The organism is Micromonospora inaquosa, from assembly GCF_003857055.1.
Taxonomy (GTDB): domain Bacteria; phylum Actinomycetota; class Actinomycetes; order Mycobacteriales; family Micromonosporaceae; genus Micromonospora; species Micromonospora inaquosa.
Window position 1 is genome coordinate 1 of sequence record NZ_QGSZ01000182.1, and the last position, 57,671, is coordinate 57,671.

At 68.0% G+C, this 57,671-nt stretch carries 50 protein-coding genes and 1 pseudogene (1 of these 51 running past the window's edge); 20 read left to right on the plus strand and 31 right to left on the minus strand.

Annotation, left to right across the window (positions count from 1 at the left end; all coding sequences use genetic code 11):
- Nucleotides 1-722 precede the first annotated feature (722 nt).
- From DLJ59_RS37325 to DLJ59_RS11000, 8 genes are all read left to right on the plus strand, one after another.
- Nucleotides 723-1,298, plus strand: a complete 576-nt coding sequence (locus DLJ59_RS37325; protein ID WP_244235952.1) for a hypothetical protein — start codon at nt 723-725, stop codon at nt 1,296-1,298.
- Between the two features lie 81 nt (nt 1,299-1,379).
- Entirely contained in the window at nt 1,380-2,102 is a 723-nt protein-coding gene (locus DLJ59_RS10965; RefSeq protein ID WP_124772401.1) for a tryptophan 2,3-dioxygenase family protein, read from the plus strand.
- Between the two features lie 104 nt (nt 2,103-2,206).
- A complete protein-coding gene (locus tag DLJ59_RS10970) occupies nt 2,207-3,268 on the plus strand; it encodes an aminotransferase class V-fold PLP-dependent enzyme (RefSeq protein ID WP_244235953.1) in 1,062 nt (353 codons plus the stop codon).
- Between the two features lie 71 nt (nt 3,269-3,339).
- Nucleotides 3,340-4,518 (plus strand): tryptophan 2,3-dioxygenase family protein, encoded by a 1,179-nt coding sequence (locus tag DLJ59_RS10975; protein ID WP_244235954.1) that lies wholly within the window; start codon nt 3,340-3,342, stop codon nt 4,516-4,518.
- Nucleotides 4,515-5,753 carry a nitric oxide synthase oxygenase gene (locus tag DLJ59_RS10980; RefSeq protein ID WP_124772403.1) on the plus strand — a complete coding sequence of 413 codons (1,239 nt, stop codon included), beginning with the start codon at nt 4,515-4,517 and terminating at the stop codon, nt 5,751-5,753. The genes DLJ59_RS10975 and DLJ59_RS10980 overlap by 4 nt, the downstream gene beginning before the upstream one ends.
- Nucleotides 5,750-6,241 (plus strand): hypothetical protein, encoded by a 492-nt coding sequence (locus DLJ59_RS10985; protein ID WP_244235955.1) that lies wholly within the window; start codon nt 5,750-5,752, stop codon nt 6,239-6,241. The genes DLJ59_RS10980 and DLJ59_RS10985 overlap by 4 nt, the downstream gene beginning before the upstream one ends.
- The gene (locus DLJ59_RS37330) at nt 6,238-7,845 is read left to right on the plus strand and encodes an oxidoreductase (RefSeq protein ID WP_279635740.1); all 1,608 of its coding nucleotides are present in this window, start codon (nt 6,238-6,240) and stop codon (nt 7,843-7,845) included. The genes DLJ59_RS10985 and DLJ59_RS37330 overlap by 4 nt, the downstream gene beginning before the upstream one ends.
- A gap of 1,443 nt (nt 7,846-9,288) precedes the next feature.
- The gene (locus tag DLJ59_RS11000; RefSeq protein ID WP_124772405.1) at nt 9,289-10,038 is read left to right on the plus strand and encodes a hypothetical protein; all 750 of its coding nucleotides are present in this window, start codon (nt 9,289-9,291) and stop codon (nt 10,036-10,038) included.
- A gap of 793 nt (nt 10,039-10,831) precedes the next feature.
- Here the strand turns inward: DLJ59_RS11000 and DLJ59_RS38065 are convergent.
- Both DLJ59_RS38065 and DLJ59_RS11010 read right to left on the minus strand, forming a co-directional pair.
- Complete coding sequence (locus DLJ59_RS38065; protein ID WP_124772442.1) at nt 10,832-11,035, minus strand: hypothetical protein; 204 nt, start codon at nt 11,033-11,035, stop codon at nt 10,832-10,834.
- A gap of 403 nt (nt 11,036-11,438) precedes the next feature.
- A complete protein-coding gene (locus tag DLJ59_RS11010; RefSeq protein WP_124772406.1) occupies nt 11,439-12,323 on the minus strand; it encodes an ATP-dependent DNA ligase in 885 nt (294 codons plus the stop codon).
- Between the two features lie 463 nt (nt 12,324-12,786).
- Here DLJ59_RS11010 and DLJ59_RS11015 point away from each other — a divergent pair, with 463 nt between their 5' ends.
- Entirely contained in the window at nt 12,787-14,133 is a 1,347-nt protein-coding gene (locus tag DLJ59_RS11015) for an MFS transporter (RefSeq protein ID WP_124772407.1), read from the plus strand.
- A 72-nt stretch (nt 14,134-14,205) separates the two neighbouring features.
- Here DLJ59_RS11015 and DLJ59_RS11020 read toward each other — a convergent pair whose 3' ends face one another.
- The 6 genes from DLJ59_RS11020 to DLJ59_RS11045 form a co-directional block, all read right to left on the minus strand.
- A complete protein-coding gene (locus DLJ59_RS11020; protein WP_244235957.1) occupies nt 14,206-15,297 on the minus strand; it encodes an IS630 family transposase in 1,092 nt (363 codons plus the stop codon).
- Nucleotides 15,298-15,431: 134 nt separating this feature from the next.
- Nucleotides 15,432-15,605 carry a CsbD family protein gene (locus tag DLJ59_RS11025; protein ID WP_124772408.1) on the minus strand — a complete coding sequence of 58 codons (174 nt, stop codon included), beginning with the start codon at nt 15,603-15,605 and terminating at the stop codon, nt 15,432-15,434.
- A gap of 84 nt (nt 15,606-15,689) precedes the next feature.
- Entirely contained in the window at nt 15,690-16,622 is a 933-nt protein-coding gene (locus DLJ59_RS11030; RefSeq protein ID WP_124772409.1) for a cation diffusion facilitator family transporter, read from the minus strand.
- A 151-nt stretch (nt 16,623-16,773) separates the two neighbouring features.
- Complete coding sequence (locus tag DLJ59_RS11035) at nt 16,774-17,046, minus strand: GlsB/YeaQ/YmgE family stress response membrane protein (protein WP_124772410.1); 273 nt, start codon at nt 17,044-17,046, stop codon at nt 16,774-16,776.
- 163 nt (nt 17,047-17,209) lie between these two features.
- Entirely contained in the window at nt 17,210-17,434 is a 225-nt protein-coding gene (locus DLJ59_RS11040) for a hypothetical protein (RefSeq protein WP_124772411.1), read from the minus strand.
- Nucleotides 17,435-17,532: 98 nt separating this feature from the next.
- Nucleotides 17,533-18,606: a sporulation protein gene (locus tag DLJ59_RS11045; protein WP_124772444.1), complete on the minus strand. Its 1,074-nt coding sequence runs from the start codon at nt 18,604-18,606 to the stop codon at nt 17,533-17,535.
- A 184-nt stretch (nt 18,607-18,790) separates the two neighbouring features.
- Here DLJ59_RS11045 and DLJ59_RS11050 point away from each other — a divergent pair.
- Nucleotides 18,791-18,928: pseudogene (locus tag DLJ59_RS11050) on the plus strand (cation transporter); the annotation flags it as partial.
- Nucleotides 18,929-19,821: 893 nt separating this feature from the next.
- Here the strand turns inward: DLJ59_RS11050 and DLJ59_RS11055 are convergent.
- Complete coding sequence (locus tag DLJ59_RS11055) at nt 19,822-20,187, minus strand: hypothetical protein (RefSeq protein WP_124772412.1); 366 nt, start codon at nt 20,185-20,187, stop codon at nt 19,822-19,824.
- A 171-nt stretch (nt 20,188-20,358) separates the two neighbouring features.
- On the opposite strand from DLJ59_RS11055, the gene DLJ59_RS11060 reads away from it, so the two are divergent.
- Together DLJ59_RS11060 and DLJ59_RS11065 are read left to right on the plus strand one after the other, a co-directional pair.
- Complete coding sequence (locus DLJ59_RS11060; protein WP_124772413.1) at nt 20,359-21,114, plus strand: transposase; 756 nt, start codon at nt 20,359-20,361, stop codon at nt 21,112-21,114.
- A 36-nt stretch (nt 21,115-21,150) separates the two neighbouring features.
- Complete coding sequence (locus DLJ59_RS11065; protein ID WP_124772414.1) at nt 21,151-21,729, plus strand: hypothetical protein; 579 nt, start codon at nt 21,151-21,153, stop codon at nt 21,727-21,729.
- 129 nt (nt 21,730-21,858) lie between these two features.
- On the opposite strand, the gene DLJ59_RS11070 is transcribed toward DLJ59_RS11065, so the two are convergent.
- The 8 genes from DLJ59_RS11070 to DLJ59_RS11105 form a co-directional block, all read right to left on the minus strand.
- Entirely contained in the window at nt 21,859-22,488 is a 630-nt protein-coding gene (locus DLJ59_RS11070) for an ATP-binding cassette domain-containing protein (RefSeq protein ID WP_124772415.1), read from the minus strand.
- 17 nt (nt 22,489-22,505) lie between these two features.
- A complete protein-coding gene (locus DLJ59_RS11075; protein WP_124772416.1) occupies nt 22,506-24,572 on the minus strand; it encodes a bacteriocin-associated integral membrane family protein in 2,067 nt (688 codons plus the stop codon).
- A 119-nt stretch (nt 24,573-24,691) separates the two neighbouring features.
- Nucleotides 24,692-25,948, minus strand: coding sequence for an ISAs1 family transposase (locus DLJ59_RS11080; protein ID WP_482805356.1), 1,257 nt, complete (start codon nt 25,946-25,948; stop codon nt 24,692-24,694).
- Between the two features lie 469 nt (nt 25,949-26,417).
- Nucleotides 26,418-27,887 (minus strand): hypothetical protein, encoded by a 1,470-nt coding sequence (locus tag DLJ59_RS11085; RefSeq protein ID WP_124772417.1) that lies wholly within the window; start codon nt 27,885-27,887, stop codon nt 26,418-26,420.
- A 129-nt stretch (nt 27,888-28,016) separates the two neighbouring features.
- Nucleotides 28,017-28,505, minus strand: a complete 489-nt coding sequence (locus DLJ59_RS11090) for a hypothetical protein (RefSeq protein WP_124772418.1) — start codon at nt 28,503-28,505, stop codon at nt 28,017-28,019.
- 286 nt (nt 28,506-28,791) lie between these two features.
- Entirely contained in the window at nt 28,792-31,488 is a 2,697-nt protein-coding gene (locus tag DLJ59_RS11095) for an N-6 DNA methylase (protein WP_124772419.1), read from the minus strand.
- A gap of 535 nt (nt 31,489-32,023) precedes the next feature.
- Entirely contained in the window at nt 32,024-32,779 is a 756-nt protein-coding gene (locus DLJ59_RS11100) for a formylglycine-generating enzyme family protein (protein WP_124772420.1), read from the minus strand.
- 795 nt (nt 32,780-33,574) lie between these two features.
- Complete coding sequence (locus tag DLJ59_RS11105) at nt 33,575-33,817, minus strand: integrase core domain-containing protein (protein WP_279635741.1); 243 nt, start codon at nt 33,815-33,817, stop codon at nt 33,575-33,577.
- A 536-nt stretch (nt 33,818-34,353) separates the two neighbouring features.
- Here DLJ59_RS11105 and DLJ59_RS36900 point away from each other — a divergent pair.
- Nucleotides 34,354-34,785: a hypothetical protein gene (locus DLJ59_RS36900; protein WP_208648629.1), complete on the plus strand. Its 432-nt coding sequence runs from the start codon at nt 34,354-34,356 to the stop codon at nt 34,783-34,785.
- On the opposite strand, the gene DLJ59_RS38390 is transcribed toward DLJ59_RS36900, so the two are convergent.
- The 4 genes from DLJ59_RS38390 to DLJ59_RS11130 all read right to left on the minus strand — a co-directional run bounded on the left by DLJ59_RS38390 (nt 34,672) and on the right by DLJ59_RS11130 (nt 40,171).
- A complete protein-coding gene (locus tag DLJ59_RS38390; RefSeq protein WP_482805357.1) occupies nt 34,672-34,947 on the minus strand; it encodes a P-type ATPase actuator domain-containing protein in 276 nt (91 codons plus the stop codon). The two genes, DLJ59_RS36900 and DLJ59_RS38390, sit on opposite strands and share 114 nt — an antisense overlap.
- Nucleotides 34,872-35,240 (minus strand): cation-transporting P-type ATPase, encoded by a 369-nt coding sequence (locus DLJ59_RS37335; RefSeq protein ID WP_244235961.1) that lies wholly within the window; start codon nt 35,238-35,240, stop codon nt 34,872-34,874. Before DLJ59_RS37335 ends, DLJ59_RS38390 begins: the two co-directional genes overlap by 76 nt.
- A gap of 515 nt (nt 35,241-35,755) precedes the next feature.
- Complete coding sequence (gene fdhF, locus DLJ59_RS11125) at nt 35,756-38,434, minus strand: formate dehydrogenase subunit alpha (protein WP_124772421.1); 2,679 nt, start codon at nt 38,432-38,434, stop codon at nt 35,756-35,758.
- Nucleotides 38,435-40,171 (minus strand): NAD(P)H-dependent oxidoreductase subunit E, encoded by a 1,737-nt coding sequence (locus tag DLJ59_RS11130; protein WP_208648631.1) that lies wholly within the window; start codon nt 40,169-40,171, stop codon nt 38,435-38,437. It lies immediately after the preceding gene.
- Between the two features lie 221 nt (nt 40,172-40,392).
- On the opposite strand from DLJ59_RS11130, the gene DLJ59_RS11135 reads away from it, so the two are divergent.
- The 4 genes from DLJ59_RS11135 (at nt 40,393) to DLJ59_RS11150 (ending at nt 43,822) form a co-directional block, all read left to right on the plus strand.
- The gene (locus DLJ59_RS11135) at nt 40,393-40,662 is read left to right on the plus strand and encodes a metal-sensitive transcriptional regulator (protein WP_124772422.1); all 270 of its coding nucleotides are present in this window, start codon (nt 40,393-40,395) and stop codon (nt 40,660-40,662) included.
- A 142-nt stretch (nt 40,663-40,804) separates the two neighbouring features.
- Nucleotides 40,805-42,205: an MBL fold metallo-hydrolase gene (locus DLJ59_RS11140; protein ID WP_124772423.1), complete on the plus strand. Its 1,401-nt coding sequence runs from the start codon at nt 40,805-40,807 to the stop codon at nt 42,203-42,205.
- Between the two features lie 127 nt (nt 42,206-42,332).
- Nucleotides 42,333-42,935, plus strand: coding sequence for a rhodanese-like domain-containing protein (locus DLJ59_RS37340; RefSeq protein WP_167493841.1), 603 nt, complete (start codon nt 42,333-42,335; stop codon nt 42,933-42,935).
- A complete protein-coding gene (locus DLJ59_RS11150; RefSeq protein ID WP_167493842.1) occupies nt 42,932-43,822 on the plus strand; it encodes a sulfite exporter TauE/SafE family protein in 891 nt (296 codons plus the stop codon). Before DLJ59_RS37340 ends, DLJ59_RS11150 begins: the two co-directional genes overlap by 4 nt.
- On the opposite strand, the gene DLJ59_RS38260 is transcribed toward DLJ59_RS11150, so the two are convergent.
- From DLJ59_RS38260 to DLJ59_RS11170, 6 genes are all read right to left on the minus strand, one after another.
- Nucleotides 43,806-44,276 carry a P-type ATPase actuator domain-containing protein gene (locus DLJ59_RS38260; protein WP_425271412.1) on the minus strand — a complete coding sequence of 157 codons (471 nt, stop codon included), beginning with the start codon at nt 44,274-44,276 and terminating at the stop codon, nt 43,806-43,808. The genes DLJ59_RS11150 and DLJ59_RS38260 overlap by 17 nt on opposite strands.
- Before the next feature lie 15 nt (nt 44,277-44,291).
- Complete coding sequence (locus DLJ59_RS36320; protein ID WP_158630823.1) at nt 44,292-44,657, minus strand: cation-transporting P-type ATPase; 366 nt, start codon at nt 44,655-44,657, stop codon at nt 44,292-44,294.
- A 713-nt stretch (nt 44,658-45,370) separates the two neighbouring features.
- The gene (locus DLJ59_RS11165; protein ID WP_124772426.1) at nt 45,371-47,767 is read right to left on the minus strand and encodes a glycoside hydrolase family 65 protein; all 2,397 of its coding nucleotides are present in this window, start codon (nt 47,765-47,767) and stop codon (nt 45,371-45,373) included.
- 164 nt (nt 47,768-47,931) lie between these two features.
- A complete protein-coding gene (locus DLJ59_RS36325; RefSeq protein ID WP_157743214.1) occupies nt 47,932-48,069 on the minus strand; it encodes a hypothetical protein in 138 nt (45 codons plus the stop codon).
- Nucleotides 48,070-48,560: 491 nt separating this feature from the next.
- Nucleotides 48,561-48,929 carry a hypothetical protein gene (locus tag DLJ59_RS38265; RefSeq protein ID WP_425271410.1) on the minus strand — a complete coding sequence of 123 codons (369 nt, stop codon included), beginning with the start codon at nt 48,927-48,929 and terminating at the stop codon, nt 48,561-48,563.
- Nucleotides 48,832-49,572 (minus strand): nitroreductase family protein, encoded by a 741-nt coding sequence (locus tag DLJ59_RS11170; protein WP_425271411.1) that lies wholly within the window; start codon nt 49,570-49,572, stop codon nt 48,832-48,834. Before DLJ59_RS11170 ends, DLJ59_RS38265 begins: the two co-directional genes overlap by 98 nt.
- Before the next feature lie 185 nt (nt 49,573-49,757).
- On the opposite strand from DLJ59_RS11170, the gene DLJ59_RS11175 reads away from it, so the two are divergent.
- Both DLJ59_RS11175 and DLJ59_RS11180 read left to right on the plus strand, forming a co-directional pair.
- Nucleotides 49,758-52,097 (plus strand): heavy metal translocating P-type ATPase, encoded by a 2,340-nt coding sequence (locus tag DLJ59_RS11175; RefSeq protein ID WP_089020052.1) that lies wholly within the window; start codon nt 49,758-49,760, stop codon nt 52,095-52,097.
- 472 nt (nt 52,098-52,569) lie between these two features.
- A complete protein-coding gene (locus tag DLJ59_RS11180) occupies nt 52,570-53,799 on the plus strand; it encodes an IS110 family RNA-guided transposase (protein ID WP_124772427.1) in 1,230 nt (409 codons plus the stop codon).
- A gap of 102 nt (nt 53,800-53,901) precedes the next feature.
- On the opposite strand, the gene DLJ59_RS11185 is transcribed toward DLJ59_RS11180, so the two are convergent.
- The 3 genes from DLJ59_RS11185 to mqo form a co-directional block, all read right to left on the minus strand.
- The gene (locus tag DLJ59_RS11185; RefSeq protein WP_124772428.1) at nt 53,902-54,414 is read right to left on the minus strand and encodes a hypothetical protein; all 513 of its coding nucleotides are present in this window, start codon (nt 54,412-54,414) and stop codon (nt 53,902-53,904) included.
- A 231-nt stretch (nt 54,415-54,645) separates the two neighbouring features.
- A complete protein-coding gene (locus DLJ59_RS11190) occupies nt 54,646-54,993 on the minus strand; it encodes an FAD-binding oxidoreductase (RefSeq protein WP_197701128.1) in 348 nt (115 codons plus the stop codon).
- Nucleotides 54,994-55,027: 34 nt separating this feature from the next.
- Nucleotides 55,028-56,509, minus strand: a complete 1,482-nt coding sequence (gene mqo / locus DLJ59_RS11195; RefSeq protein WP_208648632.1) for a malate dehydrogenase (quinone) — start codon at nt 56,507-56,509, stop codon at nt 55,028-55,030.
- Between the two features lie 222 nt (nt 56,510-56,731).
- On the opposite strand from mqo, the gene DLJ59_RS11200 reads away from it, so the two are divergent.
- The gene (locus DLJ59_RS11200) at nt 56,732-56,962 is read left to right on the plus strand and encodes a transposase (protein ID WP_089020055.1); all 231 of its coding nucleotides are present in this window, start codon (nt 56,732-56,734) and stop codon (nt 56,960-56,962) included.
- A 312-nt stretch (nt 56,963-57,274) separates the two neighbouring features.
- Here the strand turns inward: DLJ59_RS11200 and DLJ59_RS11205 are convergent, their stop codons facing one another.
- Nucleotides 57,275-57,671: the 3' portion of a transposase family protein gene (locus tag DLJ59_RS11205; RefSeq protein WP_244235959.1), read on the minus strand. The gene runs 392 nt beyond the window's last position; the window shows 397 of its 789 coding nt (coding positions 393-789); its start codon lies beyond the right edge, outside the window; its stop codon occupies nt 57,275-57,277.

Consider the following 57,671-nt stretch of genomic DNA (forward strand, 5'->3'; position numbering starts at 1 on the left):
GTGGTGGGCTCAGGGTCGGGCGGGGGAGTGGTTGGCTCCGGATCAGGCGGTGGCTCGGTCGGCCTGGGCTCCTGGCTCCCGGTGGGGTCAGGTGCCGGCGGCTCGGTATCGGCATTGGACCGGTCCGGCTTCGGCCTGGCTGGGGCCACTGCGGAGGTGGTGCTGGCCGGGGTGGGCTCGGCCGAGGCAGGCGCAGCCAGTGCGACGCCTCCGGCGAGTAGTCCGGCCAGGACGAAAGCGAAGCGTTGAACGTCGCGGACCTGTTGGTGTCTCACAAAATGCTCCCCCGTTGATGGCGCCCGTGTGGAAGATGGGCGCGTTTGTTCGGCTGTGTTCTAGCCGATTCGGAACGCTAGCGGAGCGAGGCGGATCGAACTAGATCCTGTTGATGTAGCCGATCGCGTTTGCGACCCATTTTCGCAGCACAAGGCGGTGTTGTCGGAGCTGACGGCTACGTTGAGAATCGGCTAGGGGTGGCCGCATATGTGGACACGGCCCGCCATCGCGTGCTGAATTTGGCGTGCTTGGCATGGTCCCCGAAACGGGGGGAGGGGCCATCGTCAACCGCTCGCGCAACTGTGCGAACTGGCTATTCCTGCACCCCCCGGATAGGTGCGCTGCGCATTATGGATCTGCGTTGGAACTTAGCCCTCTCGCAAGCGACGAGCCGTCGCTCTCGACGACGCCAACTCCGCCGTCTTGCCGGAATCTGGCTGGCGACGATGACGATGCTCGCTCTTGGTGCCTGCGCCCAATCCGAGCCGACGCCGGCAACGACCTCCGTCCCCGGCAGCCCGTCCACCACCGCGGGTGCTGGCTTGTCGGCTTCTTTGGCGGCGGGTGGGGTGATCTACCGTCGAATCGATAAGGCCTGTGAGGTGCTGGACCCTGCGCCGCTGCGGGAAGTCTTCGGCGAGCCCGGTTACCAGCAGGACGAGGTACGGCAGGTTGGCACTACCGCCAACATGACGTGCGCAATGGCCCTTGGAAAGTCGCCCGGAGGGGCCGTGGTGACGCTGCTGGCTACGGTCGGCGGCCCGGCCTCGGGCCACATCATGTACGAGGGACTGCGCGGCGTCCAACAGGACAGCGGCCCGATGAGCGACATCGCTGGTCTGGGTGCTGGCGCCTACAGCTACACCGATGAGCTGACCGGCACACACGTCGTGGTCTACGACAACAACCTGTACCTGACCCTCGGCGCTGCCCCGCTGCGTCCCGGCGCCGCCATGCCAGGCGATCTGGTGGATCGCCTGACACGGGTCGCGAGTGCCGCCCTGTCCGGCCTACACGGCTGAGCTCCCGCGGCCCGAAGCGCCTCTGCGCGCTGCTCGTCGACCTGTTGCCGTTCACCCGATCACTGTTTCGGAGGACCGACTGTGGCCACGACACCTTTGCCGGCCGTGCTCCCCGGTACCGGGACGACCGACTACGCCCGCTACATGCGCACCGATGACCTGCTCGCCCTGCAACGCGGCCCTCGCGAGTGGGTGCACCCCGACGAGCTGCTGTTTCAGGTCGTGCATCAGAGCAGCGAGTTGCTGCTCAAGCTCACGCAGTCGCAGCTTGCCCGGTCCCTTGACCACCTGGCGGTGGATCAGCCCGGCGCGGCTGAACTCCTGCTGCGCCGCGCTGCGCTCGGCTTGCACCTGATCACCGAGCAGCTGCAGATGCTGCGGCACCTTCATCCCGCGCACTTCGCGGTGATCCGGAGCGCCCTGGGCACTGGTTCGGGGTTCGAGTCACCCGGATGGCGTCTGGTCCGGTCGGCGACGACGGAGTTGGACATCGCCTTTAGTCGCGTCCTGTCCTCCCGGGGGCTCACGCCGCTCGACCTGTATCAGGGTCAGCCGTCGGATCCGCTGTACCGGGTGGCGGAAGCGCTGGTGGAGTTGGACGAGCGGATTGCGCTGTGGCGCACCGAGCACTACAGCGTCGCCACGCGGATCATCGGTCACGGCGTTCTCGGTACGAGAGACACGCCCGTCGATAGCCTGATGCGGCTGATCTCCCACCGCCGGTTCCCCACGTTGTGGGAGGCGCGTTCGGATCTGACCGAGGCCAGCCCTCGGGGCCGCGCCAGCAGGCAGGTGGGCCAATGATCGCCCTCCCTGCCAACCCGCTCGTCGAGTTGCGGCAGCGTTTCCCGACGTTAGCGCACAGCGTGCATCTAGCTGCGTGCAGCGTCGCACCGCCTAGCACGGCCATGGATCAATCCCTGAACCAGATGCGCGACGACCTCGGCCGGCCCGGGTTCTGGACCGTATGCGAGGAGCAGCTGTGGCAGGCCCGGCGGGGCTTCGCCACACTGATCGGCGCCGACATCGATCAGGTCGCCGTCGTACCCAACGCCAGCATCGCCGCGTATCAAGCCAGCGCGGGAATGCGATGGCGCCGACGCCGGGCACTGGTCACGACCACCGCAGAGTACCCGGGCGTCGCGCACGTGTGGCTCGCCCAGCAGGCCCGCGGGGCGAAGGTCCGCTGGTGCGGTAGCCCCACCGGCCAAGCCGCCACGAGCGACTACCTCGCGTCCATCACGGCCCGAACGGCACTGGTGTCGGTGCCCGCCGTGACCTACCGCGACGCGACCCGCCTCGACGTGACACGCATCGCCGCGGCGGCGCACACCGTCGGCGCCAAGCTGTTCGTCGACGCCTACCAGGCCGCCGGCAACACACCGATAGACGTCAACGAGATGGGCTGCGACTACCTCGTCGCCGGTACGGGCAAATACTTGCTCGGCCTGCCCGGCCTGGCCCTCATGTACGTTCGCGACCCCTCGGGGCCCGCCCCAACACTGACCGGCAGATTCGGCCGAATCGCACCGGAGGCGTTCGATCCGCTGACGTTGGACTTCCCGCCGCACGCGCGGCGCTACGAGACGGGCACACCCTCGGCCGCCGCGACCTACGCCGCCGTCGCCGGTCTCGACATGATCAACCGACTTGACCTCGTCGCGGTCCGCCAGCACACCCAACGTCTGATCGCTGTTGCTGCTGTCCGCCTGGCCGGGCAGGGAGAGACGGTTCGCCTAGCCAGCACGGCGGATGAGCAGGGCGCTCACCTGGCCCTCGTGGAGCCGCACGCCGAGGCGATGACGGCGTGGTTGGCGCACCGCGGCATCACCGTCGCGCCTCGCGCTGGTGTCGTTCGCCTGGCTATGCACGCCTACACCACCCTCGACGACATCGATGCGCTCTGCGCGGCAATCGAGTCCTACCGAACAAGGTCCCGCAGTCGGCAGCGGACCGGAGCATCACGATGAGCCGGCCTGAGCCGCTGCGCCTGTGGCTAGGACAACGGCGACCAACCACCGCACGCTTCCCCTTCACGACCGTGGTTAATGCCTACCAATACCACGGCAAAACCTTCGTGCCCGAAGAGTGGAGTCGGCTGCTCACTGCCGCCCGCGAGCGGCTCCCCGAGGTCCGCGGCGCGCGCCGCCCGCAACTGTCCGCGTTCCTGAACACCGCGCTCGACAAGGTCGACCGCCGCTACGACTACCGAACGTACCTGGCTCTGAACCTGCTGCCGATCATCGGCGCCGACGAACCGCCGGCGGACGAGCTGCGGTTGCTGACCCGCCGCGATCGGCTGCACGTCCACCTCCTGACCGACTTGATGGCCTTCGAGCTCCAAGCCGTCAGCGGCGCCCCGGTGCCGCTGCCGCAACTGCGCCCCGGAGCGCCGCTGGTGGCCAAGCGCCTGCGCCACGCACTGCGCGCAGCGATGCCCGCCCTGCGGCGGCTGCGACTGACCGACGCGGTAGACAGCGGCGAGCACACCACCATCGCGCGGCAGATGATCGTGGCCGTCGACCGGGACCTCAGCACCAACGAACGGTGGTCGATACAAGTCAGCATGATGCCGGTCTGGATCATCCATGACGAGTGGATGTTCATCCGGGTCCTGCAAGCCTTCGAGGCATCCTTCGCACTCCTCGCGGCGGACCTGCGGGCCGCCATCGCGAACGTTCAGGACGGCCGCATACAACAGGCCGCGACCCGCCTCTCCGCTGCGGCGGCTTTGCTGCGGGAGAGCGCCCCACTGTGGTCGCTGATGGCGACCCTGCAACCCGAGGCGTTCCACCGGTTCCGGCGCTACACCGAAGGCGCGAGCGCCATCCAATCGCGCTCGTACAAGATGCTGGAGTCTCTGTGCCGCCTTCCCGATCCTGAGCGTCTCAATTCGCCCGCCTACGTGTCGGTGCCCGAGGTGCGATCCGAACTCGACGGCGGCCACCTGAGCCTCGACGACGCCCTCGACGCCCTCAGAAGAAGCGGCGGGTATGCGGCGGAGTCACCGGTGATGGCTGCCGCCATGCGCAACTTCGCCGCCGCCCTACGCCAGTGGCGCCAGACGCACTACCGCCTCGCCGTCCGGATGCTCGGCCCGGGCCAACCCGGCACCGGCTACACGCAGGGCACCTCCTACCTGGCTGGCACCCGCCATGAACCCGTGTTCCGGCACTGCCCTCGGCGCGACGGCGACACCTCCGCCGGAGCCGACACATGAACACCACGACGAACCCGGTCGCATCACCGCAGAGTGATGTGCTCACTGAGGCGTACGAATTCCTACGCCTGCGGCACCACGAGACCGGGCAGCCCGGACTCACCCGCCGGTGGCGCGACGTCCGCGCCGAGATCACCGCGACCGGCACCTGGCGACAAACCACCAACGAACTGACCTACGGCGCCCGAGTGGCATGGCGCAATTCCGCCCGCTGCATCGGCCGGCTGCGCTGGCAGAGCCTGCAAGTTCACGACTGCCGCCACGCCAACGATGCCAACGCCGTGCGCGGCGCCCTGACCACGCACCTACACCGAGCGACCAATGGTGGACGTGTCCGGTCCGTCATGACCGTCCTCCCGCCCGTACCGCAAGAAGGCACCGCGCCGGTCCGGATCATCAACCCGCAGCTCGTCCAGTACGCCGCTTGGCCTAACAATGGAACGGTCCTCGGCGACCCCGCGAACCTCAACCTCACGCGACTGGCGACCACCCTGGGCTGGGCCGGTCCGCCCGAGCGCGGCCCGTTCGACATCCTGCCCTGGATCATCGCCACCGACGACGGCCGGCTGCATGCGCTGCCCGTCGACCAGGCCGCGATCCGCGAGGTCCCGATCCACCACCCGCAGCACCGATGGATCGGTGAACTCGGGCTGAGATGGCCGGCAGTGCCCGTCATCAGCCATATGCTGCTCTCCATCGGCGGCGTGCAGTACCCCGCCCCGTTCTCCGGCGTCTTCATGGCCAGCGAGATCGCAGCCCGCAACCTCGCCGATGCCGATCGATACCACCAGCTCCCCGCCGTCATCAACGGCCTGCAGCTCGCCGACGACGACCGGCTACGACAAGACAAAGCGCTGCTCGTGCTCCAGGAAGCAGTCCTCTACAGCTATGACCGCGCCGGCGTCACCATCACCGACCATCACCGCGAGAGCGAGCACTTCGCCCGGTTCGTGCGCCGCGAAGAGGCCGCCGGACGCGCCGTCGTCGGCGATTGGACCTGGCTTAACAGCTACCCAATGACCCCACAGGATCCGAGCTGGGGGCGCTACTACAGCACCTCGACCCTCCGACCAGCGCTTCATCCGGATCCCGCCGCATCCGCGTTCCCTGCCGCGGCCGGCTCCCTATGCCCCCACTCGGGTTCGACAGCGACCGCCGCCGATCCCGACCACCAGCGCGCCGCTCCCTCCACGGCCGCTGTCGTCTATCCGCTTACTGCCCAGGAGGAGCAATGACAGCAGTAATCCAGCCGAGGTCCGACAACGACCGCCGGCCCACACGCAACAAGATCCGGCGTGGCATTGCCGCAGCGGTCGGCCTGATCGCCATGGCAGCCACGCTCACGGTGCCGGCGGCGCCCGCGCAAGCGGCGAGCGGATGCCGCAGCGCGCCGTACAGCGCCAGGTTCGGCCTGTCCGATCCCTTCAAGGCGTTCGACGGCGTGGAAGTCGCATCGGCCCCGTACGGAGGCACGTACCGCACCACCACGCAGTGTCGCGACATTCAGGTGAAAAACACTGGCAATGGACGCTCCGACGGCGCTCCGTTCTACGCGTGCGTTGTCTTCTCAGGCCGAGCAACGTGCGCGAACGGTTGGACCTACGTGGGTCCAGGGCAGTGGAAGAACTTGGCGACCAACGTCAAGGACGGAACTCGCTTCAACGTCTGGATCTCGGTCAACCTCGGCACGTACTACGGCGCGCAGGCGGTCGGTGACTGGTGATCGATCCAACTGTCGTCCTGAACGGGCAGCAACGAGCCCGATCGGTCGGCGACGAGCGGGCAGTCCCGGGGCGATCGCCCCGGGCTGCCTGCCCGGCAGCCGGCGACGCACTAGGCACACCTGGGCACCTCCAAGGGAAGATTGCCGTGGTGACCGGCGCCAACGCGGGACTTGGTTTTCAGACCGCCCGGCAGCTCGTGGCGATGGGCGCGACGGTGGTCCTGGCCTGCCGACATCCAGGCCGCATGCGCCAAGCCGCAGACGCTATCCGCAACGAACTACCGGGAGCTGTCATCGGCGAGGTCGCACTAGACCTCGGAAGCCTACGATCAGTCAGGAGCGCGGCCGGGCAGATCGCCGACACCCATCCACGACTAGACATACTCGTCAACAACGCGGCAGTGATGGGCGTCCCCCAATGGGCCACGCTGGATGGATTCGAAACCCACTTCGGCGTTAACTACCTGGGCCACTTCGCCTTCACTGGACTGCTGCTGGACAAGCTGCTCACCGCGCCAGCAGCACGGATCGTCAGCGTCAGCAGCATCGCTCACCACGCGGCGCGACTCGACCCGCTAGATTGGCCCAACCCAACTCGATACAAGCCGTACCGTGCCTATGCCGCGAGCAAGCTGGCGAACCTCATCTATGCGTGCGAACTTCATCGGCGTCTAGCAAGCGCTGGTTCTGCTGCGCTCAGCATCGCTTGTCACCCCGGCTGGTCGGCAACCCAACTGCTCCACAAAGCGTCTAGGCTGTCGGAACATCGCCTCGATCTGACGGCATGGCTACGACTGCTCGGGGCAATCGTGGCGCAGCCGCCGGAGGACGGGGCACGCCCAATCCTGCACGCCGCGAGCGGTGACGTGCAGTCCGGTGCCTATGTGGGTCCGACGCGCATGTGTCATACACGCGGTCCAGCCGGCCTTGACCAGTCCAGCGCCGACTCCCGTAATGCCATCGCAGCGCAGCTGTTGTGGGACCTGTCGGCGGAATTAACGGGCGTCAGCTACGCCGCCCTCGCCACCGACGGAGCGCCGGTCGTTCAGATCGCCGGGCCTGAGACGTTGGCACCAGCGTGCGGCTCCAACCTTAGGCAGACCGCAGTCCAAGATCGTGCGACACCGTCGAAAAGTGCCACATTCACAATCCGTCCGGCCAGTGAAGCAGACCTCCACGCAGTGGGGCAGCTGCACCAGGCATGTTCGGCGCGAAGCCGACAGCGTCGCTACCTGGGCGGAGCTACTCCGTCCGTCGGCAGACTACGCCACCTGCTGGAACCTGCCCGCGGGCTAACCCTGCTGGCTACGTCCGAGCCCGTCAATGGCGCAGAGCAAGCAGTGGCGATGGCGAACCTGATCGCTGAAGGCGACGAGGCTGAGGTCGCCCTACTCGTTCGCGACGACTGGCAGCGACGCGGTCTCGGGTCGGAGCTGCTGCGCCGCCTAATCCAGCATGCCAGCGGACTAGGGTGCAAGGCGCTCGTATTCCACATCCAAGCAGATAACACTCGAATGCTACGGATTATCGCTCGACTTGGGATGGATTCGACAGCCGAGCGAGACGGTTCACTGATTACGGTGACCCTATTGCTAAATGCCTAGTTCGGGTCACGGGGCTAGGTACTCCCATTCTTACGAAGGGAGGCGGCGGGTGGACCTAGCCGCAATGGCAATGACTCAATCACGCGCGTTCCGGTTAGGAGCCTGGACTGGAGCCAGCGGTACCGAGATGCCTCGAATTCCGACGCCAAGCTGCGGTCTTTATCGGGGGCGGGAGGGCGCAGCGGAAATGTTCCTAGGGCAAATCCTGTCCTAGGATGCCCTAGTGCCTGTGACGGACGCTCCGTCGAAAAAAACGCTCCAGCCTGGCGTTCGCGGTAGGTAATCGGCCACCCCTGTTCGTACCTGTTGTATGGGTTAAGCCGTGACTTCTATCATCGAAATTCGGCCAGTCTGCGCCTTCGGCGCAATTAGGTTCGACGGGGGCGACGTTATGGATCGTGAAGCACTTGACCTAGGAGCAACGGAGGTAGCTGCCCGGGACGAGCCATGGAACGACGAGAGGGTGCGGAGTTTAGGCATGGTCACCGATGCAGTCACGGCTGGTGCCATTCTAGGCGTTGGGCGTACCAAATCCTATGAGCTGGCGCGGCTGGGAGAATTCCCGGTTCCGGTCCTGAAGGTGGGGCGGCGGTACATCGTTCCTGTTCCTTCGCTCCTGGCCATCCTTACGGCTAACGACTCTCCATAGGCGGATAAGCGGCATCCTGGGCAATCCGTACACATCATGGATCTCACACGCCTGTTGCGGACTTCTGCTCCTCGCCGGCCGGCACCGAGGCTATGTGCCGCAGTGCCAACGGCGAGACCAGTTGAGCCGACCTGCCGCACCGATTGCTGACGGCTCTGCCGGACGCCCTCGACCAGTCGACGAGCTGACCGACGTGCCGCAGGGGGTGCGTGTATCTCTCCGAGGCGAAGGGGAGCGTACGGCGACACCGTCTTGCCTGTCTCCCCGGCGCCGCCGCCGGTAGGCGACACGGGGAGGAGGGGACGGTGACCTGCGACCGTGCCGGCTCCAGCGGCCCGGAAGGCGACCTCGCCGGCCACACGAGTTTGTCCCTCGGGCACCCGCCCAGCATCCGTTGCCACACAGCCTGTGGATAACGAGCCGGGGCCTGTGGATAACTCGCTGATCATGTCGCCTTGTGCTACGGATGCTGCTCGGTTCGCCGGCCGGCCAGTCCTGCGCAGTGCACCACCGCCCAGCAGCTCACACTCGAAGTCCACCAGCTGCGCGAGGCGCTCGAACACGCCCGCAACGTCACCCGCCTGCCGCGCCCATAACGCTGACCGAAACCCCACAGGCGTCGCCAGCAGAGAACTGCCGATGGTGCGCAGCGCATTGCCGCTCAGTCACCCCGTAGACCGTGATGGCAACGGCGATGGATGAGCCGACGCACACATCTGCCGACGAGAGCGCAAGTGATCTTGGCAGGAAAATGCGGTGCCGCGTCTCGGGTCCGTCGTCGTAGTGTTCCCAGTGTGACCGATGTGTTTGATCGCGTGAATGCCGTGTCAGCCACGGCAAGCCTTTGGCCCGACGAGCCCCTTGCTGGAAGTGGCTTCTCTGGCGACCTTGGGCTGTCCCCGCAGATGCCTTCATACACTGTGGCTCGAACTCAGCTCCTGACGTCTATAAGACGTTTAAGAAACGCAGCTCAGCTCGTGAAAGTAGATGATGGCTGGGGCACCCACCTTCTGATGTTGCGTCCGGCTCTCGTGCTGGCCGCCAAGGCGGCATGGATTGTTCGTCCGGATCGTTCCGACGAGCGGGTGAGCAGGTCACTTGGCGTGCTTCTGAATGATCAGCGAAGAGGCGCTAAGGCAATGCGAGACGCCGTTTCGCAGGGGGCGATGCCTGAGTTCGGGGAGGTGGCAAGCAAATTCGATCGGAGTTATAACTCTCTTGCTGACCTTGTCTCGGTAACGCCGGAGAAACAGCCAGGTGACGAAAAATTGATCCGTGCGCTTGGTGGCGACGTGAATTCCTACTACGGAATCGATGATGCATCGTCCGACATGCAGCTCTTGTGGAACGCGTCGAGCAGTCTCGCTCATGGTGAGACATGGTTCTCGCTTCTCTCTGGTGGGCTTCAGCGAAAGCCGCTCGCCGAGATCTTCACGGCGCGAAGCTTTGACACCGTCTGCAGTGGGATCAACACGACGTCACTGCGCATCCTCCAACTTGCAACGTTTCCACCCGCCGGGGCGCAGCCGCCGGCCGCCACTTAACCAGCGGCCCATTTGGCGACCACTTCTTCATGATCACTCCTCGCCACGTTCGACTTACAGGAGTGCGCCTATTTGGTATGGAATTTCGATCTGAGGCTCGTGCCGAGAGGTCAACCGCTCCATGATCCGATGCGCGCACATGACGCGATCCGGGCGCCGACCTGACTCGGCCGGGTAACCCAGCATAAGCAGAGGGAGTGGCGGCCACTGGGTTGGCTGCCCTCGCCGACCGAAGCGCGCGGTGACGGCGCTCGGGAAGTCGATGGAGCGCTCCTGCTCGTCGTAACAGTCGGCACGGAGTTGGTCACCCGGTTTGAAGCCTTCGAGGGTGCCAGTCGCCAGGCTCACCAAGACCAAGCCCGTAGGCCAGCATGGAACGGAGCATATCTTGAATCTCCCGTAGATTCGGCTCTCTCGTCAATCGACACAACTGACCGTGCACGGTCCCCTGTGGGGTTCCGATTCCTCAAAGCTCCCGTGTCAGGCACCAGTGAAGTCGACGATTGCGAGGTGTGGGAGAGGGTCGAGGTGCCGTGCGTCGGTGGTCCGGTGGACGGCCGGTCTCTTCATGTACCGCTTGACGACGATGGCCTTCCCCCTCCCCAGATAGACCAGAGTTGGCTGTGGGTGGAGTACGGAAGCGAGCTGTTCGACCTCGACACGAATGGGAAATACGAGCTGGAGCCTATCGCCGGGAATGGTCCGCCGTGGGTCTATACCTGGGTCAGCGAGCCGCCTGGACGAGCGCCTACGGCTTCGTCGTGAGCAATGCCGGGACCGCGCTCGCACCGAGTCACCCGAGGATGATCTCGTGGCGGTACGCCCGCACTCGCGCGCCGTCGGCCAGCACGACCTCGACCCGCCCAACGTTGTCGGGCTCCCTGCCCACGGCGTGGACCGGCTTACCGGCATGCTGTTCCGCCCGATCATGGTCAGTCTCAACGTGGTCGGGCCGGAAGACCCAGGCCAGGCTCACAGGATGACTGGACACCAACACCCCCAGGGATAGCACACCTGTTCGAGCATCGAGTCTAGTCACTTCGGATCCGACTGAAGCTTGCGACACGTCGAGGATTCGGATCGTGCGGTGGCGCGGCGCGCCGGCTCGGCGGAGTGGCGGTCGGGACCAGACGGTGTCGTCCTGCCCACCGGCCGAGCGAACGACGTGAGATCAAGCTGTGTGGCGCGGTAGGTTCTGGTCCGCGAGCAGGGATCCGTCCTTGCTCTCGGACCTTGTCGTGGCTCGCCCGCTTCCGCCGCTCTGATGGTCGCCCGCCTGCGTGAGGCTACGTTCGGCTGCCTCGATCGGATCGGGCGGCGGAGCCCGCCGACGTTCGACCGCCCACGGCGCATCGGACACTGGTCGCGTTCCTCTAAGCAGGCAGTCATGGCGCAGGCGTTCATTGCTCGCCGAAGTAGCCCTCTTCTTCGCCGAGTAGCAGCGGGACGTCGTACACCGACACTTCGGGCAGTGCCCGTACGTAGCGGACGCGGTGGCGCCACCGCTGGTGCTCGAACGCCACGTCAGCTTCGATCTCCACGACCACGTTCGGCTCCACCTGCACGTACCGCAGCGGCTCTGCCCGCTCCAGCTGTCCGGACCAGAATGCGGGCAGCGGTTCCGGCCAGGGGTGCAGCACTGGGGCACCGCGGCGTTGCGCCGCCCGCAGGGGCGACAGCATCCCGCCGAGCTCCTCGCGCTGCGCGGCGCTGAGCGGGTGGGTGCGGCCGGTGTACCGAAGCCGCCCTCGCCGGTCGCGCCGGCCGAGCAGCACGGTGGCTGGGTCGCGAAGGCTGCCCGTCACCCCGCCGGCGACCACCTCGGTGGTGATCCGGGTGCGGTATTTCCACCAGCCCCTTCTGCCGGGTTCGTAGCGGCCGGTCAACCGTTTGGACACCACCCCCTCGATGCCGGCCGCGACTGTCCAGTTCACCAGCCACTCCGAGACCTGCTGCGTGTCGGTTGTCTGTGGGGTCAGAGTGAGCTGCGTTGGCGCGTCGACCAGCAGTCGCTCCAGCCGGGCCCGCCGCTCCGACAGCGGCAGACCCAGGGCTACCTCGCCTCCGGTGTCGGCCAACAGGTCGAACAGCACGTAGTGGGCGGGGTAGTCGTGGGCCAAGCGCAGCAGTGTGCGGCCGGCGGTGAGCCGCCGCTGCAGCAGCGCGAAGTTCGTCCGACCGCGCTCCCACACGATCAGCTCACCGTCCAGCACCACCCCGGGCGGGAGCCGGCGGACGGCTCGGTGATGTCTGCTGGCGACATCGGATATCAGAACTGTCGGAATGCATCGACTGGGCGGGCGGCCCGGTTCCGCGCTGGGCGGTTCGGCGGAGTTGTTCGTAGCGTTCGCGGGGTTCGGCGATGATCGGGTTGATGCCGTGGCGACGACACCAGGTCACGTCGAACAAGGCCCCGACGCTGCGCAGTGCGAGGATCCGGATAAAGGTCCATGGCCGGCCGACGAACTGCTTGCCGAATTCACTGCCGCGCGGCACTGCGCGTAGGACAGGCCCGGCATGATCGCGAGGGAGACAGCGGCCAGGGCGCGGCTTCTCGTAGCGGTGCCCATGACGGGATGGCGCCGGCGTTTGCGGACGAGGTGAGCATCAGATCGGCGAGATCACCGAGACATGCGAATATCCGACACGATGCCGGAGGTGAGCCGCCTGAATCATTGGCCAGCGTCCGGAGCGAGCGCCAGCGGTTGGCCGTGAGCCGTAGGGCGTGTCGCCGTAGGCTCTCTGATCATGGTCGTTCGTCGCTCGCGTAATCTGCACGCCGCGCTGGCTGTGCCGGCGTTCCGGCGGTTGCTGGCGGTGCGCCTGTCCGGCCAGTTCACCGACGGCGTGTTCCAGGCCGCGCTGGCCGGCAGCGTGCTGTTCAACCCCGACCGGCAGGCCACCCCGACGGCCATCGCGCTCGCCGCTGCGGTGTTGGTCCTGCCGTACTCGCTGGTGGGTCCGTTCGCCGGGGTGTTGTTGGACCGGTGGAGCCGCCGGTCGGTCACCGTTTGGACGAATACGCTGCGGGCTGCTTTGGCGCTGCCGATCGCCGCGATGGTCTTCCTGGGCTCCGAGGGTGGCCTGTTCTTCGCCACGACCTTGGTGGTGATCGGGTTGGGTCGGCTGTTGTTGTCGGGGTTGTCGGCGGCGACGCCCCACGTGGTGTCCGATGAGCGCCTGGTCACGGCCAACGCGGTCGCCGGAACCACCGGGTCGACTGCCTACTCGCTCGGGCTGGGCGTCGCCCTGCTGCTGCTGGGCAGCGTCTTCCCCGCCGGGGACACCGGCTACGCGGGGATCGCGCTGCTCGCCCCGGTGGGCTACCTGGCCAGCGCCGCCCTGGCCCGATTCTCGTTCACCCGGGCACAACTGGGCCCTGATCAAGTGGCCCCACACCGGGCAGGTGTGGTGGGCGAGGCTGTCGCCGTGGTACGCGACATGGCCGATGGGTTGCGTCACTTACGGCGGGCGCGGGGGGCGGCGTACGCGATGGCGGCGCAGGCCGGGTTCCGGGTGCTGTTCGGGGTGCTCGCCCTGGCAATGCTGCTGCTCTACCGCAACGACTTCGCCGGCGACGACCTCGACGGGGTGCCCACGCAGCTGGGGTTGGTCTTCGCCGCCGGCGCGCTCGGGGTCCTGGCCGCGGCCGCGCTGACCCCGCCGGTCACGCGACGCATCGGTGGATGGCGGTGGGTAACCGGGCTGCTGGCCGCGGTGGCGGTGACGCTGCCAGTGTTCGGGCTGCCGTTTCACCCACTGCTGCTGGTGGTGCTCGTGTGGGTGGTCAACGTCGCCGGTCACGGCATCAAGATCGTGGTGGACACGACGGTGCAGCGCGAGTGCGCCGACGCCGTGCGGGGGCGGGTGTTCGCCGTCAACGACACGACGTTCAACCTCGCCTACGTGCTCGGCATGGTGCTCGCGTCCCGGTTCATCCCCGACGACGGGCGCTCGCCGACGCTGCTCGGTGTTGCCGCGGTCGGCTACGGGTGCCTCGCGGTCGGCTACGCGGTCGCCGGCGGACGGTGGGCCCGCGAGACCGGGAACGGTGGCGCACACCTGGCGGCTGCGATGACGTCCGTCGAGCGGTAAGCACCAGTTGCGCCCCGTCGGGCACAGGCGACGGCCACGACGGGGGTGCCGTCGTGGCCGTCTAGTGCCTCGTCATGCAGCCTTGAACGGGTAATCCGGGTGGCGGATCTTTGAGTTGATCGCGAATCCGGTCTTGGGTCGGGCTCGCTGGTTGCGCCACCGGATGTAGTTGCCGATCGCGGTGTCTTGCTCGGCGTGGCTGCGGTGGTCGGTGCCGTTGAGGGCGAAGTAGCGCACGGCGGCGAACTCTGCTTCGATCCAGTTCAGCCAGGAGGCGTAGGTGGGTAGGAAGACCAGGTCGACGTGGTTGGTGGCGCACCAGGCGCGAACCTCGGGGTGTTTGTGCGGAGAGAAGTTGTCGCAGATCAGGTAGAGGTGCTCGCCGGGCCAGCGGGCGCGCAGGGTCTTGAGGAAGCTGAGGAACTCGCGCCAGCGTTTGCGGTCGCGGATGCGGTGGTGCAGCTTGCCGGTGCTCAGGTCGAGGCCGGCGATCATGTGTCGCACACCCTGGTCGCGGGTGTAGGTGGCGCGTAGTCGCACAGGTTGTCCGACCGGGCGCCATGCCCGTCCCGGGCGGGGTTGCAGGTTCAGTGGGCCGAACTCGTCCACGCAAAGGACCCGGCCACCCGGCGGCGGGTGGTCGTAGAGGTCCAGGATCCGGCGCATCTTCGTCGTGAAGTCGGGGTCGGTGCTGGCCTTCCACGTCTTGGTGGCCTGCCAGGACACCCCACGCTCGTGCAGGGCCCGCCGGATCGTCTCGACGCTGATCGTGGTGACGTAGCCGGCGGCGATGAGGTACTCGCGCAGCTTCGCAAGCGACCAGCAGGAGAACGGTCGGCCGAGGAAGCGGGGGTCGCACCGGGCGATGACGCAGATCCAGTCACGAGTCTGCTCATCGATCCGTCTCGGTGCGCCCCCGCTCCATTTTGGGTCCAGCGCGTCGAACCCCCGATCGTTGAACGCGTGGATCACGTCGCGGACGTAGTCCTCGGTCACCTTCAGCAGGTGAGCGATGTCCGGCGCAGGTTGACCCTGGGCTGACATCAACACCACGATCGCCCGCCGCAGCTTCACCGGGTCCTTCGCCGTGCGGGTGACCTTCTGCAACCGCTGACCCTCGACCATCGACACCTGCCGGACGAACACCTCCGGGCGTCTGCCCACGACCATCACCTCCCACAGCCAACCGATGGGAGACAGCCTGCCCGAAACGCCCTCAGAACCGGCGGATTACACGATCAACGTTCAAAGACGAGGCACTAGTCACTTCACCGTGTCGCGCCTTGCGCGAGCCTGGGTCAGCTCTTGAAGGCGTCCTTGATCTTCTCGCCGGCCTGCTTCAGCTTGGAGCTGGCCTGGTCACCGCGACCCTCAGCTTCGAGCTGCTCGTTGTCGGTGGCCTTACCGGCGCCTTCCTTGAGCTTGCCGGCGGCCTCTTCGGAGGCGTTGCCGATCTTGTCGTCGATGCCCATGGGAGCCTCCTACAGTCAGTGGTGGCGCTACACGAATGTCAGTACCCCCGCCGGCCAGTCCCAACCGTCGGGCCCCGGCAGCGGTCAAGCGGGCAGGCCCGGGGCCGGGTGCCGGTCGATGTCGGGTTCGAGGTAGACGACCTTGGCGGTCGGCAACGCCTGCCGTAGGCGCGCCTCGGCGTCGTCGATGGTCGCGGCGATGCTGGCGCCGTTGTCGCTCGCGGACACGGCGATCTTCGCGGCGACCAGGAGTTCCTCGGGGCCGAGGTGCATGGTGCGCAGGTGGATGATCCGGTCCACGCCGGGGGTGGACAGCAGCGCGGTGTGCACGGCGCTGACCTCCTCGGGCAACGCGGATTCACCGATGAGCAGGCTCTTGATCTCGGTGGCCAGGGTGATCGCGATGCTGACCAGCAGGACGCCGATGCATCCGGTGGCGATGCCGTCGAAGACGCCGTTGCCGGTGAGCACGGTCAGGCCGACACCGAGCAGCGCGAAGACGAGGCCGAGTAGCGCGCCGGCGTCCTCCAGGAGGATCACCGGCAGCTCCGGGGAGCGTGAGCGGCGCACGAACGCGACCCAGCTACGGCCACCGCGGACCTTGTTGGCCTCCCCCACCGCGGTGCGCAGTGCGTAGCCCTCCAGGGCCATGGCGATCACCAGGACGCCGACCGCGATCAGCGGTGAGGTCAGCTCGTGCGGGTGGGTGATTTTCTGGTAGCTCTCGTAGAGGGCGTAGAGCCCGCCGAGGGTGAACAGGATGATCGCCACGAGGAACGCGTAGATGTAGCGCTCACGGGCGTACCCGAAGGGGTGCAGGGGCGACGGGGCGCGGCGGGCGCGTTTGGCGCCGACCAGCAGCAGCGCCTGGTTGGTCGAGTCGGCCACCGAGTGCACGCCCTCGGCCAGCATCGACGCCGAGCCGGTGATCGCGGCGGCGACGAACTTACTCACCGCGATACCCAGGTTCGCGATCAACGCCGTCACCACGGCCTTGGTACTGCCTTCAGCCGCCATCGGCCCGTTCTCCCTCGTCAAAGCTGTCTTGCGAAGCGATCAGTGTGCCAGCGACGTCAGATCCGCCCATCAGGGGAGGTGCCCCTGGCCTGCCCTTGACCAGCAGCGGGCCCACCCCCGGAAGGGGCGGGCCCGCACGCGAGAGTCAGGGTCAGCCCACGCGACGGCGGCCCCAGACGCCGGCGACGACCGCGACACCGATCGCGGCGAAGACAACCTGGATGAGCAGCTCGATCCAGTCCGGGCCGCTGGTGTCGTCCACGCCGAGGGCGCCGGCGACGAGCGTGCCGAGGATCGCGGCGAGCACACCGATCGCGAGGGTGAGCCAGATCGAGATGTTCTGCTTGCCCGGTACGACCAGCCGGCCCAACGCGCCGATGACCAGACCGATGAGAATGGCGGTGAAGAAGCCGGAGATTTCCATGAGGGCCGTCCCTCCAGAGGGGTTGTCGTCGACCCGATCATTGCCCCACGCCGCAAGTGGCAAAACCACCCGCCACTGACCAGCGGTGGCCCGCGTTCTGACAAGGTAGATGCCCGACGGCCCAGGAGTTCTCGTGGCCGTCGGGCATCCGGTGTGACGGGTGTTACTTCGCGCCGCCGGTCAGCGCGACCAGCGCGCTGGCGGTGCGGAAGTACGGGTTGCGGCCGAGGTCACCGACGGTGGTGATGTTGAAGGCGTCCTTGAGCAGCTTGGCGTCGCCGTCGCTGACCCCGGCGAGGGCCGCCACCGGGGCGTCGACCAGCTCGGTGAGGGACTTGTCCTGGTATGCCTTGTCGACCAGTTTGGTGAAGTCGGCGGTGACGGGCATGCACACTCCTTCTCGATCCCGGTCGGACAATCCGACCGGAGATGGACGATCCTCGCGAATTAGATCATCGCCGAGACGACTGCGTCCACTGTGGAGGCTTAGCCTTCGTCGTCGCCACCCTCATCCTCGTCACCGCCGAAGGAGTCGAAGACCTCTTCAGCGACCATCCCTCCGGCGAAGCCGAGAGCGGCGCCGCCGACCACACCAGCGGCCATGGCGCCCATCCCGGGCCCGCGGCGTTCGTGGTGATCCTCGTAGTGCCCGCCGCCGTGCTGACCGTAGGCGGCGTGCCCGTACCCGGACTGCTGGGGCGGCGGGTAGCCGCCGGGCGCGCCGTAGCCGTGGGCGGGCTGCCCATAGGCGGGCTGGCCGTAGCCGTGGTTGGCGCGCAGACCCTGGTACTGGTCGAGGGCTTGGCGGACCCAGGTGTCCACCTGCGCGGCCCAGTCGACACTGTCCGCATCGGCGTGGGCGGCGTGGTAGCGGCCGTACGAGTCATGCCCGCCGGTGAACAGACCGCCGCGCTTGTCGAACTCCAGCACGATGTCGACCCCGCGTTCGGCCGCGACGAAGGTCAACTCGACCTCGTTGATGCCGTGGGCGTACTGGGGCGCGGCGTAGTACTCGACCTCCTGGTAGAAGGGCAGGCTCTGGTGCACGCCGGAGATGTGCCCGCGCTCCAGGTCGGCGCCCTTGAACTGGAAGCCGAGCCGACCGAACGCCTCCAGGATGCGCTCCTGCACCGGCAGCGGATGCACATACACCGGGTCGAGGTCACCCTTGTCGACCGCGCCGCGCACGGCTACCTCGGTACGCAACCCCATCGTCATGCCGTGCAGGGGTTGCCCGTACAGGCTCGTCACCGGGGTCTCCCACGGCATCGGCACCTGCAACGGCAGCGACAGGTGCTGCCCCGCGCGCAGGTGCAGGCTGCCGGACACGTGAACGCGGTGGAACTCGACCAACGCGTCGTACTCCTCACCGGCGCCGTCCATCTCCACCCGGGTGACCAACCCGACGGTGATGTGGTCGATCTCCACATCGTGACTGCCGCCGGTGAGGTTCACCTGCCCGCCCAGCATCAGCCCTGGACGAGTGTTCGGATTGGACAGCACCGTGTCGACGCTGGGCCCACCGACCCCGAAAGCGCCCAGCATCTTCTTGAACACCACTACATCTCCCTCGACAGCCCGCAGACGTCTCGGCACCCGGCCAACCATGCAACTTCCACGGCGATCCCCTGTGCCGCAACGAGATCAACGGCGTCCATAATGGATGCCGTTGACCCGAGAACGTAGCAACCTAACCTGAAAAGCAGCTGAGTGCATCCGCTCAGCTACCGTGAGGTAGTGTCTCGTTCTCGCCACCAGCCTGTTCATGACCGCCACCCTCCTCGGCGGTCTACTCATCCGCCAAACGTGCGGCTGGGGCCGCCTCGGCTTCGAAGGTGTCCTGCTGCTGGCTAGCTACGCCGCGATGACCGTCATCCTGGCCCTGCAGCCACCCCACTCCCTAGGCCTCGCCCGCAGCCGTCGACCTCAATGTCCACGCCTCGGTCGCCCTCTGTACGCATCCGGGCGACCGTCGGTGAGCTGGTGGCAGTGCCAGCGCTGCCACGGCTGCTGCTGCCACCACACCGACGCCTGCCACCGCGGCGGCATCCTCCTGTTGTTGACAGCGGCCAATTCGGGTCCGTGGCTTGCCGGTGAATCGCCGGTCCAGCCACGGCACACGATTCCGACGGACAAGGGAGGCACACGGAATAAGGTGCTATCGACAACGAAAAAGGTCAAGGTGGACACGACCGAAGAGAAGGAAGAGCTAGAGCGGCTCGCTCGGCTTCACCTGTCAGCGGCCCCGCCGCGCTTGAGCACTGGCGCGCATCCGGCGGATTCGAAGTTGAAAGCAGTGCGATCAGGAAGTTCAACGCCGCCTACCGGTCGTGGCCCACGCGATGGCGCAGGTCGCCGCGGCCCTCGCCCTGCACGATCAAGGCTTGGTCTACGCCGCGCGGGTCAGCGCGCGTCGCGCTTGAACACGCCCTCGCCGCGCAGTGGGTGGTGACGATGTCAGCCCAGGACGTGGTCCGTTGGTCAATCCGTCCGAGCGGGCACCTGCGTCAAGCTAGCCTGCTTCACCCACTCCCGCATCGCGGTCTTTGTCAGATCGAAATCCTTCGCGACCTGCCCGATCGTGCGATCGCCCGCGCTGATACAACTCCACCATCTCGGCCTTGAACTCCGACGTGAACGACCGGCGAGGCCGACGCCGCTTGTTACCCATGCTCTCCATGATGACGGACATCCTCCCGGAGCCACCGGCTCCTGATCGCGAATGTCCGCCAATGCGGGTCAGGCGCACCAGCTCCATCAAAAGGACGAGAGGGCTTACTTCTCGTTGGTTGGCTGCGGCACATCCGGACTGCCGGCCGACTTATTCACGCTGCGCCTCGCCCGCACGACCGCCAGCGTCAGGTAGTTGGAGTTACGCCAACGCCCGATCGACCAGTATGCAACAGCCGCACCCGCTATAAGCGAGATGAGGGCCGATAGCCACAGCGGCACGTCTGCTAAGCAGGCGATGACCATGCTCACAGAAAACGCGGCCACCCCCGCGAGACCTGCTCCCGCTGGCACTTTTACATAGAATTCCGGTGCAGACGCGGCGAGAGAGAACAGCACGCTACCGGCGATCAGTGCGATGCCGGTGAAGATGATCACTAAGACGGCGTTTGGGATCTCGGCAGTTCCCATAACAAACGTATCCTCCTCAAAGCTGACCCCTATGGACCCTCCACATGCGCGTGCTCGCCTTCGCGCTAGCCCAAGCGCCGGGGTTCGTGGTCTCTAGTGATCATCTGACTGCCTGTCGCATAAGCTGTCAAGCCCCGCGCCTCACACCAAGGCCTAGTACTCCATCCGGGGATGTTGACCTCGGCTGAGCTGCGGTTCGACGCGGTGCGGGAACGAGGGCAGCCGCCGTCGATCATTTCTGGTCGCGTGGACTGTCCGAGATGCAGCGGTGGCTGCCGGATAGAGGGTAGACGCCCAGCGGCGGCAGGTGTTGTTCGACGAGCTGATGTTGACGGTCGGGCGGCGTTTCCGCAGGCCCGAGCCGCGTCGTCGGGTGCGCGACTTCGTCCGAGGGCTGTAGGCGCCGCGACACCGCGGAAGAACTGCTGGACGATCGCTGAGCACGTCGGGGACGCCGGACCGGACGGGATGCAGGACTTGCTGACCCGGGTGACGTGGGCCGACGCCGAAATTCGTGCCGATGTCCGCGCGTTCGTCGGTGAGCATCTCGGTGATGTCGAGGTCGTTCTGGTCATCGACGAGTCGGGCGATCTGAAGAAGGGCCAGCACACCGTCGGGGTGCAGCGGCAGTACCCCGGCACGGCCGGGAAGATCGAGAGCCGTCAGCTCGCCGTGCACCGGGTCTATGCCACCGAGGCTGGGCACGCGACGCTCGACACGGCCCTTGCCTGCCGAAGTCATGGTGCGACGACTCTGATCGCCGCGTCGAGGCCGGTGTCCCTGAGCAGGTGCGATCGCGACGAAACCGCAGCTGGGGACCCGCATGATCGCCGCCGCCGTCACCGGCAGGCTGCCCTGCGGTGGGCGACCGGCGACGAGGCCTACGGCAGCGATCCGCGGCTGGCCGCCCGGCTGCGTCAGCTGTGACTGGACTACGTTCTGGCCCTGGCCTGCTCCCATCAGGTGATCACCGGTCTCGGCGTCTACCGCGTCGACGCCCTCGCCGCCGAGCTCCCCATCACCGCCTGGCAGCGAATATCCGCCGGTCGAGGCGCGAAGGGCCGCCGCTACTACGACTGGTGCTTCGGGCCCCTGCCCCACGCCACTGACGCCCACGGCGGACACCACTGGCTGCTGATCCGCCGTAACCGCCGCACCGGTGAACTGGCTACTACCGCTGCTGACCACCTCAGGTCGTCCCGCTGCGCACTCGCGTCGCGTTCGCTGGGAGATCAAGGAATCGTTCCACGCCGCGAAACCGGCCTCGGCCTCGACCAGCACCAACAGCTCCGCTGGCCCTCCTGGAACACCGTGGCGATCCTCGCCCACGCGACCGCCGAGCACCGCAACTGCTACCAGCCGATCGGGTCTGCTCCCTGGAGCCCCCTGACCGTCAACGAGCTCCGCCACCTGTTCCACGTTCTGATCATCGAACCATCCGCCGACTCTGGGACCCGCTGCCTCTGGTCCATCCGCCGACGCCGCCATCAAGCCAGAGCCATGAACAGTCACTACACCCCACAAGCCCTCATGGAGCCGTGATCACGATCCCCGGCTGGAGTACTAGCATGATCGTTTTAACAGGCAGGCCGGCGTCGCAACGCACGCCCGATTACGCTTTATCTCTCGTACGGCCGTGACTAAAATGCTCGGACGCGTTGGAGTCACTCGTCAGCCTAGGGCCAGCGCGGAGTCGCAACTCTGCTCTACTTCCTTACTGTGGGTTGCGATGATAACGGTGCACCCGCTCTCCGCTTGTTCGCGAAGGACCTCAATAACCATGCCGGCGTTGGCGCTGTCTAGCGCGCCCGTTGGCTCGTCCGCCAGAGCCAGTGTCGACTTCTTCACGATCAGGCGGGCTAGAGCGACTCGTTGTTGCTCACCGCCACTGAGCCGATAAACCATTTCCTTGCCACGGTTGCCGAGCCCGACACGATCGAGAGCGGCCTCGATGGCGTGGCGGTTGAGGGTGCGGCCACGACGGCCGCCCACGGCGACCTGAAGGTTGAAATTGACCGTAGCGTTCTCGATGAGGGCGTAGTTTTGAAACAAGTAGCCGAGGGTATCACGGCGAAAGCGCCGTTGAGCGGGCGCCCGAAGTTTCGTGACATTCGTACCATCGACGATGATCTCGCCCGACGACGCGCGCTCCAGAACTCCCATGCAGTTGAGGAGAGTGGATTTGCCTGATCCACTGGGCCCCACAAGCGCCAGCATCTCTCCTTTATTGACTGTGAAGTTCACATCCGACCACAGCGTTCGCTCGCCGAAAGACTTGGCAAGGCCAACTACGGAAATCATGTTACCTTTCCTCACTCCTACGAAAGGGTCGCCATGTGGGCTTTGACAAACTTGGCATTAGCTCTGAGCAGGCTCACCACAATAAGTGCCAGGCTCAGGGACGCCACGGCAATGGATAGAACCGTCTCCCAGCTTCCCAGGATCTGCACGTCGGGAGGGGGCGGAGGCGCTCCCGGCTGCTCGTACATCTCCTTGACGACGAGCGTTCGGTGCCAAGTCCAGAGCACCAGTACCAGTGCCAGGGCGCTCTCGCCGACGAGAATCCATGTGTGAGTTCGCAGAAATGACCATCCGGCGATGTATTTCACGAACAGCGTTTGGGCCTGGCGTCGACAGTAAGCGATGGATACCGCCATCGCCGTGCCGAGTAGGACTGCGATTGCGGCGACAAGGTTGGAAACTTGAAGGCCGAACTCGCGCTTGACGTCCCGGTACTTATCAGCAGCATCCTCGGCAAAGGGACTGAATCCCAGCACGTACGGACCAATGCCCTCGTCGGTGAGATCCCTAACCGCCTTGTCCGGATCCTCGACTAAGACCTCGCCTCGGCTGGCCGCGCTCATGTACTCGCTGTCGGCGATAACCCCTGAAGAGGCGCCAGTCACTACGACCAAAATCGGGTCTGTGATTAGCGTGTCGTGTTCGCCAGAAGACCTGGCGTACGGTAGCAGCGACTGTTCGTCCCTAAGGAGATCTACTTTGACCGAGGGTGTCTCACCGGCGGTTTTGCTGGTTCGCATGGAAGCCGCCCAATTGCTGACCGCGATCGCAATGTCCGGCGATTCGGTCGCGAGCCGCTGCGGCACCAGTATCCGTATAGTGTCTCCGCTATCGGGCATCACCCTTGACCCCGTCGAGTCAAGAATTTCGTGCTTCAGCAAATACTTGTTGTTGACCACAATGGTGTCTCGCCTAGCGGGGCCCGAGATTTTCGATTGTTCCGCGGGAAAGTGCCAGGCAAGCGAGACTTCGTTTCGGGAGTCAGCCTCGCGAATCCACCGACCGATGCCGTGTTCGATGGCGATTTCTTGTTCCCTGTTGAGGGGCGCGCCGCTCAGGCGCAAGAAATAGGCGTCGCCCATCTTGGCCCACACGTCACTTCTGGCCCGATGTTCGGAGAGCGCCAACCCGGTCCCAATGGTGGCGGCCGCGACGGACAAAATCAGGGCTACGCTCGCGATTCGCAGTATGTATCCGCCGGTGATTGCCCAGCCTGCGGTCAACTCGCCCTTGATTGCATCCTGTATGAGAGCTCGGTGGGCAAATGCGAGAGTAACGACGTGGGTGCCCAGAGCTGGCAGCAAGTAGAAGGCCATGAACGACGCGGCGATGAGAGCATAGGTGCTGATCTGGTTTAGCCCGTTGTACGCGTACAGGCATACCATGGTCCCGGCGGTAACAACGAGGGCAGCTATCGCGCCAAAAGCCGCGAGTTGTCTCAGGTCTCGCCCTAGGATCGTGTAGAACGGCTGACCTTGAAGGCGTTGCACGCCATACGACTTTGCGTTGAGGACGACAGCGGTTGCAACAGTCAAGATCACAATGAGACTTACCAGGATGAAGCAAAGAATCACTGGCCCGTGACCGAAATACTCAAGTGTGTTACGGGAGAACAACGGCTCAACTCGGCCCTCATAGCCTAGCGAGTTGAACTCGGCCAACAGATCCGCCGCGTCCCGCTCCGAGCCATACACATAATACTGGCCATTCGGGCCGGCGCTCATGATTTCACGGTAAGGCTTTAGGTCAACCTTGGCCTCGCGGCTGAAAGCGGGGTAGCCGTGGATCAGCCATCGCGTAGACTCGGCGTTCTGACTCCCAACCGCTAGGTAGATGCGGCCTCGGCTTTGGTCACGTGGGTCAAAATACTGACGCCCGACATTTATTTGTCGATCGGCGGCGAATGCCTCGATCATTGCGGCGACACGCGCACTCTCGGCAGCTCTCGGCGACTCGTCTACCGAGATGGCGAACGAGCGTCCAGCCATCGTGTCTTCATCAAAGTTCCTGAAAACTATAAAGGCCATCACCGCTGAGGCGATCATTGCCAAGACGTACGCAAATTTGAGGCCCTTGTGCAACATCGGTGACCTGCCCTGACCCTAGTGGGATTGGCTAGCGAGCGTGTGGGTGGCGGTAATCCCGCCACCCACACTAGTTGCTCCTGGAGATCAATCGCCGCAGGCGGTCAGCAGTGCCAGGGTCATTGCGTAGTTGTATAGCTGCTGGTCACCGCGTCGATGAGGTCGTTTGAGCGTCGGTTGGCGCGGCGGGTGGCTCGGGCGATGTTGGCCTCGCCGTTGCTGCGGTGGTAGTTGATCGCGGCGTGGCGTAACACCGAGGCGACGGCCGGGCCGGTGCCGGTTCGGGCCTGATGGGCGTCCTCACGGAACGTGACATCGAGGACCCAGTGGAGCCTGTTTTCGATGTGCCACTCGGATCGCGCCCATGCGCCGAGGTCGACTGGTTGGGCGTCCTCGGCGGGTAGCGACACGGTCAGGTAGGCCATCTCGCGGGTCGTCTTGCCTTTGACGGTGCGGGTCCGGGTGATTCGTACGGCCTGCTCGGCGTGTGGGAACCCCAGGCCACCGGGGGTGGCCACGGTGACCGCTTTGACGGTGCGGGTCTCCCGGCGGCCGTGGCCGGTGTCGGTGCGGCGGTCCCCGACTGGCACCTGCGCCCAGGGAAGGCTCTTGAGCTGGGCGAACACGGTCGGCTGGTTGGCCTTGACCGCGACCATCAGGTATGCCCCACGGGAGGCGACTTCGCGGGCGTGAGCGGTCTGGGCGTGCAGGGCGTCCGCGACGAACACGATTGCCTCCAGCGAGCCCAGCTGAGCCGCGACCAGGTCCAACAGCGGCGTGAACGCCGGTATCTCGTTGGATTTCACGGCGATCTGCACGTAGGCGAGCACCGTGCCGGTGCTGGTGTCGAACGCCGACAACAGGTGCACCTGCCGCCCGTCGGGCAGCTTCGCGCCCCGCAGGACTTTCCCGTCGATCGCGATCACCCGCCGCCAGCGGCGTCCCGACACGGGCACGGACGCCGTGCGTGCCCGCACCCAACGGGTCACCACCACCGACAATTCCGTGTCATCGACCCTGGTCAGCAGCCGCCACAGCGTCGACGGGACCGGCAGTTTGCCGGTGAACCCGAGCTTGACCCACGCGGGTGGGTCCAGGTCACGGACCCAGTCGGCCATCGCGGCGAAGGTGCACGCGCCAGCCATCACCGCGCACACGGCGGTGGCGAGCATGCTCGCCAAGGGGTACCGGATCCCGCGCGGGTCCCGGGGATCGGCAACCACGGCCAAGGCCGCCAGCAACCCCTGTCGTTCACAGTCAGTCACGGCTGTCGGTGATGTGGTGCCGGTGGGCCGGGGCCCCGCGATCGCGGCGATCGGCGATGATGACATGAGCGGGTGCGGCCCTTCGGAGTCGTGTTGTCTCAGCAACTCCATGATCACCGATGTTGGTCGCACCCGCCCCAAACGGCCGCACAGCCCGCACCATCACCCACATACGCCCAGGTCAACAGCCCCGCCGCCGACTACGCAATGACCCTGCCGGGACGTAGCCGACACTGTCCGGGCGAGACGAGGCGAGTCGCGACGGGTAGGCGCACGCTGTTTTTGGTGACGGGACGTCCCGATGGTGGGGAGCGGGGCGCGGTGTGACCCAGCACTGTCATGTCTGCCGGCCCCCGTTTACCCCCCGAAAACCTCCGTCTGCCGTTGACAATCAGTGACAAGAGGCGATCAGTGTTCGATCGTGTCTGTGCAGCTCAACGCCTATTTCTGGCAATCAATGACAAGCTCGATTTGATTACGGATGGTAACAAGGGGTTTTGACAAGCAATGACAAGCCTTGAACGAGGCTCGACAGAGGTTCTCGTGGGTTCAAATCGCCTCGGTCCGCCGAGCTGTCCGGTCAGACGCCTGCGAGGGTGAGTAGCCGATCCATTTCGGATACCGGCAGTGCCGGTGCCGCAGCGGCCGCGTGCGCTACCTGATCGTGCGGATCCGCGAGTAGGGCGCGACGCACGTGGACCGGTAGGTTCGGATGCCCGGCGACTGCGTGGCGAACCACGCTCTCGGTGTCGGTGGCCAGACGCTCGGCCAGCTCGACGGGCAGGTCCAGATCTCGGGGTGCCAGGCATCGCATCCGTGGATCCGGATCGGTGGCCAGCCGGCGCAGGGTCTGTGGCGGGAAGGTGAACTCATCGGCCGGCCGACAGTTCGTCTTCTTGTCCGGCCCGAACTCACGGTCGATGCGTTCGGCTGTGGCTGGATCAACCAGGTGTGGGGCGTGTGTGGCCATGGTCGTACGTACGCCATTGTCGTCGTCGTTGAGTAACCGGATGACGGCTTCGGCTGGCAGCGCCCGGCTGCGTGCCGCGGAGCGACGGAAGCAGATGTACGGCGAGAACAGGTACGGCAGCGGGTTGGCGGTGACCCAGTCGAGGCGCAGGTTCCGCAGCTCGCTGACGGCCATTTGGTCTTCGACCTGTTGCAGCAGTGGGTCGTCGTCGAGTTCGTCGTTGAGTAGGTCGGTCAGTGGGCGCTCGCCCTGCTGGATGTCTTCATAGATGCGGTGGCGCGTCGGCTCGGGCGTGTCCCGGCGACCGAAGACTCCCACGCGCACGTTCGCGCTGGGATCTCCGGCAAGTAGATCCCGCACCGCTGGGGGGAGCCGCGGGTGTTCGGCGACCTGCCGGCGAACCTGGTAGTCGGGGTCATCGGCCAGCCGTGCGGCCAGTTCCGGGGTCAGGAGCGCGTGGCGTACGGCTCCGGTGCGGGTAACCGGGTCGGCGAGCAGTCCCGTCACGAGGTCGGGGGGCGGCACTGGATGCGGCCGTCGCGCGTAGTAGGTCGAGCAGGCAGCCACGCGAACCTCGTCGACGGGGTCGGCGAGTAGGACCCGCCGGACCGCCTCGGGTGCCTGCGTCCACCACCGTGCGAGCGTGGCCCGTACCTTCGGGTCAGGGTCCCTGGCGAGGCGGGCGAGCAGATCGGCCGGTACGTCGTCGTGTTCGGCGAGGTACTCCCGCACCCGTGTGTCCGGATCATCAATGAGTCGCTCGTATAGCTCGCGGGGTGTGTCATGGGCGTGAGCGGCCAGGGCAGCCCGGACGGCGGGATCTGCGTGGGCGGCCAATCGCATCCGGACGGCGTTCGGCAATTGAGGATTGAGTGCGAGCGAGTGCAGCAGCCAGTGATGACCCGAGGCAAGGATCTCCTCGATCAGGTCCAGGGTCAGGTCGGGCCGTGTGGCGACGTGACCGAAGCCGCGTCGGTAGCGCACCAACCGGCGGACCAAGCCGGCCGGCAGCGCCGGGTTCTCGGCAAGGCCGTCCAGTACCTTCGACAGATGGACCGGCGTCGGCGCGTCATCAACCACGAGCCGCCCCTCCCCGAATCCGTTGCGCTCCAGGAGTCTCGCATGTTCATCGCAGGCGGTACCGCCCCGGTTTGATTGGCCAGCGCGGAAGTTGGGTAGACGGGGCCCGTACTCCATCGACTCGCCTGATCAGTCCGCTATCCAGTGCCACAGCGGCTCTCCACCGTCCGCGGACAGCGTGATAAATGCGGCCAGCCGGTAGGAGAATGGGGGTGCCACAAAACCGCGTAGTTTCTCCAAGTCATGTTCGCGACCGCGCGCACCGTCCTTTTTGACCTCGACCACAAGCAGGTTGTGTTCAGCCGATGAGCCCGATCGGCGGTGAAGGATCAGGTCGGGATAGACGTCATTCTCGTCATGCCCATCGAGTCCGCGGAGCCGCTTCTTCAGCCACTCGACATCCCCGGGATGCCATCTGTCGTACTCGACGTCCACCGACCACCCCGCCGAGTTCGCATCGCACGCCCATGCCTCGACGCGGGTGGCCAGGCGCCGGGCGATGTGGAAGACGACCGACCGCTCGTGGGCCCGCTCCTGAAATAGCTGACGTTCACCCTCGTAGGCGTCCTCAACAGCAGATTGCAGCCAGGAACGCACGCGGGCCTCATCGGGTTGCATCCAACGCTCCCAGCTTGTCCTAGACGCGCGCATAGAGGCGATGTCGTAAGGGGTTAACAGGATCTCGGGCCGGAGTGTACTGACGGAGGCTCAGTTCCGGCTGCACACAGCCGCCCCCGGCCTGCCGTCGGCGTTCGTCCGGTGGGAGGGTGGCGGGACGCCGGGATTCGCCGAGTGCCAGGATGCGGCGTTCGCCCAGGGGGTGGCCGACGTCGAGGAACGGCGGTAGCCGAGCGTTCTGTCGCTGCTCGCGCACCGGGTCCGTGCGACCCCAGACTGCCGCTGTTCAGGTCAGCTGGCGGTCGATCTCGTGGTCGCGGCCGCTGCGCAGGGTGGCGGTGTACCGGTGGACCTCATTGATGACGAAGAACTCCCACTGGCGGCACTTCGGGCACAGTTCGGCGCCAGCGGTCGGCCACAGTTCGATCGCCGCTGCGTTGGAGGGGCCGTTGACGTAGACGCGGTGCGGGGTGACCGGGCCGGAGACCAGGCGATCGAACGGCTCCCAGTCGGGGTGGCTGCCGCGCAGCCGCCGGCCGATCAGGCGAAAGCCGGTGCCGGTGTACTCGCAGCGGTCGACCAGGTCGTACTGAAGTTGGGCGAGCCAGCTGGCGGACTCGAGGATGAGCTGGACGACCGGCTCGATCTGGGCGATCTCCTCCTCCAACTCGTGCGCCGGCTGGACACCGAAGGAATGCCCCGAGTCGTTGCGGAACTTGAGGGCCTGGGTGAGCAGGGTGTGGGTGCCGTTCTCGTCGAGGATGCTGTCGAGTTCGGGGAGCTCGGGCACCGAACCGGCCGTGCGCAAGTCCTTGATCATCCAGTTCCAGGTGCCCCAGGTGGCGCTGCGCTCGAACTTGCGGCGCAGCTCGGCCGACATCCGGTTGTCGTTGCGGCCGACCAGCACGGCAAGAGCAAGACCACCGATCGTACGGGCGACCGACTCGCCCAACTTGAGCAGCGCTTCCTTGCTCTGGGCGGGTGAGGCGGCGATCCGATAGTGGCGAGCCAGGGCGGCGATGGGGAACGGGTACGCAAACTCGGCGCGCCAGAACGGATCCTCCAGCGGTTGCAGCAGCTCCGTGGTGAGGGCCGCCTCGGCGAGCGAGACGCTGACCGCGCGCCGGGTCTTGGCCAGGTCTGCGCGGGTCCCCTCGAACACGTTGGGCAGGATGCCGGCGGTGATCCGAGCGAGGTCAGCGCGGGACCGGCGGAGGTCCTCAAGGTGGTCGCTGAACGTCTCGTCGTTGAGGATCTCTGCTGGCACCGGCAGATCGGTGAGTGGGTGGAGGCGGTGGTCGTACCCGGCGTTATGTGGGGCGTTGAGGAACTCGCACAGCGCGCGGCCGGTGCGGCGAAGCGGCCGGAGTACGGACATACGGGTGAAGGCCTCGCCGAACCCGGGTGGCAGCAGGTGCCAGTCGCCGGGGCTGCCGACGACGTCACCGGCGGCGCACGGGGTGAGCGCCGATTTGGTCACGACGGTATCGAGATCAGCGGCGGAGAGGTCGGGCCGGTCGAGATTCTCGGCGGTGAGCAGCGGCCCGTCGGTACCGGCGGGATGGATGGGCTTCATGACCTGGGCGACCGAGGAGAGCGGCGCGAAGCCGTCGCCGAGCGCGATGGAGAAGAAGGCGAACGGGCGGATCTCGTAGCCGACGCGGGTGACGTCACCGACGACCCGTTCGTAGCGGAAGTCGGCGACCGGCACGACTTTGGCGACGTCGGGCGCGCTGGTGTCGGTCGCGGTGGCCGACCGCCGGATTGCGGTGATCTCGGAGATCTGCTCGGTCGTCAGATATCTGCTCTTGTCGGCGATCGAGCGGCGCATCGCCGCGAAGTGCCGGCGGCAGTCCATCAAGATGACGTTGCCGGCGCGGCTGGGCTCCTTGCGATTGGTCAAAACCCAAATGTACGTAGGGATGCGTGTGTTGTAGAGGAGCCGCTCAGGCAGGGCCACCACGGTTTCGAGAAGGTCGTTATCGAGGATCCAACGGCGGATCTCGGACTCGCCGCTGCCAGGTGTCCCCTTGAACAGGGGGCTGCTGTTGAAGTGGACGGCGAGGCGGCTGCCGCCGTCTTCCGGCGGGCGCATCTTGGCCAGCATGTGTTGGAGGAAGAGTAGCGAGGAGTCGTTGATGGGCGGCAGGCCGGCGCCGAAGCGACCGGCGTCGCCGAGCGCGGCCTCCTTCTTGACCTCCCCCTGGACCTTCTTCCACTCCAGGCCGAAGGGCGGGGCAGCAACCATGTAGTCGAAGGTGGCGTCGGGATGGGCGTCGTTGCTGAGGGTGTCGCCCTGGGCGATGCCGCCGGGGTCGAGCCCGTGCATCAGCAGGGTGGCAGAGGTCAGCGCGGACGACGCGTGGTTGAGATCCTGGCCGAACAACTTTACTGGGCTCAGCTGACCGGCGGCGGCCCAGAGCGCCATGAGGGAGCCGCCAGCTCCGCAGACCGGGTCGTAGACGCGGATCGGAGCGGTGCGGCGAGCCAGTCGAGCGGCGTCGGGCGCAACGATCATCATGGCGAGCAGGGCGGTCACATCCGGCGGGGTGAAGTGCTCTCCGGCGAAGCCTGCCGTGGTCTCGGCGGAACGGCGGACCAGCGCGTCGAAGACCGAGCCCATCTCGGCATCGGAAACGGCCTGCTCGCTGAGGTTGAGCGCGGCGAACCGAGCGATCACCAGGGTCAGGAGACCGGCCTCGGCGAGTTGCGAGGCGATGGCGTGCAAGTCGAGCCGGGCCAGCAGGTCGGCTAGCTCCGCCGGGGCGTGGTCGTGCATGGCGCGGAGGGCTTCAAGTGGGTCGGTGCCGGCGTGCGCCCGGAAGACGAGGCTCTGGCCGTCGAGCAGATTGCGGCACTCAAGGCGGCGGAGCACGGTGAAGGGAAGGAGAACCGAACCATACTCACTCGCGCGGAAGGGGCCTCGCAGAAGGTCGGCCGTGGACCAGATGAGGCTGGCCAGATCCTGCGAGCTGTCTCTCACTGCCGCACTCCATGGTGGCTGGTGTCAGCGTGGATCGCTGGACTTGTCCGCCATTCTTACCACCGGGATCCGACACTTCCGCTGGCGGAGTCTCACGCAGGCTTCCACTGAGGATCGCTGCCGATGAGCCGAGCAGCTGCACTATCTATCGCCTCACCGCTGAAGTGGTGGCGAGGACGCCATGTCCGCTGATACGGGTGAATTTGGCGAACGGCGAGTTCCTTCCGGGCCAGTTCCCGGGAACCGTGCCGGACAGCAGCTTGGCCTGGCCGCTGCCGGTGCGGTTGACCCGGAGCGGGGCGTTGCCGACCCTCCGTCAGCGGCCAGTCGATTAGCGCCTCGATGTCGGCCTCGGTGACGTCCTGGCTCGGCGTCTCGCCGAGGCAGGCCCGCACGGGTAGGTGTCGGCCGGGCTACGGTGCTGCTGGGGACCAAGCGGTCCTACGGGCGGTGAGGCCGACGGGCGACGCCGCAGCCCTGTTCGGCTACCGTCGGTCTGCTTGCCGGTTCGAGATGCGATCCGCTTGGACGACCCTCACTGAGGTGGCAGTGGTGCGGCTGGGCGTACCGCCGTGAAGTCGGCGTGTTCGTATCGGGTGGCGGACAGCAGCAGCAGCCACTCGTCACAGCCCTGCCACGGGTACAGGTCGGCGGCTCCGCCGCGTACGGTCCGGGGTCCGTCTCCCGTCCGTGGTCGCGCGTCTGACGGTGCGCCGTCGAACCCGGGGATCCACACGTCCGCGCAGAGCTCGTTCGCCGAGCCCATCGCCGAGAGCCCGAACGCGTTCTCGCTGGCGGCCGTCCGCGTCTCGTCGCCGAAGTCGTCGAGGAGCTGGTCCTCGTCGGGTTTCCCGTCACCGTGGAAGGTCAGCGTGGCGGTGCCGGCCCGGGCCGCGTATTCCCACTGCGCCTCGCTGGGCAGATGGAACGGCAACAGCTTGAGCAGGTTCTCCAGGTCGCCTTCGAGTCGGGCCGTGCCGGTGTCCGCCTCGGCGTAGTCGTCTTCGTACTCCGGCAGCCAGTGCTGGACCTGCGCCACGGTCAGCGGGTGCCGGGCGAGCAGGAAGGGCTCGACCCGCACATCGCGTACCGGCTGTGCGTCCCCGGCACTCGCGAGGAACGGGTCGATGGTGTCCTCGACACCGCCGCTGCGCTCGATGGCCCGTACCGCGCCGAGCTCCGCCTCGGACAGCCCCATCCGGAACGTGCCGCCCGGAACCTTCCGAAACACGACTCCCGACGGGATGTGCCGCCATGCCGGGCGCCCGGCCACGATCTCCTCGGTCCACATGGCGGCGAACGCTAGCAGCCAAGCCGTCCGGTGGTCTCTCCCGATGCCCCGCAGCTTGCGCACAGATCAACGGCCTGTCGAAGCTTCAGGCCGAAAGCGGGCAGCTCCATTGAAATTGGCCTGGCAGCGTCGCCCGGCGACCAACTCGCTGGCGGACGCACACATCGCACCAACAACTCACCCCCCGTTTACCGCCCGAAAACCCCGCCAAATCGTTGACGAAGGGTGACAAGGGGCGATGCACGCCTTGCCGTGTCTTCGCAGCTCAACGACCACTTTCGGCAAGCAACGACAAGGGTGGTTCGGTTACTGTTGGTAACAAAGGGCCGTCGGTTCGAATCCGGCCGTCCCGACGCAGGTCAGAGGCTGATTCGAAGATCGAATCCGCTCCATCGCCGTCTGCGTGGACCAAGATCAGCCAAGTTGAAGTTGGCCTGGCGCTGCTCGACCGCCGGTCAAGCCACGGGCCAGACCTGTTCCCTGCCGAGGTGTTCTCTTCGCTTCGTCAAGGCGGCCTGCAAAGCGGGCCGCGTCGGCCGGCCCCGGCCTGCTGGCGACCTCCGACCGGGATCGGTGCCGGCTGGCCATAAGTGGTGGACGACAAGACCCTGAAGACCTCAAGGTTCAAAGATTCCGCACTAGCCATAGTGGTACAGGTGTTTCTTAGCCCTGCTTCTCAAGGCCAAGGCTGCGGCGTATCGCCGCAGTTGTGGGATGGTGTCCCGTTCGGAAACTCGTCGCTGTTGGTCAGGCCGCATATCTGTACTCGTTGATGACGCTGCCGAGTGTTCTGGTTCATAGGAGTCGGTGAGCGGTCAGGTCGATCACGGGCGCCGGGTGCTCCTGGGCGAGGGGAGGGAGCTGTCCTCGGGCCTGATGCGGGCGATGGCGGTTGTAGTGGCGGGCGTAGGCGTCGAGGACGTGCCCGGCGTGGGTCTCGTCCCAGATCAGCAAGTGGTCGAGCGCTTCGCGCCGTAGGGTTCCGATGACTCGTTCGCAGTGGGCGTTCATCCGAGGAGCCCGTGGCGCGGTCCTCACGACCTCGATGCAGTACGGCGACCGCCGCCGACATCTTCCCGCATCCGTGGACGCCGGACCTGGCCGGCGGAAGCTGCGCTTCGTCCCGGTGCGACACGTTCACCGATCGATCGCCCCAGCCGCCTACCAGACCTGCCTGAGCGTCAGCTCGCCGTCGCCTCGAATGCGACGGCTGACCCAACGGTCACGGCCCGAACAGGCCGCGGGAGAGCCAGCGCCCGTCGCGGGCACCCACCTCCACCAGCCGCCGCTCCGGGCACCGCGGTGCTGATCCGCCTTTGGCGAACGGCGGGCACCATCATCGCCCTCGGGCACCTCGATGGTGGCGCCGCCGTGCCGTGACCCGAGGGCGTTCCGCGCGCTCCCGGGCAGCCGGGTGGCACTTGTCCTTCGCCGCGTTGATCTGTGACGCGACACGGCACGCACCAGCACGTCCGTTCAGTGCCGATTGGCTTACCTGACCGCACACCTCGCCTGGTGGAACGGCGGCGCCGCCCAGCGGGCAACCGACGCCCTTAATTCACGGGAGATTCCCCATGCCACGTATTTCGCCCACGATCCGCGCACGCTGGTGCGACAGCGGCGACATCGCCAAACTCGTCGCCGACTCCCTGCACACCTCGGCCGTCGCCGGCTGGCTCGTGCCTGATGAGGACCGGCGTCGCTCCATGCTCAACGCCGTCTCCCGCATCTGGATCGAACACGCCCTTCTCTTCGGCGAGGCTTTCCTCCTCGGTGACCGTTCCGCCGCTGCTGTCTGTCACCCGAGTCGTCCGAGCGGTGTGGCCCGTAGGACGGATGCCTTGATCGCTGCGGTCATCCAGCCGGTGTCGGTTGGGCCCGGATCGATGGCGTTAGGGGTTCGAACCCCTTCGGGCGCGCAAGATCAAGAGGCACTGCCTGCTACGACAGGCCTGCGCCTCTGGCCGGGCGCAGCGAGAGATTCTGTCGCCCTCGGCGATGAATAGGACGTCGCCGGGTACGAGCTCTCGTGCGTCGATCTGCTGCCGCCGCGGGTCGCGCAGGACGGTGGCCTGCTGGGGTGAGTATTGGTTCAAGGCCTCGACGGCGTGTTCGGCGTGGCGTTCCTGGGCGAAGGCGAACACGGCGTTGATGAGGATGACGGCCACGATCGCCGCTGCCAGTACGGGTGTGCCGGCGATCCAGGCCAGGACGGCGGCGAGCCACAGCAGCAGGCGAGCGGGTGGATCAGTTGCCGGACAAGATCCCGCCACCAGCGGGTCCCGCCCTGCCGGCGTAGCTCGTTCGGCCCGTACTCTGCCGGGCGCTGGTGCGCCTGCGCCGTCGAGAGGCCATCGAGGCTTGTCTTCAAGTCGCGGAGGTGTTGTTCGACCGGCTGTCGGGGGTCGTGCCCGGCAGGCAGTGCACTGCCACGCGCATCCCGAGGTGATTGCCGTGCCATGGTTTCAGGCTGCCGTACCACCCGACCACGGGCGGGCGTTTCGGTCTCCGGCCTCGCCGATGGCAGCGACGGTCGACCTCCTTGGGGCGGCGTTATCGCTCGTTGTCCGTATCCCGGGCGGGCCGTTGAGACGTGGGTGTCGCGGTTAGGGGCCGAAGTGAAAGGGAAGTGGCTGACCAGCGGATTATCGGCGGTGGCAGCCAGCGAGCCTGCCTGGTCCCGGCGGGGTGCGTCCTGGCGCCGTGGACGAAGGTCGTCGCCGTCAACGTCAGGGCGCCGTTCTTCATCGTCCAGCAGGGTTTGGCCGCCCGCATCCGCGACGGCGGCCGCCGCGGCGACGGCGATCAGCAGCGCCCAGTCCCACCACAGCCTCGGGGTCTTCACCTGCCCTTGGCTGGGGCTCTTCCGCACGCGAGCCTCCTGTCACCATGGGCGCCGGGCGGCCGGGCCGGCACCGCCTGCCGGTGTGCGACCGGCGGCGCTGCTCAATGTGCCGCCTCCGGCCGGCTGGGAGGTCAGACGGGACGCAGTGATACTGCGGTTAGCTTGTATTCGGGGCATCCCGTCACCGTGTCCGTGACGTCAGACGTGAGGGCGTTCGTGGGGGTCTCGGGGAAGTTGAAGGCGGTGAACATCTGGCCGGGGGCGACCGTGTCGGTCAGGTGGACGGAGAAGGTCACGGCTGCGCGGCGGCTGCTCGCCTCGACGAGGTCTCCGTCGGTGAGCCGGAGCCGGGCGGCGTCGTCGGGATGGAGGTCGAGCACCTCGCGTGGGCGAAGCTCGATGTTGGGGGTGCGGCGGCTCATCGAGCCGCTGTTGTAGTGCACCAGCCGGCGGCCGGTGATCAGGACGTACGGGAAGGCGGCGTCGGGTTGTTCGCCCGGCGGCAGGTACGGTCGCGCGGCCAGGGCAGCACGCCCGTCTGGGGTGGCGAAGGAGTCGAGGTAGAGGCGCCCCTCACCGGGCTGGTCCGCCGCGCGGCACGGCCAGTGCAGCGGCCCGTCCCGGTCTAGCCGGGCGTGGGAGATGCCGGCGAACGTCGGAGTCAGCGCGGCGCACTCGGCCATAGCGTCAGCCGGGGTGGGGCAACCGAGGTCGGCGCCCATCGTCCGGGCAAGCAGTTGCAGGATGTCGAAGTCGGGCTTGGCCTGTCCGGGTGGCGTCAGTGCGGGGCGGACCCGCTGCACCCGCCGGTCGAAGTTGATGAATGTTCCGTCCTTTTCGAGGAAGGACACGGCCGGGAACACCACGTCGGCGAGCTGGGCCGTGCGGGAGAGAAACAGGTCGTGGCTGACGACCAGGTCGCAGGCCGCGAGGGCCTTGCGCACGTTGCCGCTGTCGGGGTCGGTCTGCGCGATGTCCTCGCCGATGACGTACATCGCTCGCACCCGGCCGGCAATGGCCGCCTCGAACATCTCGAGGATGCGTAGCCCGGGTCGGTCGGGCACGTCCACGCCCCAGGATTGGCCGAAGCGGGCACGGACGTCCGGGTCGGTGACGTGCTGGTAGCCGGGCAGCATGTCCGGCAGGGCGCCCATGTCCGACGCCCCTTGGACGTTGTTCTGCCCGCGCATTGATAGCACGCCGCAGCAGCCGGGGGTGCCGACGGCGCCTTTTAGGATGGCTAGGTTGGCTAGGGTCCGTACTCCGTCGGTGCCGTGGGCGTGCTCGGTGATGCCGAGCCCGTAGACGATCGCTGGGCGTCGCGCGGTCCCGTACAGGCGGGCTGCCATGGTGAGTGTCTCGGGCTGGACCCCGGCCAGGCGCGCGGCCTGCTCCACCGGGTAGTCGCGGAGCAACTCGGTGAGTTCAGCCAGCCCGCTGGCCCGCGGGCGGAGGAACTCCTCGTCGGCGTAGCCCTCGTCGAGCAGTACTCGGGCGATGCCGTTGAAGACGGCGACGTTCGACCCGGGTGTGGCCTGCACGTGCACGTCGGCCATCTCGGCGAGGTCGATGCGACGCGGGTCGATGACGACGAGCCGGGCTCCGCGCAGTACCAGCTGCTTGATCCGCGCCCCGATGACCGGATGGGCTTCGGTCGGGTTCGCCCCGGCGATCAGGATGCAGTCGGTGCCGTCGAGGTCGTCCACGGAGTTGGTGCCACCGGCGTAACCGAACGAGGCGGTCAGCCCGACGGCCGACGGGGCGTGACAGAGCCGGGAGCAGTTGTCGACGTTGTTCGTGCCGAGGACGGCACGGGCGAACTTCTGAGCGAGATAGTTCTCCTCGTTCGTCGCCCGCGCCGACGAGATCATCCCGATCGCGTCCGGCCCGTGCCGGTCCCGGATCTCGGCCAGCCGGGTCGCCACCACGGTGAGCGCCTCCGCCCAGGACGCGGGCTCCAACGGCGAGTCCCGGCCGCCGCGACGCATCAGCGGTGTGGTCAGCCGGTCGCGGGACCGGGTGAAGGCATGCGCGAAGCGACCCTTGATACAGGCGTGGCCACGGTTGACGGGAGCGCCGTGCACGGGGGTGATGGCGGCCACCTCGTCGTCGCGTACGTGCACCCGCAGGCTGCATCCCACGCCGCAGTATCCGCAGGTGGTGGTGGTCGTCCGGCTGACCGGGCGCGGGTCGAGCAGCCCTGGCTCGGACAACGCACCGCTCGGGCAGGTGTCGACGCAGCCGCCGCAGGCGACGCAGGGAGAAGACACCCAGTCGTCGCCCGTGCCGGCCGCGACCACTGTGTCGAACCCGCGCCCGGTCAGGGAGAGCGCGAAGGTGCCCTGCACCTCCGCGCACATCCGCACGCACCGATTGCAGGCAATACACAGATCCCGGTCGAGTTTCACGTACGGGTGGGAGTGGTCGATGCCCCGCGTTCGGATGGCCCCGTCGAAACGGCTCCCGGTCACGCCGAAATGTTGGCAGACGCGGACCAGTTCGCTGCGGTCGGCGGGAACGTCGAGCGCCCGGGCGGGCAGTTGGGAGACGAGCAGTTCCAGCGACAGCTGCGCCGACCTGCGGGCGGCCGGGTCGTCGGTGTGCACGACCATGCCGTCGGTGGCGGGTGTCGTGCACGCCGGCATCGCCCGGCCTTTCACACCGACCAGGCAGACCCGGCACGACCCCTGTGGGGTGAGCCGTTCGTCGTAGCAGAGGGTCGGCACTACTGCCCCGGCCGCCTTGACGGAGTCCAGCACGCTGGCCCCGTCGGCTACCTCGACAGTCAGGTCGTTGACGGATAGCCGCATCTACTCGCCCGTCCGGCGCAGCTCGTCCGAATAAATGCGCAGCAGACTGCGCACCGCACAGGACACCCCGCGTCCGAAGGCGCACAGGCTCGCCACGGTCAGCACCTCAAGCAGCGGTTCGTGGGCGGCCAGGGCCGCCTCAGCCTGGGCGGGTTCCCCGATACGCTCGGCGAGTTCGACGCCACGGCGGGCGCCCACCCGGCAGGGCGTACAGGCCCCGCAGCTCTCCGCGGCCCCGAACGCCCACGCGTGCCGCAGGATCGCGGCGGCCGGCAGCGCCGAGTCGACCGCGACGAGACTGCCGTGTCCCAACGCGACACCAGCCTCCGCCAGCGGCCGGGACAGCAGCGGAAGATCCAGCTGATCCGGGGTGAGGAACCCGCCGAGCGGTCCGCCGACCTGCACCGCCCGCAGCGTGTGCGGCTCGCGCAGCCCGCCACCGAGATCCTCGACCAGATGGCGCAGCGGCACGCCGTACTCGACCTCGTACACGCCAGGCCGGCGGAAGCGCTGGCTCAGGCAGACCAGCTTGGTGCCCGGCTCGTCCGGATGACCGAGGCGGGCGTACCCGGCCCCACCGTGCCGGACGATCCAGGGCACGGCCGACAGCGTCTCCACGTTGTTCACGGCGGTCGGCTGCCCTAGGTATCCGTGGCTGGTGGGGTAAGGGGGGCGGGCCCGCACATCGGCCCGCAGGCCGGCCACGGCGTGCAGCAACGCCGTCTCCTCCCCGGCGACGTACGAGCCGGCGCCCCGCACGACTTCCACGTCAAAGTCGAAATCCGAGCCGTGTACCCGCTTGCCCAGGTGGCCGCTCTCCCGCGCCTCGGACACTGCGGCGCGCAACCTCTCGGCGGCCGTCGGGTACTCCGACCGGATGAGGATCAGACCATGCCGCGCTCCCACCGCGAAGGCCGCCAAGGCCAGGCCCTCCAGGATCCGGTGCGGATCGCCCTCCATCAGCAGCCGATCGCAGAACGAGCCCGGATCCCCCTCGTCGCCGTTGGCCACCACATACCTCGGCCCGGGTTCCTGAGCGGTCGCGGACCACTTCTTCGCCACCGGGAACCCGGCCCCACCCCGCCCACGCAGACCCGACGCGGCAACCTCAGCCATCACCTGATCGGGTGAACCGGAAGCCACGACGCCCGGCCACACCTCCCAAGGGCCCTCGTCGCCGACCAACCCGGCCAGCACCACCGGACGATCCACCGCGCTTGCGTGCGGTATCTGCGCGGTCCGCATCTTCAACGGCTCGACCCAGCCGGGCCTCGTCCGCCGCTCGGCGGCGCGCGGATCGCCGAACAGCCCGCCGAGCTGCTCACCACTGCCCGGTTGCTCCCCGTCGAGAACAGCCGGCGAGTCGTAGCAGTACCCGAGACACCGCACGCCCTGCAGCGACACCGACCCGTCCGGGGCGCATTCACCCAGACGAACGCCGAGCGCCCGCTCGAGACCTGGGATGTGCTGACCCTGAGTGCTGACGAAACACGAGGTTCCCTCGCAAACCCGGACATGACGCCGGCCACGGCGCCCCTCGGCAAAGTCGGCGTAGTAGGACGCCGCCCCCGTCACGGCCGCCACAGGCCAGCCGAACTCGCCGGCGGCCCGCTCCAGGTCCTCGGCGTCGACGCGACCGTCCTCCGCCTGCGCCTGCCGAAGCCGATCCAGCATCCGTGTTCCCGGCCTGCGCAGGCGTTCCTGCAACTCGACGAACGCCTCGCGTGGCTCGCCCACCGCACCTACCCCCGTGCAACGCTGGCTCTGCCCCCGGCAGCAACCATACGTCCGCCTCGGTCCACCTCGCGGCCAAACGTTTGCCTTCTCCAAGGGGCGATCACCTGGTCACGTGAGTGACCCCGGCAGAGTGTGGGCGACGTGGGCGATCGGCCGATGCGGTACGGCAGGTGGCAGGTTGATACCCGGGGGGGTATGGTCGTGAAACAGGAGGTGGCGAGATGAAACTTCGACCCGAGATGACCGGCGAGGCACTGACCCGGCTCAAGCGGGCCCGTGGGCAGCTGAACGCGGTGATCGAGATGATGGAGGAAGGTCGGGACTGCCGGGAGGCGCTGACGCAGCTCGCCGCCGTGTCGAAGGCGATCGACCGGGCCGGCTACAAGATCATCGCGTCCGGCATGCGGCACTGCGCAGACGCGCGCGATCGCGGCGAGCAGCCCGAGATGACCGAGGAGGAACTGGAGAAGCTGTTCCTGGCCCTGGCGTGACCCACCAAGGCTGAAGAAGCGTAAGCCCACGCTGCGTGTCCGTGGCGTGGGCGGGTAGGCGCGTGTCGAATTCGACCAAGGGTAAACGCTGTTCCTTGCATACCCCCCCGGGTATGTGGGTTTTCGGAGAAGGAGTGAGCAAATGGCAGTGCAGGTGTCCGTCATCGCGACGTCGTCGTTGGGTGACCGCAGCTACCTGGCCACCGACGGCCAGGTAGCCGTGGTGGTCGATCCACAGCGTGACGTCGACCGGGTGCTGGCCCTGGCCGGCGAACTCGGGGTGCGCGTCACACATGTGGTGGAGACGCACATCCACAACGATTACGTCTCCGGCGGGCTGCAACTGGCCCGACTGACCGGCGCCGAGTACCTGGTCTCCGCCGACGACGAGGTGGGCTTCGACCGGATGCCGGTGGCCGACGGTGACGGGGTCGTTGTGTCGGAAGACCTGCGGATCCGGGTGGTCGCCACGCCCGGACACACCTTCCACCACCTGTCCTACGTCGTCGACGAGGCCAGCGACGGCGGCTGGTCCCCGGTGGGAGTGTTCACCGGCGGGTCGCTGCTGTTCGGCACCACCGGGCGTACCGACCTGCTCGGCCAGCAGCACGCCCACGAGCTGGCCCACCACCAGCACGCCTCGGCCCGCCGGCTGGCCGACCTGCTGCCCGACGGCGCACAGGTCTGGCCCACCCACGGCTTCGGCAGCTTCTGCTCGGCCAGCCAGGCCGACGCCCCCGACTCGACCATCGGCCGGGAGAAGCAGGCCAACCCGGTGCTCCGCCTCGCCGCGGACGACTTCGTCACCGAGACCCTCGCCGGCCTCGACGCCTACCCGGCGTACTACGCCCACATGGGAGTCGCCAACGCCGCCGGCCCGGCGCCGGTCGACCTGAGCCCGGTGGCGCGCGCCGACGCCGGACAGCTGCGGAACCGCATCGCCGCGGGGGAGTGGGTAGTCGACCTGCGACACCGCAAGGCGTACGCCGCCTCGCACCTCGCCGGCACGGTCAGCCTCGGACTGGACGGGCCGATGTCGACCTGGCTCGGATGGCTGATCGACTGGGGTGCCCCGATCACCCTGCTCGCCGAGACCCCGCAGCAGGTCGCCGACGCCCAGCGGGAACTCGTCCGCATCGGCATCGACCGGCCCGCCGCCCGGGCCACCGGAACACCCGACCAGTGGGCGACCGACCACGCTGACCTGCGCGAGCTGACCGTCGCTGACTTCCCGGCGCTGGCCGCCGCCCAAGCTGGGAACACCCCCGCCGGGCTGCCCGCCCCGCAGGTCATCCTGGACGTGCGGATGACCAACGAGTGGCGCGCCGGCCACATCGACGGCGCCGTGCATATCCCGCTGCCTGATCTGCCCCAGCGGCTGGCCGACGTACCGGCAGGCACCGTCTGGGTGCACTGCGGCTCCGGCTACCGCGCCGCAGCCGCCGCGTCGCTGCTGGCCAACGCCGGGCGTGAGGTCGTGGCCATCGACGACATGTTCGGGCAGGCCGAGCAGTCCGACGTGACCATGGCCCCCACCGTCTGACGACCCGCCGTCCCCGGGGCCACCCCAGGGACGGCTTCCCTTCCGACGTACGCGACGGGCCGTGACCTGGCCGGCCGGCACACCGTGTTGCCCGTTTCCGTGCGACCCCACCTGAACGAGGAGAGACATGAGCACTTCCCCGACGACTCCCGCCACCCTCGACGCGGCGGTCCTGTGCGAGCTGATCGACTCCGGCCGTGCACCCCGGGTGCTGGACGTTCGCACTGCGGCGGAGTTCGAGACCGCGCACATCCCCGGCTCCTACAACGTGCCTCTAGACATGCTCAAAGAGCACCGCGCCGAATTGCGAAACCACCTGGACGAGGACGTGGTGCTGGTCTGCCGCTCCGGCGCCCGCGCCACCCAGGCCGAGCAGGCCCTCGCCCAGACCGGCCTACCGAACCTGAAGGTCCTCGACGGCGGCATCCTCGCCTGGCAGGCGGCCAATGCCCCGGTCAACCAGGGCAAGCCGCGCTGGGACCTCGAACGGCAGGTCCGTCTCGTCGCCGGCTCGATCGTGCTGGTCAGCGTCCTCGCCTCGGTCGCCGTGCCCGGCGCCAAATGGGTTGCCGGGTTCATCGGCGCCGGCCTGACTTTCGCCGCGGTCACCAACACCTGCGCCATGGGCATGCTGCTGGGCAAGTTGCCCTACAACCGGGGCGCCAGCTGCGACCTGGACACCATCGTCGGGCAACTGCGCGACGGCACACCGACGGCGGGCCGGTCGTGACCGGCCTGGTCCTGACCGTCGCCGGGGCGGTACTGATCGGCGTCAGCCTCGGCCTGCTTGGCGGCGGCGGCTCGATCCTCGCCGTCCCGCTGCTGGTCTACGTCGCCGACCTGCCGGCCAAGGAGGCCATCGCCACCTCGCTGCTGGTCGTCGGCGCCACCAGCGCGGTCGCCGTCCTCCCGCACGCCCGCGCCCACCGGGTCCGCTGGCGTACCGGACTGATCTTCGGCGTCGCCGGGATGACGGGCGCCTATGCCGGCGGCCGGCTGGCCGAGCTCGTCCCGGCCAGCGTCCTGCTGACGGCCTTCGCGCTGATGATGCTCGCCACCGCAGTCGCGATGATCCGCGGCCGGCGCAGCGGCGAGGTCAAGCCGGTGCCGCACGAACTGCCGGTGCTGAAGGTCATCCTCGAGGGCGTGGTGGTCGGCATGGTCACCGGGCTGGTCGGCGCCGGCGGCGGCTTCCTCGTCGTCCCCGCCCTCGCGCTGCTCGGTGGGCTGCCGATGCCGGTCGCGGTCGGCACCTCGCTGGTCGTCATCGCGATGAAGTCCTTCGCCGGGCTCGCCGGCTACCTGTCCAGCGTCAGCATCAACTGGGGACTGGCCGCCGCCGTCACCGCTGCCGCAGTCGCCGGCAGCCTGCTCGGCGGCCGGCTGGTCGGCCGGATCCCGGAGGACGTCCTCCGCAAGGCGTTCGGCTGGTTCGTCGTGGTCATGGGCGTGTTCGTCCTCGTCCAGCAGGCGCCCACCGGCCTGCGCAGCAACCCGCTGCTGTGGGCGCTCGCCGGGTTGGCCGCCGCCGCGGTGGTGGCCACGATGCTCGTCCGGCGCGGTAAGCGGGCCGGACGGCACGCCGAGCGGGGCGTCCTGGTCACCGGCCGGCGGTGAGACCGGCACGGACGTGATATGCGGGGGTGCGCGAGCGCCGGGCACCCCCGCACGTCATCTCCGGCGGCCCGGCCGTACGACCGGTGGGTCGCCCTGTTCCGGGTGGTTTCGCCGCCGCCACCGGATCGCGAGGACTGTGAGCGCGATCGCCGCGACGGCCAGTAGCACCACCGCGTGGGCACCGGCATCCGCCCCGACGCGCACTTCGAGTGGTCCGAGGGCAATCCCATCGCGCATCTGCGGCGCTACCTCGGCCTCGGCTGGGGCGACGGTCGGCGAGTGGCGTGTCCGGCGGCACCGGCTCGACCGTCTTGACGACGGCCTCGCTCTCGCCGGTGAGGGCAGCCTCCTCGACGGTGAGGTCTTCGGCCTCCAGGACGCGTATGTCGGCCGGCACCCGGTCACCTGCCTCGACCGATACGAGGTCGCCTGGCACCAGCTCCACCGCGTCGATCTCCTCACGGCGGTCCTAGCGCTCCACGTCAGCTCTGGCCGCGGTGAGATGGCGAAGCGCCTCCATCGAACGCAGTGCCCGCAGCTCAGTGACAAAGCCGACGAGGGTGTTGACGATGATGACCACCGCGACCGCAGCGGCCTCCAACGTCTCACCGATGAGAAGACCCGCCACGACCGCGGTGGCGAGAAGCACGATCACCACGCTGCGGACCTGATCGAGCAGAATTCGCCAGCTCGATCTCTGCGTGGGCATGGCCGGCGCGTTGCGCCCTACCACAGACCGTCGCCGAATGACCTCATCCGAGGCGAGGCCACGCTCCGGGTCGACGTCAAGGCCGGCCAGCACCTCGACGCCGGCGAGGCCGTGCGGAGCCTCCACGCGCCACCGCCGCGCCCGTGGCTCGCGATGCCGCATGTCGGACGCTGAGGTGTTGCCCGGTTCATGTGCGGAGGCGCTCACCCGGGCAGTTCTAAGACTTTCACGACAGCTACCACCGATGGTGCCGATCCGGTTGCCCCGCTGTTTGTTACGGGCATCGAGCACGGGTCGCGGCCAGCTGCCGCACGAGTTCCCGCCATCCATGGGCTCCGTCCTGCCGGCGGAACTCGTATGACCCGAGTTCCGCGCGGCGTCGGTGCCGGCGGAAGGCCAGGCGAGACGGCCTTGACGTACACAAGAAACTCGAGCGGCTGTCCGGGCTCGTGCCCGACGGGTAGCGCATCGCGTTGCCCGTATCCTGGTGAACGCCGCGCCATGGGTTCATGCTGCCGCACCACCCACCACGAGGCGGGCTTTTCAGCCACGGGCTCACCCTAGGTCGGTGAGGGCCGACCTCCCTGGTGTGCTTGCCGCTGATCGTCCTCTCGGAGCCGCCCGTAGACGGTTGCGGTTGTCACGCGGTTCCTACGACGGTAGGGAAGATCACCAGTGGCGGCCTCCTCCTATGCCGGTAGATCTTTTCCGCACCCACCGTGAACAGGCCCATCATGGAAGGCCTCATTGTCGAGCGCGGATACCTGGCCTGAAGCGGACGAGGCGAGTCGGACGCGGGGCCCGGTTGGCTCACCCGTCACGTCAACCAATGCCCAGCCTCAGAAGGCGAACGTCAGGCGGGACCCGGGGCTCAAGTCGGCGGTCTTGTCGCGGCAGGAGACCTGGATGGGCTGCTGTTTGCCGGCGTCGCTGGCTATCTGCACTGTTCGTCCCGTTAGGTGCACCGTCAGGACGTGTTCGCGGTAGCGGATGGTGAAATTTAGTGCCTGTAGCGATTCCGGCCAGTACGGGTTGAGCAGCAGTTGCCCGCCTCGGGTCTCGATGCCGGCGAAGCAGCGCTGAAGAAGGTCGACACTTCCTGCCATCGCGGCGAGGTGGATTCCCTCTGGGGTGGTGCCTGCCTCGATGTTGACGACGTCAGCGCGGAGTGCCCGGAAGAACAGCTCCACGCCCTGCTCGCGGTGCGCGCGGGTGAGGACCCAGGAGTGCACGACGGCGCTGAGGGTCGAGCCGTGGGAGGTGCGTGCCAGGTAGTAGTCGACGGTCCGGGGAATCATCTTCGGCTCGAGTCGGTACCTCAGTCGCTCGAGCAGGTCACGCAGCTCGTCGGCGGACAACAGGTAGAACAGCATGAGGACGTCGGCCTGTTTCGAGGCCTTGTACCGGTTCACGTTGTCGCCTTCGGCTTCCAGGATGCGGTCGAGTCGCCTTATGTTGCCGTGCCGTTCGCGGTAGGCGTTCCAGTCCAGTTCGGTGAGTTCGTGGTAGCCCTCGAACTGGCTGATGACCCCGTCGTCGTGGAACGGGATGAACATCTTGCGGGTGATGTCGTCCCAGCGGCCGAGTTCATCGGCACTGATCTGCAGCGTGTCCAGCAGTTCCGCCCTGGTCTGCGACGAGAGGGCGTCCAGCGCGTCCTTGGCGCGCAGCAGTATCCACACCGCCATGACGTTGGTGTACGCGTTGTTGTCAATGCCGCCGTCGTTGGCGCCCGGATATCCCGAGTGGAATTCGTCGGGTCCCATCACGCCCTTGATGACGTAGCGGTCCCGGCTGGGGTCGTAGCTGGCGATGCTTCCCCAGAATCGGGCGATCTCCAAGAGCATCTCGGCGCCGTAGTGGGTGAGGAATTCCCGATCATCGGTGGTCTGGTAGTACTGCCAGACGTTGTACCCGATGGCGATGCCGGCGTGTCGTTGCAGGTGGGTCGGATCGGGTATCCAGCGTCCGGACGCCGGGTTGAGGTGCAGGCGTTGGCTCTCCTCCCGTCCGTCGCTGCCGGACTGCCACGGATACATGGCCCCGGCGTAGCCGGCGGCGAGTGCCGCCTCGCGGGCCTCCGGCAGCCGCCGGTACCGGTAGAGCAGCAGGCCCCTGCTCACCGCGGGAGTCCGCAGGTTCAGGATCGGCAGGACGAAGAGCTCGTCCCACAGGACGTGGCCGCGGTACGCCTCGCCGTGCAGGCCTCGCGCAGGTACCCCTACGTCGAGGTCGACACTGTTGAGTGACACGGTCTGGATCAGGTGCAGCAGATGCAGCCGTACGATCCGCAGCAGCTCGGTTTCGTCGGCGTTGTCACCGGCGCCGAAGGAGAAGCGTTCCCACAGGTGCCGCCACGCCGTGACGTGGGTGGCGAGCAGGGATCCCAGGTCGCGCGCGCGGTGCAACCACCGTATGGCCTGCTCAGCCGGCTCCAGGCCGGCGGCGTCCCGACTGGTGAAGACGGTGACCACCTTCTCGAACGTCACGGCGCGGTCGGTGCCGAGATCGACGGCGATGTCGTGGCCGATCCACCCCTCGCGCTCCACGAGACGGCGGTGCAGGTCGAGTCTCGCCGCACCCCGCGCGGTCGTCCGGGCGGCCATGGCCACCCGGACGTGAGACTGGTTGGTCTGCACCTCGAGCAGGACGGAGTCGGCGGAGACCTCGGCCGTGCGGACGGCATGGAGGTGATCGCTTGCCAGCCTGCGGTACCGCTCGACGAGAGTGTTTCGGACATTGCCGTCGAGGGCCGAGCGCACCTCCAGGCGTCCGGACCAGTTCTCGGCCGCGAACGTGGTTTCCAGCACGCACACATGCTGCAGGCGCATGTGGACGAACCGGCGCTGGGTGACCGCGGTGACGCGGCCCCGCTCGTCGCGGAAGCGCATCCGCCGATGCAACGTGGCGTGCCGGAGGTCGAGCTCCTGGCGGTAGTCCAGAAGATCCACGCTCTCGATGTCGAACCACGGACCGGTGTCCATCCGGAAGGTCAGCAGAAGCCAGTTCGGCAGATTGACGAGACATTCGTTGTCGATTCGGGTGTCCGCCACCTCGCTGGTCCGGCGGTTGTAGATTCCGGCGGCGTAGGTGCCCGGGTAGTGGATGCCGTCCGCCGAGCCTTCGGGCGCGGAACCGCGGCTGGCCAGATAGCCGTTCCCCACGGTGCACAGCACCTCGCGCAGGCCCTCCTCGCGAGGATCGTAGCCCTCGTGACACCAGGCCCAGCCATCCATCGCTCTGTCCTCCACCACGTTCGCCCCCGCAACGAGGCGGCGATTCCGAACCTCATTCGATTTGCCGCCGGCAGCCCTCCACGGTCCAGTTTCGTCCAGGCTGCCGCCCCCGTACGCGGTTCTCGCAAGGCGAGTTCACGCCCGGTATTGTGAACCCTCGGGGATCAGGTGCGGGCCACGACCAGGTAGGTGAGGTAGGCCGCGTAGGCGAGGACGAAGAAGCCTCCTTCGGTTCGCGTCACCTTCCCTCGACCCGACCGGGGCCGGACGCCGGCGCTGGACCATGCGCTGGAAGGCGCCATTGAACGCGTTCCAGATCGCCTTCGAGGGCCGGCTCACCCCGGCCAACCACTGACCACCTCAACAACCAAGATCAGCCGTTAACTTGACACTCCCGATCAGGGTGCACGCGTCCAGCCCCTTTCGCGGAGGCGAACATGTCCAGGATGCGTAGCCCGGGCCGGGCGGGCACCTCCGCATGCCAGGCTTGGTTGAATCGGGCGCGCACGTCGGGGTCGGTGACGCGCTGGTAGCCGGGGAGCATGTAACGTTGGATCCCGGTCTTGCCTGGACGTGCACGTCGGCCATCTCGGCGAGGTCGATTCGGCGGGGATCGATGACGATGAGCCGGGCGCCGCGTAGCTGTCGTGGGTCATGCCCGGCCGGCATGGGTTTGTCACGCGCATCCTGTGGTGGCTGCCGCGCCATGCTTTAAGACTGCCGTACAGGCAAGCGCGAGGCGCTCGTTTCCTTGGCTTGGCCGCCCCCGGGTGAGCGTCCGGGGACGGGCCCGCTACCTGGTGCCGGCGTCCACCGCGGAGGTGTCGACGACCTGCTCGGTGGGCAGGCGCGGAGTGTGGGGTGGCGCGGCTTGCGCCCGGTCGGCGATCCCCAGGCGCATCGCCAAATACGGGAAGCCGAGCCCGGCCAGCATCTGGCGCAAGGTCTGCCGGGTGCCGTCCGTCTCCACCACACCGCTGAGCGGCACCATCGAGACGCCGAGCCGGGTGGCGGTCAGCCAGGCGGCGGAGAGCCCTTCACCGGCACGCAGCCAGCTTTCCGGCTCATCCTCGGTGTCCCAGAGGATCCCGTAGACGGCCGCGCGGTCGTGCCCGGGGCCAATCGGCAGAGTGCCGGTACGGCCGAAGTCCCGGCCCGGCACGGTGGTCTGCGGGGCCTGCTCGGGCAACACCTCGGGCGGCAGCCCGGTGCCGGCCGCGGCCCGGCTGGTCCAGTACGCGAGCTCCTCCCGCAGCTCCGGGCTCCTCCGCCGCGACCACCGCGGCCTGGGCCGCCACGGCGGCCAACTCCATCACCTGGTCGGAGCCGAGCAGTTGGAGTCGGGCGCCCTGCGCGCAGGTCGCCTTGACGATCTCGTCGAGCGTGGCGTTGGGCACCGGCTCGTCGCTGACCGGCCGCCGGTCCGTCTGCCGGACCCGCATGCACTGCACGAGGCGGGTCGCGTCCGCGTCGGCCGCGGTCTGCCGGAACCGGCTGAGCCGGGCGAGCAGCTCAAGCTGGTCCGGGTCGGGTAGCCGCTCCACCTGGGCGGCCCAACCCTCAGCGGCCAGCGCCACCCGCGCGTGGTGCAGCGCCAAGCCGCAGCTCAACGTCACCAGCCGATTCTCCGGATCGGTGGCGGCGAGTTGCGGCTCCTGCACCATCCGCAGCTCCAGCGCGTCGGGGAGAACCGTCCAGCGCCACGGCTGGCTGTTGTGCACCGACGGGGCGAGACCGGCTGTCGCGGCGGCCTGCGTGAGCGCGGTGGTCAGCGGGCGGTCCCTGGCCGGCGTCTCCTGGCTCATCGTCACGACCTTTCGTTTCCCCACATCGTGCCCCACTCCGGACGCGTCCCGGGTGGTGTTGCCGCTCCATCCTCCGGGATGCCGGTCAGCCCGGACACGGATTCCCCTCGACGGGGTCGTCCGGCCCGCAAAGGATCACGCCGGTTCCCGCTTGCGGCGAACTGTGCTGCTGAGACGATTCGCAGGTGGGAGCGGAACCGGACGAGTGCGTGCCGGAACGGCCGGTGCGGCGGCGCCGGGTGGACTGGCGGGAGTGGGCGCCGCTGACCCTGCTTACCCTGGCCGCGCTGCTGGGCGGCGGGCTGTGGCTGGCAGGGTTGCGGACGGCGGCCCAGCTGGTCTGGGCGGCGGTGACCCTGGCGGCGCTGGTGCCGGCCACCTGGGCGACGTTACGGCAGCTGTGGCGCCGGCAGTTCGGGGTGGACGTCATCGCGGTGCTGGCGCTGGTCGGCACGCTGCTGGTCCGCGAGTACCTGGCCGGCGCGGTGATCGCCGTGATGGTCGGCACCGGGCAGGCGCTGGAAGGCTACGCACAGCGCCGGGCCAGCCGTGACCTGCGCGCGTTGTTGGAACGGGCCCCCCGGGAGGCCCGGCGGTGCACTCCGGACGGCGCGATCGAGCTGGTGCCGCTGGACCAGGTGGCGGCGGGGGACCGACTGGTGGTGGGTCCCGGCGACGTGGTACCGGTGGACGGGACGGTCGAGGAGGCTGCGACGCTGGACGAGTCGGTTGTCACCGGCGAGTCGCAGCTGGTCACCCGCGCCGCGGGCGAGCAGGTCGCCAGCGGCGTAGTCAACGCCGGCGCTGGGTTCGGGCTGCGGGCGACGAAGAACGCGGCGGAGAGCACGTACGCCGGGATCGTCCGGCTGGCCGAAGAGGCCACCGCGCACAAGGCGCCGATGGTCCGGCTCGCCGACCGGTACGCCGCCGCGTTCGTGCCGTTCACTCTGCTGCTGGCCGGAACCGCCTGGCTGCTCACCGGCCAGTTCCTGCGGGCGGTGGCGGTGCTGGTGGTGGCTACCCCCTGCCCGCTGCTGCTGGCCACCCCGATCGCGATCGTCTCCGGACTGTCCCGGGTAGCCCGGCGCGGGGTACTGGTCCGCGACGGCGGGTCGCTGGAGCTGCTGGGCCGGGCCCGCACCCTACTGATTGACAAGACGGGCACACTCACCGCCGGCCGCCCCCGCGCGACCGAGACGGTGGTCGCACCGGGCGCCGACCGGGACGACGTGCTGCGGCTGGCCGCCTCCGTCGAGCAGCTCTCCCCGCACGTGCTGGCCGCCGCCCTCGTCCGCCAGGCCCACGAGCGGGGGCTGCGGTTGACCGAGCCGACGGATGTCACCGAGGAGCCGGGGCGCGGGGTGACCGGACGGGTGGACGGGCACCTGGTGCGGGTGGGCCAGCTCGCCGGTGAGCCGCCCGAGTGGGCGCAGCGGGTACGCGAGCGCGCCGAGCTGGCCGGCCGCTCCACTGTCTGGGTCAGCGACGACCGCGGCCCGCTCGGCGCGATCCTTCTCGAGGACCCGGTACGCCCTGACGCTCGGCGCACCGTGCGGCGGCTTCGAGAAGCCGGCCTCAGCCGGCTGATCATGGTCACCGGCGACCGGTCGCGTACCGCCCGGCAGGTGGCGCAGACCGTCGGCGTGGACGACGTGATCGCCCAGTGCTCGCCGCAGGAGAAGGTCGACCGGGTCAAGGAGGAGTCCGCTCGGGCGATCACCGTGATGGTCGGCGACGGCGTCAACGACGCCCCGGCACTGGCAGAGGCGCACGTCGGCGTGGCGATGGGCGCCACCGGGGCCACCGCGTCCGCCGACGTGGCCGACGCGGTGCTCACCGTCGACCGGCTGGACCGGCTCGCCGACGCCGTCGAGATCGCCCGGTACGCACGCCGAATCGCGGTACAGAGCGCCACCGTCGGCATGGGTCTCGCGGTGGTGGCGATGGTGGTCGCCGCCGCCGGCGGGCTGCCCCCGGTCGCCGGCGCGTTCCTCCAGGAGGGCATCGACGTGCTGGTCATCGTCAACGCGCTGCGAGCCCTCCGCGGCGGCCTGCGCCGCCGCGAGGTCCCGCCGGAGACCCGGGAACTGCTCGACCGGTACGCCGGCCAGCACGGCGGGGTACGGGATGTGCTGGCCCGGCTGCGGGACACCGCCGACCTGGTGGCGACCCGCCCCGACGCGCCGGAATGCGTACCGGCGCTACGTGAGGTGCACCGCCGGCTGGTCGACGAGGTGCTGCCGCACGAGGCGGCCGAGGAGCAGCAGCTCTACCCGGCGCTGGCCGGCCCGCTCGGCAGCGACGAGGCGACCTCGACCATGAGTCGGGAGCACGTGGAAATCAGCCGGCTGGTGGACCGCATCGGCGGCCAACTGGCCCAGCACCCGGCCGGCCGGCTGCGTCCCGACGAGCTGCCGGACCTTCTAGCCGCCCTGTACGGGCTGGACGCCGTGCTCCGCCTGCACCTAGTCCAGGAAGAGGAGGACTACTTCTCCCTCAACCCCGCTGACACCCCGCCACGGTAACTGGCATCGCTAATCCGCGTGCGCGTTCCGCCTCGGATTCGAACCATGCCGCCGGCACAGCAATCGGCTGCTGCCGTCGAGCCGGATCGACGCCGCGTGCCGCGGTGCGGGTTTGGTGGGCAAGATGAGCCAAGCCGCGGCTGCGAGAAGCTCGCCACCGGTCCCGGTCGAGTGCCACCGTCAAACCCTGACCGGCGGAGACATCGGACGGCTCCATGATGGTCGTCGTCCCAGCGGCCGATCAGCGCCCGGTTGCCCGTTACCTTTTTGATCGTCCCCAGCCGGGGACCCTCGGTCGCCTGGCCCGGTATGACTTCCTGCCCCTGTCGTTCGGATGATCCGGGGGGTGTTGTCGCCGGGTCGGGTGGCGTCGGCGGACCGCTGATAGGGACACGGCCACCCGTGTTGGGGTAGGTCTCTTCGTAACGTGGCTGCCGGCAGTCCGACGCCCTGACTGCGGCCGAGGCCCACGATGCGATGCGTGGAGGCGGGTCTGGTGCACGACGGATATGGCGTCTTCCTGGGCTTGGACGTCGGTAAAGAGGGCCACCACGCGGTCGGGTTGGCCCCAGACGGCAAGCGGCTGCACGACGCGCCGTTGCCGAATACCGAGGTCCGGCTGCGGCAGCTGTTCGACAAACTCGCCCGTCACGGGCGGATCCTGGTCGTGGTCGACCAGCCCGCCTCGATCGGCGCTTTGCCGGTCGCGGTGGCTCGGGCGGGCGGGCATCAGGTGGCCTACCTGCCTGGCCTGGCGATGCGCCGGATCGCAGATCTGCACCCTGGCTCGGCGAAGACCGACGCCCGCGACGCCTACGTCATCGCTGACGCGGCCCGCACTCTGCCGCACACGCTGCGGCGGGTCGACACCGGCGACGAGACCCTGGCCGAGCTGGAGGTCCTCGTCGGCTTCGACGACGACCTCGCCGGCGAAGCCACCCGCGTGTCCAACCGCATCCGGGGACTTCTCACCCAGATCCACCCCGCCCTGGAACGCATCCTCGGCCCGAAAGTGCAGCACAAAGCTGTGCTGGAGCTGCTCTCGCGCTGCGGCGGCCCGGTCGGCCTGCGCAAAGCCGGCCGCCGCAAACTCCTCTCGATCGCCACCGTCCACGCACCCCGCATGGGCGAACGGCTCGTCGAGCAGATCATGACCGCCCTCAACGAGCAGACCGTCACCGTCCCCGGCACGACAGCGGCAGAAACGACCCTGCCCCGCCTCGCCGACAGCCTCCGCGACGTCCTGCGACAACGCGACCACGTCGCCGGCGAGGTCGAGAGGATGCTTGATGCGCACCCTCTTGCCGGGGTCCTGACCTCGATGCCCGGCATCGGCGTCAGGACCGCCGCCCGGATCCTGCTCGAAGTCGGCGACGGCACCGCGTTCGCCACCCCCGGCCACCTCGCCGCCTACGCCGGCCTTGCCCCCGTCACCCGACGATCCGGAAGCAGCATCCGCGGCGAGCACCCACCCCGAGGCGGCAACAAGAACCTCAAACGCGCGTTCTTCCTCGCCGCGTTCGCAGCCCTCGCCGACCCCGTCAGCCGGGCCTACTACGACCGCAAACGCGCCGAAGGCAAACGCCACAACGCCGCCCTCATCTGCCTCGCCCGCCGCCGCTGCGACGTCCTATACGCCATGCTCCGCGACAAGATCCCCTACCAACCACGACCGACAGATCAGGCACCCGTCCCCGCTTGACGAAACCCATAGGGACACGTTACGCCAAACGGGCATCGCTCTATCGAACCAGCCTCTCCTCATCGCGGCAATCATCTGGCTCATGATCGGCAGGAGCAGCCCTTAGTTGCAGTTCGTCAGTGCGATCCCGCTGAGGATCGGCCGCCCGAGCCGAAACCCGGTCACGAGCTCCCCGGCCTCGGCGAGTGCCGTCACCTCGAACTCGCCACTGCGCGCCGCCGTCCAGAAGCCGTCGGCCTCCCCACTGGTGCCAGGAGGGAATGTCAACTCCATCTCGATCTGGACCGTATACGCGAGGTCGAGGTCATCCTCGCCGCCCGACGGTTCGCCCGGCACACCGTCGCGCCATTCGACCGCAGGGATGGCGAAGCGCCGGGCGAGCAGCAGCCGCGGCGGGCCGTCCGGCCATTCGGAGACACCGAACTCAAGAACCAGCGTGTCCGCTTCCACGTCACCCTCCCAGCGGTCGAAGAGACCGTCCAACGGGACCACGAGGAACGCCCGGAAGCCACGCCACGCGAGGCCCACGTCCCGGATACAATCCGGGTCGCCGCCCTCCGCCGCGAGCAGTCGGCGCAGTTCCTGCAGTCCGTCACGCCACGAGAGAGCTGTCATGACTGCATTTCATCACGCAGGCCATCATGATCGGCAGGACACGCCGCACGACCTGACCCTGCAGCAACCAGCCGACCGAGCGTCGGTCACGCGGTCCGCCAGATCGCCATGCCAAGAAAGCGACACGATCTTGAGAAGGGGCGACAGCAACCTGAGAAACCGAACGCTCTGCCCTGGCCAGAGACACGTCGGGCGATAAGACCGACGAGAACCTACATCATCTGTAGTTTCTCAACCTCGAGTCCCCCTCCACCGTGATGGTCTGTTTGGCGACGTCGAGGTCGCGGATGCGGCGCATCGCGTCAGGGAGAGCACGACCTGACGGCCGGAGGAGTCCGGGACGGCGCCGCCGCACAGCCCCGTGTTGCCGCCCTGTGGGACGACCGCGACGCCCGCCTCGCGGCACACCGTGACGACCGCGGCCACCTCCTCGGCGTTGCCCGGCCGCACGACGGCCGCAGCGGTTCCCGCGTACGCGTTGCGGCAGTCGGTGAGGTAGCCGGCCATGTCGTCCGGGTCGCTGATCACGCCGGAGGGCCCGACCACATGCCGCAGCCGGCCGATGAGGTCTGCGGTCACGAGGCCGCCGCTCCCTTCCCGTGGACCGTCGTGCTCACCCCGGCAGCAGCCCGAGTACCCGGCGGGCCCGCGTCACCTCCTCGCCGAGCCGGTCGGGGCCGAATTGCCGCACCGTCTGCGTCGACGGCGCGAGCCGGTCCAGCTGTGGCGCCCACTCCGGCATGCGCTGCGGAAAGCTCGCCGCGAGCACGTCGAGCATCGTCGACGCGGCGGTCGAGGCACCGGGCGAGGCGCCGAGCAGGGCGGCCAGGGAGCCCGCGGAGGTGACGATCTCGGTGCCGAAGCCGACCGTGCTGCGGCCGCCGGTCTTCTTGAGGACCTGAACTCGCTGCCCTGCGGTCATCAGCGTCCAGTCGTCCGCGCTCGCCGACGGCACGAACCGGCGCAGCGTGGCCGTTCGGGCATCCGCGGACTGGGTCACCTGCCGGATCAGGTAGGTCACCAGCGGGCGGTTGTCCCGCGCCGCGGCCATCAGGACCGGGAGGTTCCCGGGCCGGACCGATCGCACCAGGTCGGTCAGCCGGCCACGGGTGAGGAAGCGGGGCGAGAAGGCGGCGAACGGTCCGAAGAGCAGCGCCTCCTGTCCGTCCACCACCCGCAGGTCGAGATGCGGAACAGAGATGGGCGGGGCGCCCGGAGCCGAATGCCCGTACACCTTCCCCCGATGGGCCGCCACAAGCTCGGGCCGATCGGTCCGCAGGAACTGACCGCTGATCGGGAAGGCGCCGTACCGCCGGATCTCCGGGACCCGGGCCGACTGCAGCAGCGGCAGCGTCCCGCCCCCGGCCCCGACGAAGACGTATGGCGCCCGCAGCCGCCGGCGATGCCCCGTCCTGCGGTCGCGGACCTGCACCACCCAGGTCCGCCCATGCCGGCGCAGGGACGTGACCTCCTGGCGCGTTCGCACGACGCCGCCGCGCTGCTGCAGGGCCGACAGCAACTGCCGGGTGAGGACGCCGAAGTCGACGTCGGTCCCCTGCGCCGAGCGGGTGACCGCCACCGGTTCGTTCCCGTTCCGGCCCTCGAACATCAGCGGCAGCCACGAGGCGAGGACGTCGGGGTCCTCGCTGAACTCCAGGTCGGAGAAGAGCGGGTGGCCCCGCAAGGCCTCCCACCGGGCCCGCAGGTACGCCACGCCGTCCGCACCGCGGCCGAAGCCGAGGTGCGGGACCGAGTGGATGAACGCCTCGGGCGGCCCGAGCACCCCCCGCTCCACGAGACGGGCCCAGAACCCCAGAGATGAGACGAACTGCTCGCCGATCCGCACGGCGCTCGACACGTCCACCGTGCCGTCGGGCCTCCGCGGGGTGTAGTTGAACTCGCAGAGCCCGGCGTGGCCGGTACCGGCGTTGTTCCAGGCGCTGGAGCTCTCGAGCCCGGCCTCGTCGAGCCGCTCGACGACGGTGATCCGCCAGTCCGGCTGCACCTCGCTCAGCAGCACGCCCAGGGTGGCGCTCATGATCCCGCCGCCGACGAGGACGACGTCCCAGCCCTCGCTCGCACCGCTCCTCGACACGATCACACTCCCCACGCTAGGAGCCCACGACGATGCCTGTCCAAGTCTGCTCGGGCATGGGGTCGATATCCCCACGATATCGCGATCAGCCGAGCAGCACGGCGATCCCGACGAGCACGGGAACGGACAGGACGGTGGTGGAGTCTCTACGCGAGTTTGCATGCTGCCGAAGCTTCCGATCTTGGCTGTTTGGGCTGGTAGAGGGTCTTGTCGCGGATTGAGGTGGTATTCGCGACGAAGCCGCAGCTGGCGCAGGCCATGCTTGCCCGGGCGATGGACGCCGGGGTCCCAGCTCGGTGGGTCACCGCGAACGAGGCCTACGGCCAGGACTCGAAGTTCCGGACGTTCTGCGACCAGCGCCGGGTCGGCTACGTGGTGGCCGTGCTCCGCGACCAGCAGATAGGGCTGGGTGTGCACCGCCCGCGTCGACACCCTGGCCGGACAAGCCCCTGACGAGGCGTGGAAACGGCTCGGCCGGGGCCGGCTCGAAGGGGCCACGGCTGTACGACTGGGCCACGGCCGGCCTGCCCGACCTCGACGACAGCGGCCGCAGCCGATGGGTCCTGATCCGTCGCAGCATCGCCGCCCCCGGCGAGCTGGCGTTCTACCTGTGCGCCGGACCCGCCGGCACCACCATCACCACCTTGGTCGCCGGAGCCCGGTGGGCGATCGAGGAATGCTTGTGCGCCACGAGGCGCCTTGTCGTATTCCCAACGCAGTTGGGAGGAACTCGGAGGGAGGTTTCTGGGTCTGAATGACGTGATCTCAACAAGAAGGCGGTAGGTAGCGGTATTCGAAATGGGTGAGGTGGAGAGCGGCGCGGACGATGTCGCCGACCTGTCGTGGGATGGCTGTGCTGTGACGTAGGGTCCGCCAGCGGCCGACGAGAATCGCGAAGCCGCGTTCTCCGAGGCACCGCATCGATCGAAGGACGGCGTTGTAGGCGCGGTTGTCGACCGCGAGCCTGCGGCCGTCGGCAGGCTGCTTGTATGGAGCGTGGATGCCCTGGCCAGCGCCTTCGTAGCCCGAGTCGGCCAGAGTCGGCAACCCGAGTTCGGAGGCCGCCCAGTAGAGGGCGCCGGTGGCGTCCAACCGCTGGGCGCATGTCAGGTCGTGCAAATGTCCGGGCATCGCATCCGAGGTCCAGATCGGTAGCCCGTCG

Bases quoted from the DNA above. Each gene is read 5' to 3' on its own strand.
- DLJ59_RS37325 (WP_244235952.1), top strand. From the start codon at position 723: ATGACGATGCTCGCTCTTGGTGCCTGCGCCCAATCCGAGCCGACGCCG.
- DLJ59_RS10970 (WP_244235953.1), top strand. From the start codon at position 2,207: ATGGATCAATCCCTGAACCAGATGCGCGACGACCTCGGCCGGCCCGGG.
- DLJ59_RS10980 (WP_124772403.1), top strand. From the start codon at position 4,515: ATGAACACCACGACGAACCCGGTCGCATCACCGCAGAGTGATGTGCTC.
- DLJ59_RS10985 (WP_244235955.1), top strand. From the start codon at position 5,750: ATGACAGCAGTAATCCAGCCGAGGTCCGACAACGACCGCCGGCCCACA.
- DLJ59_RS11015 (WP_124772407.1), top strand. From the start codon at position 12,787: ATGGTCGTTCGTCGCTCGCGTAATCTGCACGCCGCGCTGGCTGTGCCG.
- DLJ59_RS11025 (WP_124772408.1), bottom strand. From the start codon at position 15,605: ATGGGCATCGACGACAAGATCGGCAACGCCTCCGAAGAGGCCGCCGGC.
- DLJ59_RS11030 (WP_124772409.1), bottom strand. From the start codon at position 16,622: ATGGCGGCTGAAGGCAGTACCAAGGCCGTGGTGACGGCGTTGATCGCG.
- DLJ59_RS11035 (WP_124772410.1), bottom strand. From the start codon at position 17,046: ATGGAAATCTCCGGCTTCTTCACCGCCATTCTCATCGGTCTGGTCATC.
- DLJ59_RS11040 (WP_124772411.1), bottom strand. From the start codon at position 17,434: ATGCCCGTCACCGCCGACTTCACCAAACTGGTCGACAAGGCATACCAG.
- DLJ59_RS11055 (WP_124772412.1), bottom strand. From the start codon at position 20,187: ATGGGAACTGCCGAGATCCCAAACGCCGTCTTAGTGATCATCTTCACC.
- DLJ59_RS11060 (WP_124772413.1), top strand. From the start codon at position 20,359: ATGTTGACCTCGGCTGAGCTGCGGTTCGACGCGGTGCGGGAACGAGGG.
- DLJ59_RS11070 (WP_124772415.1), bottom strand. From the start codon at position 22,488: ATGATTTCCGTAGTTGGCCTTGCCAAGTCTTTCGGCGAGCGAACGCTG.
- DLJ59_RS11075 (WP_124772416.1), bottom strand. From the start codon at position 24,572: ATGTTGCACAAGGGCCTCAAATTTGCGTACGTCTTGGCAATGATCGCC.
- DLJ59_RS11080 (WP_482805356.1), bottom strand. From the start codon at position 25,948: ATGGAGTTGCTGAGACAACACGACTCCGAAGGGCCGCACCCGCTCATG.
- DLJ59_RS11090 (WP_124772418.1), bottom strand. From the start codon at position 28,505: ATGCAACCCGATGAGGCCCGCGTGCGTTCCTGGCTGCAATCTGCTGTT.
- DLJ59_RS11100 (WP_124772420.1), bottom strand. From the start codon at position 32,779: ATGTGGACCGAGGAGATCGTGGCCGGGCGCCCGGCATGGCGGCACATC.
- DLJ59_RS36900 (WP_208648629.1), top strand. From the start codon at position 34,354: ATGCCACGTATTTCGCCCACGATCCGCGCACGCTGGTGCGACAGCGGC.
- DLJ59_RS37335 (WP_244235961.1), bottom strand. From the start codon at position 35,240: ATGGCACGGCAATCACCTCGGGATGCGCGTGGCAGTGCACTGCCTGCC.
- fdhF (WP_124772421.1), bottom strand. From the start codon at position 38,434: ATGCGGCTATCCGTCAACGACCTGACTGTCGAGGTAGCCGACGGGGCC.
- DLJ59_RS11135 (WP_124772422.1), top strand. From the start codon at position 40,393: ATGAAACTTCGACCCGAGATGACCGGCGAGGCACTGACCCGGCTCAAG.
- DLJ59_RS11140 (WP_124772423.1), top strand. From the start codon at position 40,805: ATGGCAGTGCAGGTGTCCGTCATCGCGACGTCGTCGTTGGGTGACCGC.
- DLJ59_RS37340 (WP_167493841.1), top strand. From the start codon at position 42,333: ATGAGCACTTCCCCGACGACTCCCGCCACCCTCGACGCGGCGGTCCTG.
- DLJ59_RS11165 (WP_124772426.1), bottom strand. From the start codon at position 47,767: ATGGATGGCTGGGCCTGGTGTCACGAGGGCTACGATCCTCGCGAGGAG.
- DLJ59_RS36325 (WP_157743214.1), bottom strand. From the start codon at position 48,069: ATGGCGCCTTCCAGCGCATGGTCCAGCGCCGGCGTCCGGCCCCGGTCG.
- DLJ59_RS11170 (WP_425271411.1), bottom strand. From the start codon at position 49,572: ATGAGCCAGGAGACGCCGGCCAGGGACCGCCCGCTGACCACCGCGCTC.
- DLJ59_RS11180 (WP_124772427.1), top strand. From the start codon at position 52,570: ATGCGATGCGTGGAGGCGGGTCTGGTGCACGACGGATATGGCGTCTTC.
- DLJ59_RS11185 (WP_124772428.1), bottom strand. From the start codon at position 54,414: ATGACAGCTCTCTCGTGGCGTGACGGACTGCAGGAACTGCGCCGACTG.